Annotated in this window: 16 protein-coding genes and 1 pseudogene; 11 read left to right on the plus strand and 6 right to left on the minus strand. The window is 73.0% G+C overall.

The window, feature by feature from the left end; genetic code table 11:
• From GWI24_RS05970 to GWI24_RS46065, 5 genes and pseudogenes are all read left to right on the plus strand, one after another.
• Window positions 1-1,658 (plus strand): annotated as a pseudogene (locus tag GWI24_RS05970) (hypothetical protein); the annotation flags it as partial.
• 92 nt (window positions 1,659-1,750) lie between these two features.
• Window positions 1,751-2,215: a hypothetical protein gene (locus tag GWI24_RS05975; RefSeq protein ID WP_210944859.1), complete on the plus strand. Its 465-nt coding sequence runs from the start codon at window positions 1,751-1,753 to the stop codon at window positions 2,213-2,215.
• A gap of 82 nt (window positions 2,216-2,297) precedes the next feature.
• On the plus strand, window positions 2,298-4,412 hold the full coding sequence (locus tag GWI24_RS05980) for an FUSC family protein (protein ID WP_210944860.1): 2,115 nt from the start codon (window positions 2,298-2,300) through the stop codon (window positions 4,410-4,412).
• Window positions 4,413-4,552: 140 nt separating this feature from the next.
• Entirely contained in the window at window positions 4,553-5,314 is a 762-nt protein-coding gene (locus GWI24_RS05985) for a thioesterase II family protein (protein WP_210944861.1), read from the plus strand.
• Window positions 5,315-5,416: 102 nt separating this feature from the next.
• The gene (locus GWI24_RS46065) at window positions 5,417-8,233 is read left to right on the plus strand and encodes a LuxR family transcriptional regulator (RefSeq protein WP_210944862.1); all 2,817 of its coding nucleotides are present in this window, start codon (window positions 5,417-5,419) and stop codon (window positions 8,231-8,233) included.
• A 6-nt stretch (window positions 8,234-8,239) separates the two neighbouring features.
• Here the strand turns inward: GWI24_RS46065 and GWI24_RS05995 are convergent, their stop codons facing one another.
• Window positions 8,240-8,887: a response regulator transcription factor gene (locus GWI24_RS05995; RefSeq protein WP_210944863.1), complete on the minus strand. Its 648-nt coding sequence runs from the start codon at window positions 8,885-8,887 to the stop codon at window positions 8,240-8,242.
• On the minus strand, window positions 8,880-10,124 hold the full coding sequence (locus GWI24_RS06000; RefSeq protein WP_210944864.1) for a sensor histidine kinase: 1,245 nt from the start codon (window positions 10,122-10,124) through the stop codon (window positions 8,880-8,882). The genes GWI24_RS05995 and GWI24_RS06000 overlap by 8 nt, the downstream gene beginning before the upstream one ends.
• A 188-nt stretch (window positions 10,125-10,312) precedes the next feature.
• Between GWI24_RS06000 and GWI24_RS06005 the strand changes: the two genes are divergently transcribed.
• The 5 genes from GWI24_RS06005 (at window position 10,313) to GWI24_RS06025 (ending at window position 41,948) form a co-directional block, all read left to right on the plus strand.
• Window positions 10,313-10,858, plus strand: coding sequence for a hypothetical protein (locus tag GWI24_RS06005; RefSeq protein ID WP_240813089.1), 546 nt, complete (start codon window positions 10,313-10,315; stop codon window positions 10,856-10,858).
• 77 nt (window positions 10,859-10,935) lie between these two features.
• Window positions 10,936-11,436 (plus strand): PH domain-containing protein, encoded by a 501-nt coding sequence (locus GWI24_RS06010; RefSeq protein ID WP_210944865.1) that lies wholly within the window; start codon window positions 10,936-10,938, stop codon window positions 11,434-11,436.
• On the plus strand, window positions 11,433-12,980 hold the full coding sequence (locus GWI24_RS06015) for a PH domain-containing protein (RefSeq protein ID WP_210944866.1): 1,548 nt from the start codon (window positions 11,433-11,435) through the stop codon (window positions 12,978-12,980). The genes GWI24_RS06010 and GWI24_RS06015 overlap by 4 nt, the downstream gene beginning before the upstream one ends.
• Before the next feature lie 346 nt (window positions 12,981-13,326).
• The gene (locus GWI24_RS06020) at window positions 13,327-37,884 is read left to right on the plus strand and encodes a type I polyketide synthase (RefSeq protein WP_308343518.1); all 24,558 of its coding nucleotides are present in this window, start codon (window positions 13,327-13,329) and stop codon (window positions 37,882-37,884) included.
• A 47-nt stretch (window positions 37,885-37,931) separates the two neighbouring features.
• Window positions 37,932-41,948, plus strand: a complete 4,017-nt coding sequence (locus tag GWI24_RS06025) for a beta-ketoacyl synthase N-terminal-like domain-containing protein (RefSeq protein ID WP_308343519.1) — start codon at window positions 37,932-37,934, stop codon at window positions 41,946-41,948.
• A gap of 68 nt (window positions 41,949-42,016) precedes the next feature.
• Here the strand turns inward: GWI24_RS06025 and GWI24_RS06030 are convergent, their stop codons facing one another.
• Window positions 42,017-42,430 (minus strand): NTP pyrophosphohydrolase, encoded by a 414-nt coding sequence (locus GWI24_RS06030; RefSeq protein WP_210944868.1) that lies wholly within the window; start codon window positions 42,428-42,430, stop codon window positions 42,017-42,019.
• A gap of 69 nt (window positions 42,431-42,499) precedes the next feature.
• Between GWI24_RS06030 and GWI24_RS06035 the strand changes: the two genes are divergently transcribed.
• Window positions 42,500-43,555, plus strand: a complete 1,056-nt coding sequence (locus GWI24_RS06035) for a hypothetical protein (protein WP_210944869.1) — start codon at window positions 42,500-42,502, stop codon at window positions 43,553-43,555.
• Between the two features lie 446 nt (window positions 43,556-44,001).
• On the opposite strand, the gene GWI24_RS06040 is transcribed toward GWI24_RS06035, so the two are convergent.
• The 3 genes from GWI24_RS06040 to GWI24_RS06050 form a co-directional block, all read right to left on the minus strand.
• A complete protein-coding gene (locus tag GWI24_RS06040; RefSeq protein WP_210944870.1) occupies window positions 44,002-46,131 on the minus strand; it encodes a 3-hydroxyacyl-CoA dehydrogenase NAD-binding domain-containing protein in 2,130 nt (709 codons plus the stop codon).
• Window positions 46,128-47,345 carry an acetyl-CoA C-acyltransferase gene (locus GWI24_RS06045; RefSeq protein ID WP_210944871.1) on the minus strand — a complete coding sequence of 406 codons (1,218 nt, stop codon included), beginning with the start codon at window positions 47,343-47,345 and terminating at the stop codon, window positions 46,128-46,130. Before GWI24_RS06045 ends, GWI24_RS06040 begins: the two co-directional genes overlap by 4 nt.
• A gap of 168 nt (window positions 47,346-47,513) precedes the next feature.
• A complete protein-coding gene (locus GWI24_RS06050) occupies window positions 47,514-48,791 on the minus strand; it encodes a ribonuclease D (RefSeq protein WP_210944872.1) in 1,278 nt (425 codons plus the stop codon).
• Between the last annotated feature and the right edge of the window lie 19 nt (window positions 48,792-48,810).

Consider the following 48,810-nt stretch of genomic DNA (forward strand, 5'->3'; position numbering starts at 1 on the left):
GGATGCCGTCGCGGGCGCCCCGGCCGCTGCGGGCCGCACTGCCCGGGCTCGTGCCGGAGTCGGAGGCGCTGGACCTCGACCCCGTATCGCCGCGCGCCTTCCGGCTCGGCCCGGCCGCCGAGCTGGCCCTGACCGGGGCCGTGGTGGCGGCCCTGCTGAGCGCGCCGGGTGTGTGGCTGGTCGACCGGATCACGGACGAGCCGGACCGCGGCTGTCTGGGCGGGGCGTCCAGCGAGGTCGTCGCGGGCCGCCCCGAGCTGAGCGCGGACTCGCCGCGGAAGCAGTACGAGGACGCCCGGCGGCTGATCCGCGAGGAGAACGCACGGGTGGACCGCGAGGTGGGGGACCACCGCGGCACCGCCCGTACGGTGGTGCACATCGGCTCTGACGTGGCCGCCGACCAGGAGGGGCAGCGGTACAACGCGGCCGTGCCCGAGCTGCGCGGTATCGCCCTGGCCCAGCGCGCGCTGAACGACGAGGCGAGCAACGACTCCCAGAAGGTGTGGCTGCGCGTCGACAGCCGTAACGCGGGGGAGAACTTCGCGGGCGCACCGCGCATCGCCCGCCAGGTCGCCGATGACGCCCGTAAGAAGGGCTCCGGGATCATCGGGGTGGTGGGCTTCTCCAAGAGCCTTAAGCAGACCCAGGAGGCCGTGCGCATCCTGGGGGCCGCGCGGATCCCCGTCGTGGGCACCACGGCCACGGCGGATCTGATGCAGGTGGACGGGTACTACCGCAGGGTGGCGCCCACCAACAGCCGCGAGGCCGCGGTCGAGGCCGACTTCGCCCACCGGGGCAACATCATGGACGACGGCACCGGGAGCTGTTCCCCGGCCCGCGCCGCCGTGGTCGTCAAGGATCCCCGGGATCTGTACAGCGACGAGATAGGGACGCTGTTCGCCGAGCGGTTCGGCGCCCGGCCGTTCACCCTGGAGTACACCCCGGGCGGCCGGGGCGGCGGGCTCGCCCAGGGGCAGCCGCCGAAGGACGGTGTCGCCCGTAAGGAGAGCATCGGCGAGCTGGCCGACGCGGTGTGCGAGCGGATCACCGCCAACCCCCGGACGGTCGTCTACTGGGCCTCCCGCGCCCTCCAGTTCAGCGCGTTCCTCGACGACTTCGGGGACAACACGGCGTGCGAGGGCAGGAAGCTCACGGTGCTCGGCGGCAACGACCTCACCACCGCCGCCCTCGCCGGTGAGTACGCGGACCGGCCCTGGCTGCGGCTTTACCACACCGTCCATGTGCTGCCCGCGGGCCATCCGCGGCTGAGCGACATCGCCAAGAAGTTCAACGCCGACTACGCAAGGGACTTCGGCTCCCATGACCTGTGGCGCGACGACGGACGGGCCGCCCTGGCGTACGACGCGATGCAGCTGATGGCCGAGGCCGCCAACCGGGCCTTCCGCAGTACGGACAACGTGGAGCGCTCCAATGTGCAGATCGGCCTCGACAACGGCATCCGGAAGCAGGGCGCCAGCGGCTATCTGGACGTCGGGCGGGGCCGCTCGGTGCCCCGGGACAAGCCGGTGGTGATCCTGCACCACACCGACCGGGGCTCGGAGCCGGTGCTGTACTGCGGCGCGTTCACCCAGAATCCGGCGGGGCGGATAGCGCACTGGGGGCCGAGGGGGAAGTTCTCATGTCCCAGGGACAGTTGAGCAACCATTCGAGGGGCTGAGGGGTCTTCTTGTGTGCTCGCCCGGCTAAGGGGCGAATCATCAGCGTAAGACCGTACACAGGGGGATTTTCCATGCTTCGATCCATTCGTGCGCTTCGCTTCCGCGCCGCGGTGGCCGGCGGCTGTGTGGCCGCGCTCGGCCTCGGATTCGCCCTGGCCGCCGGGTCGCCCGCCTCGGCCACCGCCCAGACCGACCCGAACGGCCGCTACACCGCCGAGGAGATCCACCACTTCCTGGAGGGCTTCTACGGAAACCACGGCCCGCGCCCCTGGGAGCGGGAGCACCTGGTCTCGGACCAGCTCAAGGAGCGGGCCGCCCAGACGCCCGACTACGACCTGCTGCTGTGCGCGCAGAACCAGCCGGAGGACATCGAGGTCGGCGAGGTGACCACGGCCCAGTCCGCGCGGGTCGGCTGGGCGACCATCACCACCCACTGGGGCCAGTCGCCGACGACCCGGTCCTTCACCGCCTATGTGGACCTCGACGGCAGCCGGCCGCTCCAGCTCCTCCAGGTGGACTGCGAGCCCGGGGACTGATCCCCGCCAGGGGCCGGACCGGGGGAATCCAGAGCGGAACGGTTGGTTCAGTTCTCCCGGGGCCACCCCGTAGTCTCGCCGCATGACCTGGTCGCACGCGTTGAAGGAGACTGCCCGGACCGGCCTTGCGATCGAGCGCACCAGGACGGAGCCGCTGGTCGCGCTCCGCGGCGCATGCGGGGTCGCGCTCGTCATCGGGATGGCGCTGTGGCTCGGCTCGCCGACGCTCGCCGTCTCGGCGGCCTTCGGCGCCTTCTCCGCCGGGATCGCCACCTTCCAGCGCAGCTGGCGCCCCCGCCCCTGGCTGGCGCTGGCCGCCGCGGCCGGTCTCGCGGTGAGCACCTTCCTCGGCTATCTGGCCGCCACCCACACCTTCACCTTCGTCATCATGCTCGCCGTATGGACGCTGATGACGGGCATGTCATGGGCGGTCGGCCCGGTCTCCGGGCTGGTCTCCACCCAGATGGTGGCCGTCATGCTGATCACGGTCACCCTCCCGACCTCGACCCTGGGCGCCCTGGGGCATGCCCTGCTGGTCGGGCTCGGCGGTGTGGTGCAGGCCGCGCTGATCGTGCTCTTTCCGGTACGCCCGTGGGGCGTGCAGCGCGACGCCCTCGCGGACGCGCTCGCCGCCGTCGCGGACTACGCCCGCAAACTGCGCTACGAGCCGGTGGCGCCCTTCGACCCCAAGCCGCTGATGGAGGCCCGCAGCGCCGCCGCCCTGACCGCGCGTCAGGCCCGGCGGCGGCCCAGGCAGCTGCGCGGCTACCGGCTGCTGGCCGAGCGGATCCGCCCGGTGCTCGCCTCGCTCGCCGACCCGGTGGTCGGCGCCCCCGAGAAGGGGCCCGAGCGCGACCGGGTGCGGGAACTGCTGGCCGCCACGGGCACCGTGCTGGACGCGGTGGCCCACGCCATCCGCCACGGCACACCGGTGCGGGTGCCCTCCGAGGCCATGGCCGTCCTGCGGATGCCGGAGGACGGGCCCAAGCTGACCGGTGCCGCCCGCCGTGCCGCGCTGCGGCTCTTCTCGCTGGTGGCGGACGTGGTGGAGGCGTCCGATGAGCCGGTGGAGGAGGTGTCCGCCGAAGGCCGGACGGTCCACCGCTTCCTGCCCCGCCCCGGTATCCCGGGCACCGTGGCCATGGCGCTGCGCTCCATCCGCCGCGAGGCCCGCTGGTCCTCGCCGGTGCTGCGCCACGCGGTGCGCCTGTGCGCGGTCGACGTCAGCGGCTATCTGCTGAGCACGGCCCTGCCGCTGGGGCACTCCTACTGGGCGCCGCTGACCTCCACGATGGTCCTGCGACCGGACTTCGCCCAGACGTACTCCCGCGGCGTCGCCCGCTTCCTGGGCACTCTGGCGGGTGTGCTGGTCGGCGGCGGGGTGGTGGCACTGGTCCACCCCGGCTCCTACCTGAGCGCCGGGCTGGCCGTGGTGTGCGTCCTGGCGATGTACCTGCTGCTGCGCACCGGTTTCATCGTGACCTCCGCGTGCGTGAGCGCGTATGTGGTCTTCCTGCTCAGCATCGCGGGCGAGGCATGGGGCCAGACCGTGCAGGCGCGGGTGGCGCTGACCCTGCTCGGCGGGGTGCTGGCGATGGTCGCGTACGCGGTCTTCCCCGCCTGGGAGACACCGCGGCTGCGGGACCGGCTCGCGGACTGGCTGACCGCGAACGGCTCCTTCGCCACCGCCGTTTTCGACGCCTATGCCCGCCCCGCCGACCGCCGCCCCCGCCAGGTGCGGGACGCCCTGCTGGACGCCCGCGCGGCGCGGGCGGCCTGGGAGCAGAGCGAGTCACAGGCCCACCGGGAACCGGTGCGCCACCGCGGACTGTCGCGGCGGGCGGCGCGGGCGGCGCAGACGGCGCTGTCCACGATGGGACGAGTCGTCATGCTGCTGGAGGCGCATCTGCCGGAGCGCGACGCGGCGCCGTCCGAAGGGGCCGGGGACTTCGCCGCGGCACTGCGGCAGGCGGTGCCGAAGGCGGTGAAGGCGGTACGGGAGCGGCGGCCGCTCAACTGGTCGCCGGTGCACCGGTCGCTGGAGCGGTGGCGCCAGCGGTCCGGGGACCGTCCGGGGGTGGCGCTGCGCGACGCGGAGCAACTCGTCGACGCCCTGGACGATCTGGCGGAGGCGCTCAACAAGAGCGCACGGCAGTCGCGAACGCCCCGTGACCCCAGTCAAGAAGAATCCCCCTAGACTAGGGGTGCCCCCTACATCATTGGGCGTGTTAATCATGAAGGGGCAGTGCTGTGCCGACGCGTCCTTGGACGCTGCCCGGTACGCTCTGCCGTCTGTCCCCCACATATTGCTTGACGAGTGAAAGACTTTCCCTGCGCATGGGTGCACAGCGAGAAGACAGCGTCTGGATACGACGATTCCATCCGATGCCCGAGAGTCGCGCCCGTCTGGTCTGTCTGCCCCATGCCGGGGGTTCGGCGTCGTTCTTCTTCCCGATGTCCCAAACGCTTTCGTCGTCCGCTGATGTCCTGTGCGTGCAGTATCCGGGGCGTCAGGACCGGCGTCAGGACCCGCTGATCGAGAACATCGACGAGTACGCCGACGCCATCGCCGCGGAGTTGAAGCCCTGGCTCGATCTCCCGGTCGTCTTCTTCGGGCACAGCATGGGCGCCGTTCTCGCGTTCGAGGTGGCCCGCCGACTGGAGGAGGCCGACCCGGAGTTCTCCGCGCTCGCCCTCTTCGCCTCGGGCCGCCGGGCGCCGTCCCGTTACCGTGACGAGAATGTGCACCGGCGCGATGACGACGGCGTCGTACGCGAGATGAAGCTGCTGAGCGGCACCGATTCCCGCGTCCTCGGAAATGAGGAGATCCTGCGCATGGCGATGCCGGCGATTCGCGGTGACTACAAGGCGATCGAGACCTACCGCTCGGTGCCCGGTGCCGCCGTCCGCTCGCCGATCACCGTGCTGACCGGCGACAACGACCCCAGGACCAGCCTCGAGGAGGCGGAGGCATGGCGGTCGCACACCACCGGCGAGTTCGACATCCGGGTGTTCCCGGGTGGCCACTTCTTCTTGGCCGGGCATCAAGGGCCGATTATGAGTCTCGTCGCGAAGGCGCTTTCGGGGTCCAGACCCTGAGTCGACCGCCTCAGGAACCTGCCCGACCCACTGGAAAACACCACTCGTCATGCTCGATGCCCCCGGCGGTCCGCTGGGGGCATCAGGTGGCTTCATCGGGGGATGAATTCTTTGCCCGCAAACCTCTTCGAATGGGAGAACCACCCCTCCGCGCTGCGTGAAATGCTGCGCGGCGCGACGCAGGGCCGGGGTCGGCTGGCTCTTGTCAGCGGTGCGGTGGCCAGTGGCAAGACCACACTGCTGAACACCTTTGCCGAACAGGCCATCGAAAGCGGTGCGTTGCTCCTGGAAGCGACCGGTTCGCGGGCCGAGCGGGACCTTCCCTTCGGAATTGTCCGAAAGATTTTCGATAACGGTGCGATGCCCGCCGATGTGCGATCCGAAGTGATCGCGCTGCTTGACGGAAACGCGCTGGAATCCACCGCCGCGGGACGCATGCACGTGATGTCCCAGATTTCCTCCGCGCTGCTGCGGATGGTCGACGATCGCACACTTGTCGTCCTTGTCGACGATGTGCACTGCGGCGACGACCAGTCCCTGCAATTCCTGCTCCACCTGGCCCGGCGGGTGCGTCAGGCGAAGGTTCTCATCGTCCTCACCGAATCCCCCCGGCTTCGTCAGGAGCAGTTCACCTTCCACGCCGAACTGCTCCGCCAGCCCAACTGTGTGCGCATGCGGCTGCACATGCTCACCGAGTCGGGCGTCGCCGAGGCGCTGTCCGGCACCCTGTCCGCCACCGTCGCCGCCCGCCTCGCCCCCGAATGCCACCGAGTCTCCGGCGGCAACCCGCTGTTGCTGCGCGCCCTGCTGGAGGACTGGCGGACCGTCGGCGAGCACGGCGAGGCCCAGCAGCGCCCGGCGCCCGGTGAGGCGTTCGCCCACGCCGTCCTCGGCTGTCTGCACCGGGGCGAGCCCGAGGTGCCGCAGATCGCCCGCGGCGTCGCCGTTCTCGGCGACGCCCGCTCCCCACGGCTGCTCGGCCAGCTCCTCGACCTGAGCGCCAACACGGTCCAGCAGGGCGTCCAGGATCTGCACCAGTGCGCCATCCTGGAGCACAACGCCTTCCGCGACGAGGTGGCCCGTACCGCGGTGCTCGACGCGACCCCCGCCACCGCCCGCGGCGCACTGCACGCCCGCGCCGCCCGGCTGCTGCACGCCGACGGCGCCTCCGCGCTCGACGTGGCCCGCCAGCTGGTCGCCGCCCGGCAGGACGCCGAGCGCTGGGCCGTCCCCGTGCTGCGCGAGGCCGCCGAATTCGCCCTGGTCGAGGAGGAGTTGGAGTTCGCGCTCCGCTGCCTCGAATGCGCCCACCACGCCTGCGCGCCCGGCGCCGAGCGCACCGCGCTCAAGGCCCGGCTGGTCAGCATCGCCTGGCGGATCGGCCCGGCCGCCGCCGAGAGCCATCTGCCGGAGCTCACCGAGGACGCCGAGCGGGGCCGGCTCGCCCCGCGCGACGTCGCTCCGATCACCTCCTACCTCGCCTGGTCGGGGCGGCTGGACGCGGCGGCCGGCGCCGTCTCCGCGCTGGCCCGCTCGGCCGCCACCGGCGACGACCCCGCGATGACCGCCGCCGTCTCCGCCTCCGCCCAGTGGCTGACCATGCTCAGCCCCCCGCTGCGCGACCGCCTCCCCACCGTCGGGACCGGCACCACCGGGGCCACCGCCGGAGCCCCGCGCGACATGGCCGACCTGGCCCACGCCCACGCCGCCGCCACCATGTCCGCCGTGCTCACCGAGGGCCAGGCCGACCGGGCCGTCATCGAGGCCGAACGGGTGCTGCAGCGCTACCACCTCAGCGACAGCACCCTCCAGCCGCTGGCCGTCGCGCTGATGGCACTCGTCCTGGCCGGCCGGCTCGACCTCGCCCTGTCCTGGTGCGAGCGGCTGCAGGGCGAATGCTCCTCCCGCCGCGTGCCCACCTGGCAGGCGCTGCTGTCCGCCGTACGGGCCGAAATCGCGCTGCGCCAGGGCGATCTGCAGGTCGCCGCGCACCAGGCGCGCACCGCGATGTCACGGATCTCGGTCCAGGGCTGGGGCGTGGGGCTAGGGCTGCTGCTGTCCACCCTGATCCAGGCCGAGACCGGGATGGGCCACTACGACGAGGCCATGGCGCTCCTCGAACAGCCCCTGCCCGAGGAGCTCTTCCAGACCCTCCCCGGGCTGTTCTACCTGCGCGCCAGAGGCCGCTGCCACCTGGCCACCGGCCGCTACCACGCCGCGCTCGGCGACTTCACGGCCGCCGGTGAGCTGATGGGCGCCTGGCGGATGGACATCCCCCTGCTGACCCCCTGGCGGCTGGACGCCGCCGAGACCTGGCTGGCCCTCGGCGACCCGGGGCGCGCCCGCGCGCTGGCCGAGGAGCAGCTGCGGCTGGGCCCGGAGGACGCCCGGCTGCGCGGCGCCCTGCTGGTCGTGCTCGCCCGCACCGACGAGCTCAAGCGCCGGGTGCCCCGGCTCAAGGAGGCCGTGGAGATCCTGGAGGGCGGCGACGACCGCATCCAGCTGGCCGTCGCCCTCGGTGAACTCGGCCGCGCCTACCGCTCGCTGGGCGACTTCAACCGGGGCCGGGTGCTCGTCCGCAAGGCATGGCACGTGGCCAAGACGTGCGGCGCCGATCCGCTGTGCCGTGAGCTGATGCCCCGCCACGCCGACCCCGGCGAGCTCGCCGCGGCCGCCGCCCAGCCGGGCCAGGGGACAACCGAGGCGCAGCGCGATGTGGAGGCGCTGACCGAGGCGGAGGTGCGCATCGCGGTGCTGGCCGCACACGGCAACACCAACCGGGAGATCGCCTCCAAGCTGTTCGTCACCGTGAGCACGGTGGAGCAGCACCTGACCCGCATCTACCGCAAGCTGAACGTCAAGCGCCGCCGCGACCTCCCCGCGAAGCTCTCCGACAGCAGCCTCACGGGGACGGTGTGAGCGCCCTCAGTTCAACAGGCCGCGTTCCATCGCCTTCATCACCGCGGCCGTGCGGTCGGACACGCCGAGCTTCCGATACGAGCGCAGTAGATGCGTCTTGACCGTGGCCTCGCTGACGAACAGCTCGGCGCCGATCTCGGCGTTGGTCAGCCCCCGGCCGACCAGCCGCAGCACCTCGCGCTCACGGCCGGAGAGCGGGGACGGCTCGGGCGCCCGGGTGCGGAAGAGCTTGCCCGCGAGGGACGGGGTGAGCACGGTCTCGCCACGCGCCGCGGTCTGCACCGCGTCGATCAGCTCCTGGCGTGAACTGCCCTTCAGCAGATAGCCCGCGGCGCCCGCCTCCACCGCGCGCAGGATGTCGGAGTCGTCCTCGTACGTGGTCACGATGACCACCTTGCAGCCCGGCACCTGGCGCAGGATCTGCCCGGTGGCCTCGACCCCGTCCATCCCGCCCATGCGCAGATCCAGCAGGGTGATGTCCGGCCGCAGCGCGACCGCCTGGACCACCGCCTCCTCACCGGAACCGGCCTGCCCGACCACCGTGATCCCCTCGGCGGACTCCAGCATGGCGCTCAGCCCCTCCCGCACCACCGGATGGTCGTCGGCCAGCAGGACTCTGATCGGGCTCGGCCCGCCCGGCGTACCCTCAACCACTCACTGCCTCCCCGGCCGGCGCCGTCATCGGCACGCTCACCTCCACGGTGGTGCCCCGTCCGGGGCCGCTGGTGACGGACGCCACCCCGTCGATCTCCTCCACCCGGGCCTGCATGCCGCGCAGCCCGTAGCCTTCCTGGGTGCCGTCCGGGGTGAACCCCTCGCCGTCGTCGCGGACCAGCAGCCGGACCCCGCCCTGGTCGAAGACCACGATCACATCGACCGTACGGGCCTGTTTGGCGTGCTTGCGCACATTGGCGATGGCCTCCTGCACCGTACGCAGCAGCACCACGCTCACCGCCATCGGTAGCGACTTCTCCTCGCCCATCACCGAACACCGCACCTCCAGGCCGGTCTCGGCGATCAGCCCCTCCGCCTGCCGCCGCACCGCCTGGGACAGCGAACCGCCGCGCAGCGCGGGCGGGGTGAGGGCGGCCACGAAGCCACGGGCCTCGGCGAGCGACTCCTTGGCCACCCGCCCGGCCAGCGACAGATGGTTCACCGCCTGGTCCGGGGCCTCGCGCACCTCCGACTCGGCCGCCTGCACCAGGCTGATGATGCTGGTCAGGCCCTGCGCCAGGGTGTCGTGGATCTCGCGGGCCAGCCGCTCGCGCTCGGCCGAGATACCGGCCTCGTGGGAGAGCCGGGCCACCCGCTCCCGGCTGCGCCGCAACTCCTCGATGAGCAGCCCGCGCTCCTTGCTCTGCCGCACCACCCGCTTGATCCACATCCCCAGCAGCACCGACAGCGCGATGCTCAGCAGCGAGATGGGCAGCACGCCCAGGACGCTCAGCCCCAGGTCCTCACCGGTGAACGCCACCACCAGCACGGGGCAGAGATTGGCCGCCGTGGCCAGCACCACCGCCGAGGCCATCGGCAGGCTCATGATCAGCATCGGGATGACCGCGAACAGCGCGAACGCGCCGACGAGGTTGAACGCCGTGGTGAGACAGAACAGCGTCACCAGGCCCGCCGCGAAGACCAGATTCCGCGGGCCGTAGGTGTCCTCGATCATCAGCGTCCGGCCGACCGCCGCGTACCAGGGCACGATGAGGGTCAGCGCGGCGATCGGGATGGAGTGGCTGGCCTGCGAGCCGCCGGAGAGGAAGAGCAGGACCGCCGTAACGAGATAGGAGACGGCGAAGAAGCCGTCCCACAGGCCGAACCAGCGGGTGCCGGACTCGGGACCGTAGTACGCCCCGGTCTGCGAGCCGTCCCCCGGAGAGTGATTGCGCACGGCTCAGTACTACCACGCGTGTCCACCGTGTCCACCGGACGGTTGACAGCCAGAACCCACCGTTCAGTCGTCTCGCGGTGGCGCGCCCGCTTCTAGCGTTGAGCTAGGTGAGGCGGAGAACCGTCACACCGAACGCACACCCCCGTTTGGCTTGGAGAACGTCGCATATGCCACAGATGAGCCAGTTCATGTCCGCACTGATCGCCAGTGGCACGATCCTGATCATCATCCTGGCGACCGACATCGGCCGCCGCCGCATCACCACGATGCGGATGGTGCGCTCGGTCATCGCCGTGGCCGTGGTCATCGCGATCTTCGTCGAGTCCTTCCCGACCAAGGGCAACGACATCTCCCTGCAGCTCGTGGGCGTCGGCACCGGCGTCATCTGCGGTCTGATCGCCGGAGTGCTGCTGCCCGCCTACAAGGACGCCACGTCCGGTGAGCTCTACACCATCGGTGGCATCGGCTACGCCCTGGTGTGGATCGTCCTCTCCAGCGGACGCATCCTCTTCGCCTACGGCGCCGAGCACTGGTTCACCATGGACCTGGTCAAGTTCTCCATCGACTACAAGATCAGCGGCCAGGACACCTACGCCAACGCCTTCGTCTTCATGTCGCTGGCCATGGTGCTGACCCGAACCGCCGTGCTGCTGGCCAAGATGCGCAAGCTGAAGGGCCAGAACACCGGAAGCGGGCAGCTGCCGCAGCAGACCGTCACCGGTGCGTCGGTCTGAGCCGCCTGATTTCATAGTCCACCAACCCCCGCCGGGCCCGCCCCGGCACCCGTCAGACGCAAGAGCAGGGTGAAGCAGTGGAACGCCATGACAATCTGAGGCTCCGACCGCCTCGGCACCGGGTCGACCGCCGTGCGATCGGCTGGTGGACGCTGCAGTCCGCACTCTTCGCCCTGCCCTTGCCGCTCGTCTTCGGGATCCTGTGGGCCTCCATTCCCCCCACGCGTGAGTTCTTCATGTGGGCCACGCTGATCTCGCTGGTCCCCGGGCTGCTCTACATGGCCGTCATGCCGGCCTGGCGGTACCGGGTCCACCGCTGGGAGGCCACCAACGAGGCGGTCTACGCGGCCTCCGGCTGGCTCTGGCAGCAGTGGCGGGTCGTGCCGCTGTCCCGGGTGCAGACGGTGGACACCCTGCGCGGCCCGCTGCAGCAGATGTTCGGGCTCTCCGGTGTCACCGTGACCACCGCCTCCGCCGCGGGCGCGGTGAAGATCAAGGGCATCGACCACAAGCTCGCCGGGGACCTGGTGGAGTACCTGGCCAAGTCCACCCAGGCCGTGCCGGGAGACGCCACATGAGCTCCGAGACCACCGTGCGGCCGTCCTCCCACGCGGCCGGCCGCGACTGGGGGCGGCTCAACGGGCGGCTGCTCCTGGTCAACCTCTCCATCCTCGCCGCGCCGGTGGCCATGTTCCTGGCCAGCCTCGCGGTCACCGGAGGCGACACCAACCTCCAGGTCATCATCACCCTCGGCTCGCTGTTCGTGACCTTCCTGGTCATCAGCGGCATCGGCCTGATGCGGCTGTTCACCACCCGCTACCGGCTCACCGAGGACCGCTTCGAGCTCCACACCGGGCTGCTCTTCCGCAGCGAGCGCTCGGTCCCGATCGGCCGTATCCGCGGTGTCGACGTCACCGCCAACCCGGTCCACCGCGTCTTCGGCCTCACCACGCTGCGCATCGACAGCGGGGATCAGAGCGACGCCGCCGCGCGCAGGCTCGCCCTCGACGGCATCACCAAGGCCGAGGCCGTGGAGCTGCGCCGCCAGATCATCGCCCTGCGCGACGCGGGCCGGGCCCGGCCGGTGGCCGACAGCGACGGTGTGCTCAGCCGGCTGGACTGGTCCTGGCTGCGCTACGGCCCGCTGACCGTATGGGGCGTGGGCGGTGTCTTCATCGCCGCCGCCAGTACGTACCGCACCCTGAGCGAGCTCCAGGTGAACCCGCTGGACCTCGGCGTCGTCAAGGACCTCGAGGACCGCTTCGGCACCATTCCGCTCTGGTACGGAATCCTGCTGGCCGCCGTCGTCATCGCCGTCCTCGGCATGATCGGCTCCACGGCCACCTACATCGAGAACTGGGCCGGTTACGAACTGCGCCGCGAGGACGGCGGAATCCTCCGCATCCGCCGCGGACTGCTGGCCACCCGCTCCGTGAGCATCGAGGAGCGCCATCTGCGCGGCCTCGAACTCGTCGAGCCCGTCCCGCTGCGCTGGGCCAAGGGCGCCAAGCTCAACGCCGTGGCCAGCGGCCTGGGCAACCAGGAGGACAACCGCAGGCGCCGCGGACTGACCCCGCCCACCCCGCGCGACGAGGCCATGCGGGTCGCCGCCCAGGCGCTGCCCACCGGCCCCGGGCTGATCGAGCGCAAGGGCCTCCTCCCGCACCCCAAGGCGGCCCTGCGGCGCCGGATCAACCGCGCCCTCATGTGGTCGGTCCTGATCGCGGCCGTCCCGGTGGGCCTGGGTCTGTGGCTGGGCCGGTGGCTCGTCATCACCGGCGTGATCACCGGTGTGGTGCTGGTGCCGGTCCTGGTGGCGTTCGCCTTCAGTGCCTACCGCAGCCTCGGCCACGGGCTGCGCGGCCGCTATCTGGCCGCGTGCTCCGGTGCGTTCGCCCGCCGCACCGTCGCCCTCCAGCGCGAGGGGATCATCGGCTGGAAGCTCTCCCGGACGCCCTTCCAGCGCCGGGCCGGGCTGATCACCCTCGGCGCCACCACCGCCGCGGGCGAAGGCGTCTACCACGTGCACGACCTGACCGAAGGCCAGGGAATCGCCCTCGCCGAGACCGCGGTACCGGGGCTGCTGGCCCCGTTCATCGAGAGAGCCCCCGACCGCGGCTGACCACCCCGAGACCAACTGGCGATCCCCCGAGAGGTGGAGGGGCGGACCGAAAGGCCGCCCCTCCACCTCTGAACCCCTCCACCTCTGAGCTCCGCCATCTCTGAAAAACTGAATACTGGGCGCATTATTTGCTCGAGATCCTTGTCGCCACCGGAATTCTCATGCACTCTGGTGAATTAGCGGTGGCCATTGCGCATTGCCCCTCGGATACGGGACCCCAAAGGGATGATAGGGGTCCATAGGGGGTTTGAAGGGGTTTCTGGTCGCCCTGCCCTGTGTAAAGCTGACGTACGGTCTTGGTGTTATGTCTGCGAGGGTAATGGGGCGCGCGATGGTGAGTGAGTCCGTGGATTTCACGCCCGAGCACACCGAAAAGGGGGGTACGAGCCCCGAAGGGGCGTCCCCGTGGCGTGACCGGCTCGCCGCGCTCCCCGAGGCCGAGCGCGCCGAGGCCCTCACCGCCTGGGTCGGCGAGATCGTCGAACAGGCCCTCAAGGACAAGGCGCCGGACGTCCTCGACCCCGAGCGTCCCTTCCTCGACCTGGGCTTCGACTCCCTCGCCACGGTCGATCTGCACGCCCGGCTGACCGCCGCCACCGGACTGCGGCTGCCGGTCACCCTCGCCTTCGACCACCCCACCCCCGCCGACCTCGCCCGCCATGTGCGGGCCGAACTGCTCGGTGCGGACGACGACTCCGACGCTTCCCCGACCGACGCCGGAATGGGCCCGACAGCCGCCGACGAGCCCATCGCCATTGTCGGAATGAGCTGCCGGTTCCCCGGTGAGGTCCGGTCCCCCGAAGAACTGTGGGAAATCGTCGCGGGCGGAAAGGACGTCATCTCCGAATTCCCGGTGAGCCGGGGCTGGGATCTCGCCGGACTTTACGACCCCGACCCGGATCGGCCGGGCAGCAGCTATACCCGCGAAGGCGGGTTCCTGCACGACGCCGATGAGTTCGACCCGGCGTTCTTCGGAATCTCCCCGCGCGAGGCGCTCGCGATGGATCCGCAGCAGCGGCTGCTGCTGGAGACCTCCTGGGAGGTCTTCGAACGCGCCGGTATCGACCCCGCGATCCTCCGGGGCGGCCGGACCGGTGTGTTCGTCGGCGCCGAGACCCAGGACTACGGCCCCCGGTTGCACGAGGCCGAGCAGGGCTTCGAGGGCTATCTGGTCACCGGCAACGCCGCCAGCGTCGCCTCCGGCCGGATCGCCTACACCTTCGGCTTCGAGGGCCCCACGGTCACCGTCGACACCGCCTGCTCCTCCTCCCTGGTGGCGCTCCATCTGGCCGTCCAGGCGCTGCGCGCGGGCGAGTGCAGCATGGCGCTCGCCGGTGGCGCGGCGGTCATGGCCAACCCCGGCTCGTTCATCGCCTTCAGCCGCCAGCGCGGCCTCGCCCCCGACGGCCGCTGCAAGCCGTTCGCCGCCGCGGCCGACGGCACCGCCTGGGGCGAGGGCGTCGGCATGCTGCTCGTCGAGCGGCTCTCGGAGGCCCGGAGGAACGGCCACCGGGTCCTCGCCGTCGTCCGCTCCACCGCCATCAACCAGGACGGTGCCAGCAACGGCCTCACCGCCCCCAGCGGCCCCGCCCAGCAGCGCGTCATCCGCCAGGCCCTCGCCAACGCCGGACTGACGGCCGGCGAGGTGGACACGGTCGAGGCCCACGGCACTGGGACGACACTGGGCGACCCCATCGAGGCCCAGGCGCTGCTCGCCACCTACGGCCGGGACCGCGAGGCGGACCGGCCGCTGTGGCTCGGCTCGCTCAAGTCCAACATCGGCCACACCCAGTCCGCGGCCGGTGTCGGCGGCATCATCAAGATGGTCATGGCGATGCGGCACGGGGTGCTGCCGCGGACGCTGCACGTGGACGAGCCGACCCCGCACGTCGACTGGACCGCCGGTGACATCGAGCTGCTGACCGAGGCGCGGCCCTGGCCGGAGAGCGACCGCCCGCGCCGCGCGGGCGTCTCGTCGTTCGGCATGAGCGGCACCAACGCGCACGCCATCATCGAGCAGCCGCCGGTCGAGGACCGTGACGGAGCGGACGGTCCTGATGGCGCGGACACCGCGCAGGGCACCGCCCTGCTGCCCTGGACCCTCTCCGCGAAGACCACCGACGCCCTCCAGGGCCAGGCCGAGCGGCTGCACGCGCTGCTGGAGGCCGACCCCGGCCTCGCCCTCACCGACATCGGCCACTCCCTGGCCACCACCCGCGCCACCTTCGAACAGCGCGCCGTGCTCCTCGCCGGTGACCGCGACGGCTTCCTCTCCGCCCTGCGCACCCTCGCCGACGGCGGCGACGGGCCGTCCGTCGTGCGCGGCGCCCCCGCCGCCGGAAAGCTCGCCCTGCTGTTCACCGGACAGGGCAGCCAGCGCCTCGGCATGGGCCGTGAGCTCTACGCGACCCACCCCGTCTTCGCCGAAGCGCTCGACGACGCCTGCTGGTACCTCGAGGAGCAGCTCGAACTCCCGCTCCTCGAGGTGCTCTTCGCCGAGGAGGGCAGCCCAGAGGCCGCCCTCCTGGACCGCACCGACTACACCCAGCCCGCCCTGTTCGCCATCGAGGTCGCGCTCTACCGCCTCCTCGAGTCCTGGGGGCTGCGCCCCGAACTGCTCGCCGGACACTCCATCGGCGAGCTCGCGGCCGCCCATGTGGCGGGTGTGCTGTCCCTGGAGGACGCCGCCGCCCTGGTCGCCGCCCGCGGCCGTCTGATGCAGGAGCTCGCCGAGGGTGGCGCGATGGTCGCGGTGCAGGCGTCGGAGGACGAGGTGCTGCCGCTGCTCGCCGGGCGCGAGGACCGGATCGGCATCGCCGCGGTCAACGGCCCCCACTCCGTCGTCGTCTCCGGCGCCGAGGAGGACGCGCTGGAGATCGCGGCGGCGTTCGAGGAGCGGGGCCGCAAGACCAAGCGGCTCACCGTCAGCCACGCGTTCCACTCCCCGCTGATGGACGGCATGCTCGCCGAATTCCGGCGCGTCGCCCAGGTGCTGGAGTACGCGCCGCCGCGCATCCCCGTCGTCTCCACCGTCACCGGGCGCGTCGCCACCGCCGAGGAGCTGTGCTCGCCCGAGTACTGGGTGCGCCACGTCCGCGAGGCCGTCCGCTTCCTCGACGGTGTGCACACCCTGGCCGACAAGGGCGCCACCACCTTCCTGGAGCTCGGCCCCGACGCCGTGCTCACCGCCATGGCCCAGGACTGTCTGCCCGACGCCGACGGCACCGCGTACGCCGCCGCGCTGCGCGGCGGGCGCCCCGAGGCGGAGACCCTGACGGCCGCTGTCGCGCTGGCGTACGTCCGGGGCAAGAAGGCCGACTGGGCCGCCCCGTACGCCACCACCGGCGCCCGCACGATCGACCTGCCCACCTACGCCTTCCAGCGCCAGCAGTACTGGCTCAACGCCCCGGCCCCGGCCGGACCGGCGGCCGAGGCCGGGGCGGGCTCGGCGGTGGACGGGCGGTTCTGGGATGTGGTGGAGCGCGGGGATGTGGCCGCGCTGGCGGCGGAGCTCGCGGTGGATCCGGGGGTTTCGCTGGGTGAGGCGCTGCCCGCGTTGTCGTCGTGGCGGCGGCAGGAGTCGGTGCGTTCGGCGGTGGACGGCTGGCGTTACCGGGTGTCGTGGAAGCCGGTGACGGAGCGGTCGGCGGCGGGGGTGCTGGGCGGCTGCTGGGTGGTTGTGGTGCCCGGCGGTGAGGCCGGGGGTGCGTGGCCCACGGGTGTGGTGCGGATGCTGGCCGGGCGTGGTGTGGATGTGCGCGTGGTCGAGTCGGACGCGGTGGACCGCGCCGGGGCGGCGGAGGAGCTGCGTACGGCGGTGGGCGACGCCTCGGTGACGGGTGTGGTGTCGCTTCTCGCGGTGGGCGAGGGCGAGCCCGGGTCGGGACTGTTGCGTACGGCCGCGTTGGTGCAGGCGTTGGGTGACGCGGGGGTGGGTGCGCCGTTGTGGGTGGCGACGCGGGGTGCGGTGTCGGTGGGGCGCTCGGATGGTGTGGTGAGCCCGGCGCAGGCGCTGGTGTGGGGGCTTGGCCGGGTGGCGGCGTTGGAGCTGCCGGAGCGGTGGGGCGGTCTGGTCGATCTGCCGGAGTCGGTGGATGAGCGTGCGCTGGGTCGTCTCGCGGGTGTGCTGGCCGGGGGCGGGGCCGGTGGCTCGGGCGAGGACCAGGTCGCGGTGCGCGCCTCGGGTGTCTTCGGCCGCCGGCTGGTGCGGGCGGTCGGGTCCCGGACGTCGGGGGACGAGGGCTGGCGGGCCTCGGGTTCGGTGCTGGTGACGGGTGGTACGGGGGCGCTGGGTGCGCATGTGGCCCGTTGGCTGGTGGCGAACGGTGCCGAGCATGTGGTGCTCACCAGCCGTCGTGGGCTGGAGGCCCCGGGTGCGGCCGAGTTGCGGGATGAGCTGGCGGCTTCGGGTGCTCGGGTGACGGTGGCCGCGTGTGATGTGGCGGACCGGGACGCGCTCGCGGAGCTGCTGGCCGGGCTTCCGGCGGAGCTTCCGCTGACCGCCGTCTTCCATGCGGCCGGTGTGCTCGACGACGGCGTACTGGACTCGCTCACGCCCGAGCGGTTCGCCTCGGTGCTCCGGGCGAAGGCCGACGCCGCGCTGCATCTGGACGAGCTGACGCGCGATCTGGACCTTTCGGCGTTCGTCCTCTTCTCCTCCATCACCGGGTCGGTTGGCGCCGCTGGACAGGGCAACTACGCGGCGGCCAACGCCTACTTGGACGCGCTGGCCGAGTGGCGCCGCGCCCAGGGGCTGCCCGCCACCTCGATCGCCTGGGGCCCGTGGGCGGACTCCGGCATGGCCGGTGACGACGCCATGGAGCGGCGGATGCGCCGCGAGGGCATGCCGCCGATGGCGCCCGAGTCGGCCGTCGCCGCGCTGCGGCAGGCGCTGGATCTCGATGACACCGCCGTGACGGTCGCGGACATCGACTGGGAGAACCTCACCCGCACCCTCACCGCCGTACGGCCGAGCCCGCTGATCGCCGCGCTCGCGGCGGAGGCCGGGCCGGGCGCCGCGACCGGCGCCGAGGCTGGAAAGGTCGTCACCGACGCCGACTCCGCCTCCCCCCTCGGCGAGCGCCTGAATGGCCTGCCGAAGGCCGAACAAGACCGTGCGCTGCTGGAGTTGGTGCGTACGCAGGTGGCGTCGGTGCTGGGGCACGGCGGGGCCGAGGCGGTCGAGGCCGGGCGCGCCTTCAAGGAGCTGGGCTTCGACTCGCTGGCCGCGATCGAGCTCCGCAACCGGCTGAACGCGGCGACGGGCCTGCGCCTGGCCGCCACGCTCATCTACGACTACCCGAACGCCACCGCCCTGGCCGACCATCTGCGGACGGAGCTGGTGGGTTCGGACGCTGTGGCGGCGGGTGGCGTGGTGGCGCCTACGGTCGCGGTGGCCGACGATCCGATCGCGATCGTGGCGATGAGCTGCCGTTTCCCGGGCGGGGTGCGGTCGCCGGAGGAGCTGTGGGCGCTGCTGACGGCGGGTGGGGACGCGATCGCGGAGTTCCCCTCGGACCGTGGCTGGGATCTGGCGGGGCTGTACGACCCGGACCCGGACCGTCAGGGCACGTCGTACACGCGTGAAGGTGGCTTCCTCTACGACGCCGGGGACTTCGACGCGTCGTTCTTCGGCATTTCGCCGCGCGAGGCGCTGGCGATGGACCCGCAGCAGCGGTTGCTGCTGGAGACGTCGTGGGAGGCGTTCGAGCGGGCCGGGATCGACCCGGCCACGCTGCGCGGCAGCCGTACCGGCGTCTTCGCGGGCACCAACGGCCAGGACTACGCCGGGCTCGTCTCCACCCCGCCCGAGGGCCTGGAGGGCCATCTGGGCACGGGCAACGCGGCGAGCGTGGTGTCCGGGCGGGTCGCCTACACCTTCGGTCTCGAAGGCCCGGCGGTCACGGTGGACACGGCGTGTTCTTCGTCGCTTGTGGCCCTGCACATGGCCGTTCAGGCGCTGCGGCAGGGCGAGTGCACGATGGCGCTCGCGGGTGGCGTCACGGTGATGTCCACGCCGGAGGCGTTCGTCGACTTCAGCCGTCAGCGCGGACTCGCGGAGGACGGCCGGATCAAGGCGTTCGCGGCCGGTGCGGATGGCACCGGCTGGGGCGAGGGCGTCGGCATGCTGCTGGTCGAGCGGCTGTCGGACGCGGAGAAGAACGGCCACCCGGTGCTGGCCATCGTGCGGGGCAGCGCGATCAACCAGGATGGTGCGAGCAATGGCCTGACCGCGCCGAACGGTCCCTCGCAGCAGCGGGTGATCCGGCAGGCGCTGGCCGGTGCGGGGCTGTCGGCCGGGGATGTGGACGCGGTCGAGGCGCACGGTACGGGTACGACGTTGGGTGACCCGATCGAGGCGCAGGCGCTGCTGGCCACGTACGGGCAGGAGCGCGCCCCGGAGCAGCCGCTGTGGCTGGGGTCCATCAAGTCCAACATCGGTCATACGCAGGCGGCGGCCGGTGTCGCGGGCATCATCAAGATGGTGCTGGCGATGCGGCACGGTGTGCTGCCGCAGACGTTGCACGTGGACGCGCCGTCGCCTCATGTGGATTGGTCGGCGGGGGCTGTCTCGCTGCTGACCGAGCAGGTGGAGTGGCCGGAGACGGGCCGTCCGCGCCGCGCGGGTGTGTCGTCCTTCGGGCTCAGCGGCACCAACGCGCACACCATCATTGAGCAGGCCCCGGCCGTTCCGGCCCTTCCGGCCGAGCGGCTCGAGGCGCGTCACCTGACCGTGCTGCCGTGGCTGCTGTCGGCGAAGGACGGGCAGGCGCTGCACGCCCAGGCCGCACAGCTGGCCACCCATCTCCGCACCCACCCCGAGCTGAGCGCGACCGACCTCGCCTTCTCGCTCGCCACCAGCCGCGCCGCGCTCGAACAGCGCGCTGCCCTCGTCACCACGGACCGCGAGACGTTCCTGGCGGGCCTGGACGCGGTGGCCCGGGGCGAGTCCGTCCCGGATGTGGTCGAGGGGACGGTCGCGGAAGGCAAGGTGGCGTTCCTGTTCACGGGGCAGGGGAGTCAGCGGCTCGGTATGGGGCGTGAGCTCTACGACGCCTTCCCGGTGTTCGCGGATGCGCTGGATGAGGTGTGTGCGCATCTGGATCTGCGTCTTGAGCGGCCGCTGCGGGATGTGCTGTTCGGGGATGACGCGGCGGTACTGGATCAGACGGGGTTCACTCAGCCCGCGCTGTTCGCGGTTGAGGTGGCGCTGTTCCGGCTGGTGGAGGCGTGGGGGCTGACGCCGGACTTCCTCTCCGGGCATTCGATCGGTGAGCTGGCCGCCGCGCATGTGGCGGGTGTGCTGTCTTTGGCGGATGCGGCGAAGCTGGTGGCCGCCCGTGGGCGATTGATGCAGGAGTTGCCTGCCGGTGGCGCGATGATCGCTGTCCAGGCGTCGGAGGACGAGGTGGCGCCGCTGCTGACCGAGCGCGTCTCGATCGCCGCGCTCAACGGGCCGTCGTCTGTCGTCATCGCGGGTGATGAGGACGTGGCGCTGGAGATCGCGTCCGGTTTCGAGGCGCAGGGTCGTAAGACCAAGCGCCTCACGGTGAGCCACGCGTTCCACTCGCCGCACATGGACGGCATGTTGGAGGCGTTCCGCGAGGTCGCGGAGGGGCTGTCGTACGAGACCCCGCGCATCCCGATCGTCTCCAACCTCACCGGTGGCGTGGTGTCCGCCGAGGAGATCACCAGCCCGGACTTCTGGGTGCGCCATGTCCGTGAGGCCGTGCGCTTCCTCGACGGTGTGCGGACGCTGGAGGCGGAGGGTGTGACGACCTTCGTCGAGCTCGGCCCGGATGGCGTTCTCTCCGCGATGGCGCAGGAGTGTGTGACCGGCGAGGACGCCGCGTTCGCCGCCACGCTGCGGAAGGGCCGTGCCGAGGCCGAGTCGGTGACCGCCGCACTCGCCCTGCTGCATGTCCGGGGCCGGTCCCCGGACTGGGGCGGCTACTTCGAGGGCACCGGGGCCCGGCGGGTCGAGCTGCCGACCTACGCCTTCCAGCGCACCCGGTACTGGTGGGAGGAGGCCCCGGCGGCGTCGGAGGTCGCACCGGGCGGTGCCGTCGACGGGCGGTTCTGGGATGTGGTGGAGCGCGGGGATGTGGCCGCGCTGGCGGCGGAGCTCGCGGTGGATCCGGGGCTTTCGCTGGGTGAGGTGTTGCCCGCGTTGTCGTCGTGGCGGCGGCAGGAGTCGGTGCGTTCGGCGGTGGACGGCTGGCGTTACCGGGTGTCGTGGAAGCCGGTGACGGAGCGGTTGGCCACCGGGGTGCTGGGTGGCTGCTGGCTGGTGGTCGTCCCGGCGGACGAGGCCGAGGGCGCCTGGGCCACGGGTGTGGTGCGGATGCTGGCCGGGCGTGGTGTGGATGTGCGCGTGGTCGAGTCGAACGCGGTGGACCGCGCCGGACTGGCGGAGGAGCTGCGTACGACGGTCGTGGGCGGTTCGGTGGCGGGGGTGTTCTCCCTGCTGGCGGTGGAGTCCGCGTCGGGGCTGTCGCGTACGGCCGCGTTGGTGCAGGCGCTGGGTGACGCAGGTGTCGGCGCGCCGTTGTGGGTGGCGACGCGGGGTGCGGTGTCGGTGGGGCGTTCCGATGGTGTGGTGAGCCCGGCGCAGGCGCTGGTGTGGGGGCTTGGCCGGGTGGCGGCGTTGGAGCTGCCGGAGCGGTGGGGCGGTCTGGTCGACCTCCCGGAGACGGCCGACGAGCGTGCGCTGGGACGGTTGGCCGGTGTGCTGGCCGGGGTCGGAGTCGGGGCCGGGGCCGGTGGCTCGGGCGAGGACCAGGTCGCGGTGCGCGCCTCGGGCGTCTTCGGCCGCCGGCTGACGGAGGCTTCCGGGACCCGGACGTCGGGCGACGAGGGCTGGCGGGCGTCCGGTTCGGTGCTGGTGACGGGCGGTACGGGCGCGCTGGGCGCGCATGTGGCGCGCTGGCTGCTGGAGAACGGCGCCGAGCATGTCGTGCTCACCAGCCGCCGTGGGCTCGACGCCCCGGGCGCGGTGGAGCTGCGGGATGAGCTGGCGGCTTCGGGCGCTCGGGTGACGGTGGCCGCGTGTGATGTGGCGGATCGGGACGCGCTCGCCGAGCTGCTGGCGTCCATACCGGCCGAACTCCCGCTGACCGCAGTCGTCCACGCGGCCGGTGTGCTGGACGACGGCCTGGTGGACACACTGGACGCCGAGCGCCTGGAGCGGGTGGTGCGCGCCAAGGCCACCTCCGCGCAGAACCTCCATGAACTCACCCGCGACCTGGACCTTTCGGCGTTCGTTCTCTTCTCCTCGCTCGCCGGGTCGGTGGGCGCGGCCGGACAGGGCAACTACGCGGCGGCCAACGCCTACTTGGACGCGCTGGCCGAGCTGCGCCGCGCCCAGGGCTTGCCCGCCACCTCGATCGCCTGGGGCCCGTGGGCCGAGGGCGGCATGGCCGGCGACGAGGCGCTGGAGCGGCGGCTGCGCCGCGACGGAGTGCCGCCGATGGCACCCGAGTCGGCGCTCACCGCGCTGCGGCAGGCGCTGGACCTCGATGACACCGCCGTGACGGTCGCGGACCTCGACTGGGACCGGTTCCTCGCCGAGTTCACCGCCGTACGGCCGAGCGCGCTGTTCGGCGAGGTGCGGGCCGCGCGTCCGGCGCCGGCCGCCGAGGGCGCGCCGCGCCCGGCCGCCACCGCCGGGACCGGCACCGGCACACTCACGGAGCGGCTGTCGGGGCTGACGGAGAACGAGCGCGCACAGACGCTGCTGGAGCTGGTGCGTACGCAGGTGGCGTCGGTGCTGGGGCACGGCGGGGCCGAGGCGGTGGAGGCCGGGCGCGCCTTCAAGGAGCTGGGCTTCGACTCGCTCACCGCCGTCGAGCTCCGCAACCGGCTCAACGCGGCGACCGGCCTGCGGCTGCCCGCCACGCTCATCTACGACTACCCGAACGCGACCGCCCTCGCCGGCCATCTGCGCGCTGAACTGCTGGGCGCGGACGCCGTGGCGGCGGGTGGCGTGGTGGCGCCTACGGTCGCGGTGGCGGACGATCCGATCGCGATCGTGGCGATGAGCTGCCGTTTCCCGGGCGGGGTGCGCTCGCCGGAGGAGCTGTGGCAGCTGCTGACAGCCGGTGGGGACGCCATCGCGGAGTTCCCGTCGGACCGTGGCTGGGATCTGGCGGGGCTGTACGACCCGGACCCGGACCGTCAGGGCACGTCGTACGCCCGTGAGGGCGGTTTCCTCTACGACGCCGGGGACTTCGACGCCTCGTTCTTCGGGATCTCGCCGCGTGAGGCGCTCGCGATGGACCCGCAGCAGCGGTTGCTGCTGGAGACCTCATGGGAGGCTTTCGAGCGGGCGGGCATCGACCCGGGGGCGCTGCGCGGTCAGCGGATCGGCGTCTTCGCGGGGACCAACGGCCAGGACTATCTGTCGCTGCTGATGCAGGCGCCCGAGGGCCTGGAGGGCCATCTGGGCACGGGCAACGCGGCGAGCGTGGTGTCCGGGCGGGTGGCGTACACCTTCGGTCTCGAAGGCCCGGCCGTCACGGTCGACACGGCCTGCTCCTCGTCTCTGGTGGCACTGCATCTCGCGGTGCAGGCGCTGCGGCAGGGCGAGTGCACGATGGCGCTCGCGGGTGGCGTCACGGTGATGTCCACCCCCGAGAACTTCATCGACTTCAGCCGTCAGCGCGGACTGGCCGCCGATGGCCGGATCAAGGCGTTCGCGGCCGGTGCGGATGGCACGGGCTGGGGCGAGGGCGCGGGCATGCTGCTCGTGGAGCGGCTCTCGGACGCGCGGCGCGACGGCCATCCGGTGCTGGCGGTCGTACGCGGCAGCGCGATCAACCAGGACGGCGCGTCCAATGGCCTGACGGCGCCGAACGGGCCGTCCCAGCAGCGCGTCATCCGGCAGGCGCTGACCAGCGCCGGGCTGACGACCGGCGATGTCGATGTCGTCGAGGCGCATGGCACGGGTACGACGCTGGGTGACCCGATCGAGGCGCAGGCGCTGCTGGCCACGTACGGGCAGCAGCGGGAGGCCGACCGGCCGTTGTGGCTGGGGTCCATCAAGTCCAACATCGGTCATACGCAGGCCGCCGCAGGTGTCGCGGGCATCATCAAGATGGTGCTGGCGATGCGGCACGGTGTGCTGCCGCAGACGTTGCACGTGGACGCGCCGTCGCCGCATGTGGATTGGACGGCGGGCACTGTTTCGCTGTTGACGGAGCAGGTGGAGTGGCCGGAGACCGGCCGTCCGCGCCGCGCCGGTGTGTCGTCGTTCGGCATCAGTGGCACCAACGCGCACACCATCATCGAGCAGGCACCGGAGGTCGACCCACCGGCCGAGGCGCCTGAGCGGAACGGCCACGGCCTCGGCGGTCTTCTGCCGTTCGTCCTGTCGGCCAAGAACGCCGAAGCGCTGCGGGAGCAGGCCGCGCGGCTGCACACCCACATCGCGTCACGGCCGGAGTCGGTGCCGCTCGACGTCGCCCATGCCCTGGCCGTCGGCCGCGCCGCCCTGGAGCGGCGTGCGGTGCTGACCGTCGGGGACCGGGACGAACTGCTGCGGACACTCGACGCGCTGGCCCGGGGCGAGTCCGCCTCGAATGTGGTCGAGGGGACGGTCGCTGAGGGCAAGGTGGCGTTCCTGTTCACGGGACAGGGGAGTCAGCGGCTGGGGATGGGGCGTGAGCTGTACGACGCCTTCCCGGTGTTCGCGGATGCGCTGGATGAGGTGTGTGCGCATCTGGATCTGTACCTCGAGCGGCCGCTGCGGGATGTGCTGTTCGGGGATGACTCGGCGGTACTGGATCAGACGGGGTTCACTCAGCCCGCGTTGTTCGCGGTCGAGGTGGCGCTGTTCCGGCTGGTTGAGGCGTGGGGTCTCAAGGCGGACTTCCTCTCCGGGCATTCGATCGGTGAGCTGGCCGCCGCGCATGTGGCGGGGGTGCTCTCGCTCGCCGACGCCGCGAAGCTGGTGGCCGCCCGTGGCCGTCTGATGCAGGAGTTGCCTGCCGGTGGCGCGATGATCGCCGTCCAGGCGACCGAGGACGAGGTGGCGCCGCTGCTGACCGAGCGGGTGTCGATAGCCGCCCTCAACGGCCCGGCCTCCGTCGTCATCGCGGGCGACGAGGACGTGGCGACGGAGATCGCGGCGGACTTCGAGGCGCAGGGCCGTAAGACCAAGCGGCTCACGGTCAGCCACGCATTCCACTCGCCGCGCATGGACGGGATGCTGGAGGCGTTCCGCGAGGTGGCGCAGGGGCTCTCGTACGAGGCCCCGCGTATCCCGATCGTCTCCAACCTCACCGGCCACGTGGTGTCCGCCGAGGAGATCACCAGCCCCGACTTCTGGGTCCGCCACGTCCGCGAGGCGGTCCGCTTCCTCGACGGCATCCGTACCCTCGCGGCCCAGGGCGTCACCACCTACCTCGAACTCGGCCCCGACGGCGTCCTCTCCGCGATGGCGCAGGAGTGCGTGACAGGCGGCGAGGACGCCGCGTTCGCCGCCGCGCTGCGCAAGGACCGTCCCGAGGCCGAGGCGCTGCTCTCGGCCGTCGCACGGGCGCATGTCCGTGGTGTGACGCCGGACTGGGCGGCCGTGTTCGCCGGTGCGGGCGCCGCCCCCGTGGACCCGGCCGAGCTGCCCACCTACGCCTTCCAGCGGCAGCGCTACTGGCCCAGCGCCGCCGCCCTCGCGGCGGGCGACCCCGAGTCGATCGGGCTGGGCGACATCGACCATCCGCTCCTCGGCGCCGCCGTCGCGCTCGCGGACGCCGATGGACTTCTGCTCACCGGGGTGCTCTCCACCCGTACCCACCCCTGGCTGGCCGACCACGCGGTCATGGACACCGTGCTGCTGCCCGGCACCGCCTTCGTGGAGCTGGCGAGCACGGCGGGCGCCCAGGTCGGCTGTGAGCGGCTGGACGAACTGACCCTCGAAGCCCCGCTCGTGCTGCCCGAGCACACCGGGGTGCGGGTGCAGCTCGTCGTGGACGGGCCGGACGAGTCCGGCCGCCGTTCCTTCAGCCTGCACTCGCGTCGTCAGGACGCGCTCGGCACCGAGCCGTGGACGCGCCACGCCACCGGTGTGCTCGCCCCCGGCGCCCGGATGCCCGAGTCCGATCACCCCGATGAGCTGGCCGTATGGCCGCCCCAGGGCGCGACGCCGATCGCGGTCGAGGGGCTGTACGAGGAGCTGGCCGGGGCGGGCCTCGGCTACGGGCCGGTGTTCCAGGGGCTCAAGGGCGCCTGGCGGCTCGGCGAGAGCCTCTACGCCGAGGTGGGCTTCCCCGAGGACGCGCCGCTGACGTCCGGCGCCGAGGCCGAGCGGTTCGGGCTGCACCCGGCCCTGCTCGACGCCGCGCTGCACGTCATCGGCCTCGACAGCGCCGACCGCGAGTCGGCGCCGGCCGAGGGCGCGCTGCTGCCGTTCGCGTGGAACGGCGTCCAGCTGCACGCGGCCGGGGCCGGTGCGCTCCGGGTGCGGCTGTCCGAGCGGTCCTCGAACGCGGTCTCGCTGCTGGTGGCCGACGGCACGGGCCGTCCGGTGGCCACGGTCGAGTCCGTGGCGCTGCGGGTGGCCTCGGCCGACCAGGTGCGCGCGGCGCGCGGCGGGCCGCACGAGTCGCTGTTCCGGCTGGACTGGACGGCGGTTCCGGCGCCCGCGACCGGCGCGGTCACGGGCGACTGGGCGGTGCTCGGCGCGGACACCGCCGAACTGGCCGCGCTGGAGGGCGCGTTCGGGCCCGGGGTCCGGCTCGCCGCGTACCGCGATCTGGCGGCGCTGCGCACGGCCGTGGAGTCCGGGGCACCCGGGCCCGACACCGTCCTGCTGAGCGCTATCGGTGGCGACGGCGACGCGCCGGCTGTGCACGAGGCAACCCAGAGTGTGCTTGCCCTGCTCCAGGAGTGGTCGGCCGATGAGCGGTTCGCCGGGGCGCGGCTGGTGCTGCTGACCCGGGGCGCGGTGGAGACCGAGCCGGGCGCGGGCGTGGCGGATCTGCCGTACGCCGCCGTGCGCGGTCTGTTCCGCTCCGCGCAGTCGGAGAACCCGGGGCGTCTGGTGCTGCTGGACGTGGACGGCGAGGAGGGCTCGTACCGTACGGTGCCCGCCGCGCTCGGAGTGGACGAGGCGGAGCTGGCGCTGCGCGCGGGCGTGGCGCTCGCACCACGGCTGGCCCGGGTGCCGGTCGCGGACGACACGAACACCGAAGACACCGACGCGGAAACCGTCACCATCCCGTCGTACGACCCCAACGGCACCGTACTGATCACCGGCGCCACCGGAACCCTCGGCGGCCTCTTCGCCCGCCACCTCGTCTCCACCCACGGCGTACGCCACCTGCTGCTGGTCAGCCGCCGTGGCGCCGACGCCGAGGGCGCCGAGGAGCTGGGCGCCGAGCTCACGGCGGCCGGTGCCGCCGTCACCTGGGCGGCCTGCGATGTGGCCGACCGCGACGCGCTCGCCGCGACCCTGGCCGCCATCCCGGCCGAGCATCCGCTGACCGCCGTGGTGCACACGGCGGGCGTCCTGGACGACGGCATCCTCGGCTCGCTGACGCCCGAGCGGGTAGCGCGGGTGCTGCGCCCCAAGGTGGACGCGGCGCTGAACCTGCACGAGCTGACCCGCGACCACGAGCTGTCCGCGTTCGTGCTGTTCTCAGGTGCCGCCGCCGTGTTCGGCGCGCCCGGACAGGCGAGCTACGCCGCCGCCAACTCCTTCCTGGAGGCGCTCGCCCAGCACCGCGTCGCCCAGGGGCTCCCGGCCACCGCGCTGGCCTGGGGCCTGTGGGCCGGTGCGGGCATGGGCAGCGGGCTGGACGAGGTGGACCTGCGGCGCATCGCGCGCGGCGGGGTCGCCCCGATCGCCGCCGACGAGGGGCTCGCGCTCTTCGACGCGGCCCGCGCCGACGGTGCCGCCGTGCTGTTCCCGATGCGGCTCGACTACGCGGGGCTGCGCACCGAGGCCACGGCGACCGGAACCGTACCGGCGCTGTTCCGGGGCCTGGTGCGGACCCCGGTCCGGCGGGCCGCCGCCACGGCCGCCACCGCCGACGGCTCCTCGCTCGCCCAGCGCCTCGCCGGGCTCACCCGGCCCGAACAGGACCGTGAGCTGCTGGAGTTGGTGTGCGGCCGGGTCGCCGCGGTGCTCGGTTACGCGGGCCCGGACGCCGTCGAGGCCGGGCGGGCGTTCAAGGAGCTGGGCTTCGACTCGCTCACCGCCGTCGAACTCCGCAACGACCTCAAGACCGTCACCGGGCTGCGGCTCCCGGCGACGCTCGTCTTCGACTACCCGACCCCCACCGCCCTCGCCGGCCATCTGCGCGAGGAGCTGCTGGGCGCCGAGGAGACCACCGCGCCGCTCGTTCCCGTACGGACGGTGGCGGCCCCCGCGCTCGACGACGACCCGATCGTCATCGTCGGCATGAGCTGCCGCTACCCCGGCGGGGTGCGCACCCCGGAGGAGCTGTGGGAGCTCGTCGCCACCGGTGGCGACGGCATCTCCGGCTTCCCCGTGGACCGTGGCTGGGACCTCGACGGCCTCTACCACCCGGACCCCGACCACGCGGGCACCTCGTACACCCGCGAGGGCGGCTTCCTGCACGACGCGGCCGACTTCGACCCGGACTTCTTCGGGATCTCGCCGCGTGAGGCGATCGCGATGGACCCGCAGCAGCGGCTGCTGCTGGAGACCTCGTGGGAGGCGTTCGAGCGCGCGGGCATCGACCCGATGAGTGTGCGCGGCAGCCGTGTCGGCGTCTTCGCGGGCGTCATGTACCACGACTACGTGACCGGCCTCGACGGCATCCCCGAGGGTGTCGAGGGCTACATCGGCACCGGCAACGCGGGCTCCATCGCCTCCGGCCGGGTGGCGTACACCTTCGGTCTCGAAGGCCCGGCGGTCACCGTGGACACGGCGTGCTCGTCGTCGCTGGTGGCGCTGCACTGGGCGATCCAGGCGCTGCGCGCGGGCGAGTGCACGATGGCGCTGGCGGGTGGTGTGGCGGTCATGGCCACGCCCGAGACGTTCATCGACTTCAGCCGTCAGCGCGGCCTGGCCACGGACGGCCGCTGCAAGTCGTTCGCGGCTGGTGCGGATGGCACGGGCTGGGCCGAGGGCGCGGGCATGCTGCTCGTGGAGCGGTTGTCGGACGCGCGGCGCAACGGCCACCCGGTGCTCGCGGTGGTCCGGGGCTCGGCCATCAACCAGGACGGTGCGTCGAACGGCCTGACGGCTCCCAACGGCCCGTCCCAGCAGCGCGTCATCCGGCAGGCGCTGGCCACCGCCGGGCTGGCGGCCGGTGAGGTGGATGTCGTCGAGGCGCATGGCACGGGTACGACGCTGGGTGACCCGATCGAGGCGCAGGCGCTGCTGGCCACGTATGGGCAGGAGCGGGATGGGGACCGGCCGTTGTGGCTGGGGTCCATCAAGTCCAACATCGGGCACACGCAGGCCGCCGCCGGTGTCGCGGGCATCATCAAGATGGTGATGGCCATGCGGCACGGTGTGCTGCCGCGGACACTCCACGTGGACGCGCCCTCGCCGAACGTCGACTGGGAGGACGGCGCGGTCTCGCTGCTGACCGAGCCGATGGAGTGGCCGGAGACCGGCCGTCCGCGCCGCGCCGGTGTGTCGTCGTTCGGCATCAGCGGCACCAACGCGCACACCATCATCGAGCAGCCGCCGGCCGCCGAGTACCGCGAGGACGCGGCGGCGCGGCCGTCCGCGGTACCGCCGGTGCTGCCGTGGCCGCTGTCGGCCGTGGGCGGCGACGCGCTGCGCGACCAGGCCCGCCGCCTGCGCGACCGGCTGCGCGCCGCCGACCAGGACGTGGACCTGGCCGCCATCGGCTACACCCTCGCCGCCGGGCGCACCGCCTTCGAGGACCGCGCGGTGCTGGTGGCCGACGGCCGCGACGGCTTCCTGCGCGCCCTGGAGGCGCTGGCCTCCGGCGAACCGGCCACGGGCCTGGTGCAGGGCTCGCCGGTGGCCGGGAAGCTGGCCTTCCTGTTCACCGGGCAGGGCAGCCAGCGGCTGGGGATGGGGCGTGAGCTCTACGACGCCTACCCGGTGTTCGCGGAGGCGTTCGACGCGGTGTGCGATGAGCTGGACGCGCATCTCGAACAGCCGCTGAAGACCGTGGTGTTCGGGGATGACGCCGATGCGCTGGATCAGACGGGGTTCACCCAGCCTGCGTTGTTCGCGGTCGAGGTGGCGTTGTTCCGGCTGGTTTCGGAGGCGTGGGGGCTGCGGCCCGACTTCCTCTCCGGGCACTCGATCGGCGAGCTGGCCGCCGCGCATGTGGCGGGTGTGCTCTCGCTCGCGGACGCGGCGAAGTTGGTTGCCGCGCGTGGGCGTTTGATGCAGGAGCTGCCTGCGGGCGGCGCGATGATCGCGGTGCAGGCGTCCGAGGACGAAGTGGCGCCGCTGCTCACCGAGCGCGTGTCCATCGCCGCGCTCAACGGGCCCACCTCCGTCGTCATCGCTGGCGACGAGGACGCGGCACTGCGGATCGCCGCCGGTTTCGAGGCGCAGGGCCGTAAGACCAAGCGCCTCACGGTCAGCCACGCGTTCCACTCCCCGCGCATGGACGGCATGTTGGACGCCTTCCGCGAGGTGGCGCAGAGCCTGTCGTACGAGGCCCCGCGCATCCCGATCGTCTCCAACCTCACCGGCGCGATCGTCTCCGCCGAGGAGATCACGACCCCCGACTTCTGGGTCCGCCACGTCCGCGAAGCCGTCCGCTTCCTCGACGGCGTCCGGACGTTGGAAGCCCAGGGCGTCACCACGTACCTCGAGCTGGGTCCCGACGGCGTGCTCTCCGCCATGGGCCAGGACTGCCTCACCGAAGGCGACACGGCGGGCTTCGTCGCCGCCCTGCGCGGTGGCCGGCCCGAGGCCGAGGCCGTCGTCACCGCCCTCGCCGCCCTGCACACCCGGGGGCTCGCCCCGGACTGGGAGGCGTTCTACGCCGGAACCGGCGCGCGGCGCGTGGAGCTGCCGACGTACGCCTTCCAGCGGCGGCGCTACTGGCTGGACGTGCGGACGGCCACCGCCACCCCCGAGGCCACGGCTCAGAACGCGGTCGACGCCCGCTTCTGGGAGGCCGTCGAGCGCGCGGACCTGGCCTCGCTCGCCGAGACCCTGAACCTCGGCACCGAGGACAACGGCGCGCTGGAGGCCCTGCTGCCCTCGCTGTCGTCGTGGCGGCGGCAGCAGTCGGAGCGTTCGACGGTGGACGGCTGGCGCTATCGCGTGTCGTGGAAGCCGGTCACCGACCGTTCCGCGGCGTCCCTGAGCGGCGGCTGGCTCGTGGTGGTACCGGCCGAGGCGGCCGAGGACGCCTGGGTCGCCGGTGCCGTACGGATGCTGAACGACCGTGGCCTCGACGTACGCCGCGTCGAGCTCACCGCCGACGACGACCGCGCCACGATGGCCGAACGGCTGGCCGGGGCCATCGGCGAAGCGCCCGTGACCGGCGGTGTGCTCTCCCTGCTGGCCTTCACGGACAGCCATGGCGACGGCGACGGGCTGCTGCGGACGGCCGCGCTGACGCAGGCCCTGGGCGACGCGGGCATCGGCGCGCCGCTGTGGGTGGCCACGCGGGGCGCGGTGGCCGTGGGCCGTTCGGACGGAACGGTCAGCCCCGCGCAGTCGCGACTGTGGGGCCTGGGCCGGGTGGCCGCGCTGGAGGTGCCCGAGCGCTGGGGCGGTCTGGTCGACCTCCCGGAGACGGCCGACGAGCGTGCGCTGGGACGGCTCGCGGAGGTGCTGGCCGGTGCCGGTGGCGAGGACCAGGTGGCGGTGCGGGCGTCGGGCGTGTTCGGACGCCGCCTCGTCCGGGCCTCCGTGCCCGTGCCCGCGTCCGACGGTGGCTCCTGGACGCCGGGCGCCGGTACGACCCTGGTCACCGGCGGTACGGGCGCGCTGGGCGCGCAGGTGGCCCGCTGGCTGGTCGCGGGCGGCGCCGAGCATGTGCTGCTCACCAGCCGCCGTGGCCTCGACGCCCCCGGCGCCGCCGAGCTCCGCGATGAACTCGCCGCATCCGGCGCCCGGATCACGGTCGCCGCGTGCGATGTGGCCGACCGCGCCCAGGTCGAGGCGCTCCTCGCCGACATTCCGGCCGAGCTGCCGCTGACCGGTGTGGTGCACACGGCCGGAGTGCTGGACGACGGCGTACTGGACTCGCTCACCCCCGAGCGCTTCACCGGCGTCCTGCGCGCCAAGGCGGCCGCCGCGGCCCATCTCGACGAGCTGACGCGCGATCGGGAGCTGTCGGCCTTCGTTCTGTTCTCCTCGATCAGTGGCACGTTCGGCGCCGCCGGACAGGGCAACTACGCGGCCGCCAACGCCTACGTGGACGCGCTCGCCGAACGGCGCCGCGCCCAGGGCCTGCCCGCCACCTCGATCGCCTGGGGCCCGTGGGCCGAGGGCGGGATGGCCACGGACGGGGCGCTGGAGCAGCGTCTGCGGCGCGGCGGACTGCCGCCGATGGACGCCGAGTTGGCGATCGGCGCGCTCCAGCGGGCGCTCGACCTCGACGACACGGTGGTCACGGTCGCGGACATCGACTGGGACCGGTTCGCACCGGACTTCACCGCCGCACGGCCCAGCCGACTGCTCGCGGACCTCCCGGAGATCCGCGCGGCGGCGGAGGACACCGCCACCGAGCCCACGGCCGACGGCTCCTCGCTGGCCGCCCGGCTGGCCGGGCTGGGCGAGGCGGAGCGGGACCGGCTGCTGCTGGACCTGGTCCGTACGCAGGTGGCCGCGGTGCTCGGACACGACGGCTCGGAGTCCATCGGCGCCGACCGGGCCTTCGGCGAGCTGGGCTTCGACTCGCTGACCGCCGTCGAGCTGCGCAACCGGCTCGGTGCCGCCAGCGGTGTCCGGCTGCCCGCGACCCTGGTCTTCGACTACCCGACGGCCTCCGCCCTCGCGGGCTATCTGCGCGGCGAACTCATCGGGACCAGCACCGACGCCGATGCCTCCCGCCCGGCTTCGGTGACGGCCGCTGCCGATGACGACCCGATCGCCATCGTCGCCATGAGCTGCCGCTTCCCGGGAGGGGTGCGGTCGCCCGAGGAGCTGTGGCAGCTGCTCACCGCGGGCGGGGACGCCATCGCCGAGTTCCCGGCCGACCGCGGCTGGGACCTGGACGCGCTCTACGACCCGGACCCGGACACGCGCGGCACGTTCTACGCACGCGAGGGTGGATTCCTCTACGACGCGGGCCACTTCGATGCCGCGTTCTTCGGGATCTCGCCGCGTGAGGCGCTGGCCATGGACCCGCAGCAGCGGCTGCTGCTGGAGACCTCGTGGGAGGCGTTCGAGCGCGCGGGCATCGACCCGGCGACGCTGCGTGGCACCTCCGCCGGGGTGTTCGTCGGCTCCAACGGGCAGGACTACGACGCCTCGCTGCACACCGTCCCCGAGGGCGTCGAGGGCTACCTGGGCACGGGCAACGCGGCCAGCGTGGTCTCCGGCCGGCTCGCCTACACCTTCGGCCTGGAGGGCCCGGCGGTCACGGTCGACACGGCCTGCTCGTCGTCGCTGGTGGCGCTGCACTGGGCGATCCAGGCGCTGCGCCAGGGCGAGTGCTCGCTCGCGCTCGCGGGCGGTGTGACGGTCATGTCGAGCCCTGGTGCGTACATCGAGTTCAGCCGTCAGCGCGGGCTGGCCCCGGACGGCCGCTGCAAGGCGTTCGCGGCGGGCGCCGATGGCACCGGCTGGGGCGAGGGTGTGGGCATGCTGCTCGTGGAGCGGCTGTCGGACGCCCGGCGCAACGGCCACCCGGTGCTCGCGCTCGTCCGTGGCTCCGCCATCAACCAGGACGGCGCGAGCAACGGTCTGACCGCGCCCAACGGCCCCGCCCAGCAGCGGGTCATCCGCCAGGCGCTGGCCGGTGCGGGTCTGTCGACCGCCGAGGTGGACGCGGTCGAGGCCCATGGCACCGGCACCCGGCTGGGCGACCCGATCGAGGCGCAGGCGCTGCTGGCCACCTACGGCCAGGAGCGCGACGTGGACCGGCCGCTGTGGCTGGGCGCCATCAAGTCCAACATCGGCCACACCCAGGCCGCGGCCGGTGTCGCCGGTGTCATCAAGATGGTGCTGGCGATGCGCCACGGGGTGCTGCCGCGCACCCTGCACGTGGACGAGCCGTCGTCGCACGTGGACTGGTCGGCGGGTGCGGTGTCGCTGCTGACCGAGCAGGTGGAGTGGCCGGAGACCGGCCGTCCGCGCCGAGCCGGCGTCTCCTCGTTCGGCTTCAGCGGCACCAACGCCCATACGGTCCTGGAGCAGGCACCGGTCCACGACGAGACCGCCCAGGCACCGGTCCACGACGAGACCGCCGGGGAAGCCGCACCGCGACGCCCCCTCGTACGGCCCGATGTGGTGGCCTGGCCGCTGTCGGCCAAGGGCGAGGACGCGCTGCGCGCCCAGGCCGAGCGGCTGCGCGCCCATCTCGGGGCCGACGCCGGGCTGGACGCGGTGGACGTGGCGTACTCGCTGGCCACCACCCGATCCGCCCTGGAGCACCGCGCGGTGGTCCTCGGCCCGGACCGGGACCGGCTGCTCGCGGGGCTGACCGCCCTCGCGCGCGGCGAGTCCGCCGCGCAGCTGGTCCGGGGCGTGCCCGCGGAGGGCCGCACCGCCGTGCTCTTCACCGGGCAGGGCAGCCAGCGGCTCGGTATGGGACGTGAGCTGTACGAGGCCAGCCCCGTCTTCGCGGAGGCGCTGGACGCGGTCTGCGCCGAGCTGGACCGGCACCTGGAACGGCCGCTGTACGACGTGCTGTTCGGGGACGACAAGGAGCCGCTGGACCGGACCGGGTTCACCCAGCCCGCCCTGTTCGCCGTCGAGGTGGCGCTGTTCCGGCTGGCCGAGGCCGCCGGGCTGCGGCCGGACGTCCTGACCGGGCACTCCATCGGCGAGCTTGCCGCCGCGCATGTGGCCGGGGTGCTGTCGCTGGAGGACGCCGCCACGCTGGTGGCCGCGCGTGGCCGCCTGATGCAGGAACTGCCCTCCGGCGGCGCGATGATCGCGCTGCAGGCGGCGGAGGACGAGGTCGAGCCGCTGCTCACCGAGCGTGTCGGCATCGCCGCGCTCAATGGCCCCACGTCGGTGGTCATCGCGGGCGATGAGGACGCGGCGGTCGCGATCGCGGCGTCGTTCCAGGAGCGGGGCCGCAAGACCAAGCGGCTCACCGTGAGTCACGCGTTCCACTCCCCGCTGATGGACGGCATGCTCGCCGAGTTCCGCAAGGTCGCCGAGGGGCTGACCTACAACGCGCCGCGCATCCCGATCGTCTCCACCGTCACCGGACAGCAGATCTCCGACGAGCTGGGCATGGCCGCCGACTACTGGGTGCGCCACGTCCGCCACGCCGTCCGCTTCCTCGACGGGGTCCGCGCTCTGGAGGCCCAGCGCGTCACCACGTACGTCGAACTGGGCCCGGACGGAGTGCTGTCCGCCATGGCGCAGGACTGCGTCACCGCCGGGGACGAGGGCGCCGAGGACGTGGCCTTCGTGCCCGTGCTGCGCGCCGGGCGCCCCGAGACCGAGACGCTGACCGGCGCCCTCGCCACGCTGCACGTCCGGGGCGCGGCGCTGGACTGGGAGGCGCTGTTCGCCGGGACCGGCGCCCGCCGGGTCGAGCTGCCCACGTACGCGTTCCAGCGGCGGCGCTACTGGCTCGAGGGCACCCCGCAGCACACGCCCGGCCAGGAGGCCACGGCCGACGACACGGCCGGCGCCCGGTTCTGGGAGGCGGTCGAGAGCGACGACCTCGCCTCGCTGTCGGACGCCGTGGGCATCGACGTGGACCAGCCGCTCAGCGCGCTGCTCCCGGCGCTGTCCGCGTGGCGGCGCCGTGAGCGCGAGCAGTCCGCGCTCGACGGCTGGCGCTACCGCGTCACCTGGAAGCCGCTGGAGGAGCCCCGGCTCGCCACCGCCCCCGGCGTCTGGCTGGTCGCCGAACCGGCCGCACCCGCGGGCCACACCGACACCGTGCGGCGTGTCGTGGCCGCGCTGGCCGACCGGGGCGCCGACATCCGGCGCATCGCGGCCGACGGCGCCGAACTCGACCGGGGCGCCCTGGCCGAGCGGATCCGCCGCGCCGCGGCCGATGGGCCCGTGCACGGCGTGCTGTCGCTGCTCGCGCTGGACGAGCGCCCGCACCCCGACCACCCCGCCGTGCCCACCGGGCTGCTGCGCACCGGAGTGCTGGTGCAGGCGCTCGGGGACGCGGGCCTGGACGCCCCGCTGTGGTGCGCCACCACGGGCGCCGTCGCCACCGCCGCCTCGGAGCCGGTCGGCAGCGCCGCGCAGGCGCAGATCTGGGGCCTGGGCCGGGTGGTCGCGCTGGAGCACCCCGAGCGCTGGGGCGGTCTGATCGACCTGCCCGCCACGCTCGACGAACGGGCCGCCGACCGCCTGGCCGGTGTGCTCGGCGGACACGGCGACGGCGACGAGGACCAGCTGGCGATCCGTACGGCCGGAGTCCTGGCCCGCCGCCTCGCCCACGCCGAGCGCGCCCCGGCCACCGGCGCGCCCTGGCGGCCGGGTGGCACGGTCCTGGTCACCGGCGGCACCGGCGCGCTGGGCGCCCATGTGGCCCGCTGGCTGGCGGAGAACGGCGCCGAGCATCTGGTGCTCACCAGCCGCCGTGGCCCCGACGCCCCCGGCGCCACCGAGCTGCGCGACGAACTCGCCGCGTCCGGCGCCCAGGTGACCGTTGCCGCCTGCGATGTCACCGACCGGGACGCGGTGGCCGGGCTGCTGGCCCGGATTCGCGACGAACACCCGCGGCACCCGCTCACGGCCGTCGTGCACACGGCGGGCGCCGGGCAGTTCGCACCGCTCGCGGAGACCACCCCGGCCGATGTCGCCGATGTGGTGGCCGCCAAGGTGGCGGGCGCGGCCCATCTGGACGCGCTGCTCGGCGACACCGAGCTGGACGCCTTCGTGCTCTTCTCCTCGATCGCCGGGGTGTGGGGCAGTGGCGGCCAGGGCGCCTACGCGGCCGGAAACGCGTTCCTCGACGCGCTGGCCGAACAGCGCCGGGCCCGTGGCCTCACCGCCACCTCCGTGGCCTGGGGCCCGTGGGCGGACGGCGGGCTCGTCGCCGACGACGAGGCGGCTGAGCAACTGCGCCGCCGTGGCCTGCCGGTGATGGCCCCGCACTCCGCCATCGCCGCACTCCAGCAGGCGCTGGACCGGGACGAGACCGCCGTGGCCGTGGCCGACGTCGACTGGGGCCGCTTCGCCCCCGCCTTCGCCGCGGCCCGCCCCCGTCCGCTCATCGCCGATCTGCCCGAGGTCCGCGCGGCCCTCGCGGCGGACCCGGCGGAGGGCGCGGACGGTACGGGCGGCGGTTCGGCCGAGGCACCGGCGGAGTCCCTGCGGCAGCGGCTCGCGGGGCTCACCGGGCCCGAGGCCGAGAAGGCCCTGCTCGACCTCGTCCGTACGGAGGTCGCCGCCGTCCTCGGACACGACGACACCACGGCCGTCCAGTCGGGCCGGGCCTTCAAGGAGCTGGGCTTCGACTCCCTCACGGCCGTCGAACTCCGCAACCGGCTGGGCGTGGCCACCGGGCTCCAGCTCACCGCCACGCTGGTCTTCGACCACCCGACGCCCAGCGCGCTCGCCGGTGTGCTGCGCGCCGGCCTCCTCGGCGAGGACACCACCCCCGGACTCCCCGTCCTCGCCGAAATCGACAAGCTGGAATTCACCCTTTCCAACGTCTCCGACGACGCGACGGAACGCGAGCGGGTCACCGCACGCCTCGAAGCGCTGTTGCGGACCTGGAACGAGAACGAGAACGCGGCGGGCGCCGACGGCGCCGACGACGATGAACTCGATCTCGACGCCGCCTCCGCCGAAGACATCTTCGACATCATCAACAATGAATTCGGAAGGTCCTGACGTGATGACCGCCCTCAATTCAACTGACCTCAGGAGGTGACGTTTCCGTGGCTAGCGCGAACGAAGAGAAGCTTCTCGACAATCTGAAGTGGATGACCACTGAGCTGCGCCGGGCCCGTCGCCGCCTGACCGAGGTGGAGGCGGACGCGCAGGAACCGATCGCCATTGTGGCGATGAGCTGCCGTTTCCCCGGTGGCGTCGGTTCGCCCGAGGATCTGTGGCAGCTGGTCGCTGAGGGCGGTGACGCCATTTCCGGATTCCCCGCCGACCGCGGCTGGGACATCGAGGGACTGGCCGATCCGGACCCCGACCGCAAGGGCACCTTCTACAACAGCGGCGGTGGATTCCTCGACGGCGCCGCCGAATTCGACCCCGGATTCTTCGGCATTTCGCCGCGCGAGGCGCTCGCCATGGACCCGCAGCAGCGGCTGCTGCTGGAGACGTCCTGGGAGGCTTTCGAGCGCGCGGGAATCGACCCGACGTCCGTCAAGGGCAGCCGCACCGGCGTGTATGTGGGCGCCTCGGCCATGGGCTACGGCTCCGATGTCCAGGGCGCGCCGGAGGAACTGGAGGGCCTGCTGCTCACCGGCGGCGCCACCAGCGTGCTGTCCGGCCGTATCGCCTACACCTTCGGACTCGAGGGCCCGGCCGTCACGATCGACACCGCGTGCTCGTCGTCGCTGGTCGCCCTGCACTGGGCGGCCCAGGCGCTGCGGCAGCGCGAATGCTCGCTCGCCCTCGTCGGCGGCGTCACCGTGATGCCCAACCCCGATGTCTTCGTGGAGTTCAGCCGCCAGCGCGGCCTCGCCCCCGACGGCCGCTGCAAGTCCTTCGCCGCGTCGGCGGACGGCACCGGCTGGTCCGAGGGCGTCGGCGTACTGCTGGTCGAGCGGCTGTCGGACGCGCGCCGACACGGCCACCAGGTGCTGGCCGTGGTGCGCGGCAGCGCGGTGAACCAGGACGGCGCGTCGAACGGTCTGACCGCGCCGAACGGCCCCTCCCAGCGGCGTGTCATCCGTCAGGCCCTGGAGAACGCCCGGCTGTCCGCCGCCGAGATCGACGTCGTCGAGGCGCATGGCACGGGCACCACGCTGGGTGACCCCATCGAGGCGCAGGCGCTGCTCGCCACCTACGGCCAGGAGCGGCCCGAGGGGCGGCCGCTGTGGCTGGGCTCGCTCAAGTCCAACCTGGGCCACGCGCAGGCGGCGGCGGGCGTCGCGGGCGTCATCAAGATGGTCATGGCGATACGCCACGGCCTCATGCCCAAGACCCTCCACGTCGATGAGCCGTCCCCGACCGTGGACTGGACGGCGGGCGAGGTGTCCCTGCTGACCGAGGCCCGGCCCTGGGATGAGACCGGCAGGCCGCGCCGGGCCGGTATCTCGGCCTTCGGCGTGAGCGGCACCAACGCCCACACCATCCTGGAGCAGGCCCCCGAGCTGGAGGCTCCGGAAGATTCTCCGGAGCCGGACGGGAACGCCACCCCGGCCGCGAACGCCGCGCCGGTCACCGCCGCCGTGCTGCCGTGGCTCCTCTCCGCCAGGAACGCGGCGGCGCTGCGCGACAACGCCCGGCGCCTCGCCTCCCATCTCGACCGCGAACCCGCCCTCGGCACCGCCGATGTGGGCCACTCACTGGCCACCGGCCGAGCGGCGCTGGAGCGGCGCGCGGCGCTCGTGGGCGAGGACCGCGCCGGGCTGGCCGCCGGTCTGGAGGCGCTGGCGCGGGGGGAGTCCGCGCCGGGGCTGATCGAGGGCACGGTCGCCGAGGGCGAGACGGCGTTCCTGTTCACGGGGCAGGGGAGTCAGCGGCTGGGGATGGGGCGTGAGCTGTACGACGCCTATCCGGTATTCGCTGAGGCGCTGGACGCGGTGTGTGCGGAGCTGGATCCGCACCTTGAGCGGCCTTTGAAGGATGTCCTGTTCGGGGACGACGCGGCGGTACTGGACCAGACGGGGTTCACTCAGCCCGCGTTGTTCGCGGTTGAGGTGGCGCTGTTCCGGCTGGTTTCGGAGGCGTGGGGTCTGCGGCCCGATTTCCTCTCCGGGCATTCGATCGGTGAGTTGGCCGCCGCGCATGTGGCGGGTGTGTTGTCGCTCGCGGATGCCGCGAAGTTGGTGGCGGCGCGTGGGCGGTTGATGCAGGAGCTGCCCACCGGTGGCGCGATGATCGCGGTGCAGGCGTCGGAGGACGAGGTGGCGCCGCTGCTGACCGAGGGGGTCAGCATTGCCGCCCTCAACGGGCCCACGTCCGTTGTCATCGCGGGTGATGAGGGCGCGGCGCTGGAGATCGCGGCGGGTTTCGAGGCGCAGGGTCGTAAGACCAAGCGGCTCACCGTGAGCCATGCGTTCCATTCGCCGCGTATGGACGGGATGCTGGAGGCGTTCCGTCGGGTGGCGCAGGGGCTGTCGTACGAGGCTCCGAGGATTCCGATCGTGTCGAATCTGACCGGTGGCGTGGTGTCCGCCGAGGAGATCACGACTCCCGACTTCTGGGTGCGCCACGTCCGCGAGGCCGTCCGCTTCCTCGATGGTGTGCGCACCCTCGAGGCCAAGGGCGTCACCACGTTCATCGAGCTGGGCCCCGATGGTGTGCTCACCGCCATGGCGCAGGAGTGTGTGACCGACTCCGCGTCCGATGCCGCGTTCATCTCGGCGCTGCGCAAGGACCGTTCCGAGGCCGAGGCGCTGACCAAGGCCGTGGCACGTGCCCATGTACGCGGTGTGGCGGTGGACTGGGCCGGATACTTCGCCGGCAGGGACTCCCACCACGTCGATCTGCCGACGTATGCCTTCCAGCACGAGCGGTTCTGGCTGGAGCCGGGCACGGCGTCCGTGGGCGATGTGGCCTCGGTGGGCCTGGAGTTGGCGGGGCATCCGCTGCTCGGCGCTGCCGTGCCGCTCGCGGAGACCGATGGGCTGGTGTTCACGGGACGGCTGGGTGTGGATACGCATCCGTGGCTGGCCGACCATGTGGTGCAGGGCGCGGTGGTGCTGCCCGGCACGGCGTTCGTGGAGCTTGCCGTCCGCGCCGGTGACCAGTTCGGCTGCGACCTGCTCGACGAGCTGACCCTGCACGCCCCGCTGGTGCTGCCCGCACGCGGTGGCGTCCGGCTGCAGCTCACCGTCGGCGCGCCCGATGGCGCCGGACGGCGGTCGCTGACCGTGCTGTCCCGCGCGGAGGACGCCCCGGCCGAGGAGCCGTGGACGCGACACGCCGACGGTGTGCTCGCCACGGGCGCGCCCCGGCCGTCGTTCGCGCTGACCGCGTGGCCGCCGCAGGGCGCCGAGGCGGGCCGTACCGAGGAGCTGTACGCGGCGCTCGCGGACGGCGGGCTGCGGTACGGCCCGGTGTTCCAGGGGCTCACGGCCGCCTGGCGGCGTGGGGACGAACTCTTCGCCGAGGTCCGGCTGGACGAGTCCGCCGCCTCCGACGCGCAGGCGTACGGCCTGCACCCGGCGCTGCTCGACTCGGCGCTGCACGCGCTCGGCCTGGACGGCCTGGGCGACGGCGACGGCCAGGGGCGGCTGCCGTTCGCCTGGAGCGGCGTGTCGCTGTACGCGAGCGGCGCCTCGGCGCTGCGGGTGCGGCTTGAGCTGCGCGGAGCGGACGGTGTCCGGCTGGAGATCGCGGACGCGGCCGGTGCGCCGGTCGCCGCCGTGGACTCGCTGGTCCTGCGCGCCGTGTCGGCGGAGCAGGTGCGGGCCGCGCGGGCGGCGTACCACGAGTCGCTGTTCCGCGTGGAGTGGACGACGGCCGCACCTGTTGACGTGGCCGATGCCCCGCGTGCCGGACGGTGGGCGGTGCTGGGCACGGATGCCTACGGGCTGGGCGCCACGGCGTACCCGGACCTGGCCGCGCTGGGCGAGGCCGTCGATTCCGGAACGGCGCTGCCGGAGTACGTAGTGGTGTACCCGGCACATCAAGCCCGTCCGGCGATTGAGGACACGCCCGATGGGCGTCCGGGCGCGCACGCGGACGGCGCGCCATCTGAAGGCCCGGGTGCGGCATCTCCAGCCCGTCCGGCGCTTGAGGACCGGGGTCTGGGGCGGAGCCCCGGTTGAGGGAAGGGGCGGGGTGGGGACCGGCCCGCCGCAGGCGTCACGGTCGGCGGGGAGCCGCCTGAGAGGGCCTAGGACGCCGAACCGTCAGGGCGGACCGACCGGGGGCCCGTCGTCTCCGCGCCCAGCGCCGTGACCCGCGCCCGCAGCCCCTGGTCCGCCGTCACCACCAGGCAGGGGCGGCCCTCCTGACGGACGCCCGCCACCACGGCCACGATGTGGTCGTCACCACTGCCCGGCGCGCTCTCCACCCGTACGCCTGCCACCGGCTCGACGCCCCGCGCCGCGCCCTCGACCACCATCACGATGTCCACCGGAGGGTCGGTGGCCCAGCCGGGCACGCCCGGGCGGTCGGGGAGCCCGGTACCGGCGAGGACGGCCAGCCGGTCGCGGAGCCGCTCGGCGGCGCCGCGCCGGTCACGCCACCAGCCATCCGGAACCGAACCGACCACATTGGCGGCGTCCACGACCACAACCCCATCCATAGTCCAGACAAATTACTATGGGCATCGTTCGAACAGGTGGAAGGGCTCGGGGAAGGTTGGCAGCGGGCCATGGCGTTGCGGTTGCTCCGCGGCAAGGACGGCAGGCTCACGGCCTACGCACTGGTGACGGGCGGTGTCGCCCGCTGGACCGAGGACCGCCCCGGAGGGGCGGAGTGGACGGGGCCGTGGCTGATCGAAGTATCCGGCCGCCTGGCCGGGCTGACCGTCGTTCAGAGCCCCGAGGGCTATGCCCATCTGGTGGGGCTTCGGCACCGGCCGGGCGGCGCCGGGGAACCGGCGCGCGTGGACATCGTCCACGCCACCCAGTTCCAGACCGGCCGCCCGCTGACGGCGTGGCACTCCCTGGGCACCCCGCATCCCAGGGACGCCCGCAAGGCCGAGCGGACCGGCCCGCCGGCCGCGGCGGTGGACTCCTCCGGCGCGCTCCGCGTCTTCGTGCGCAACGCCGGGGGCGGGGTGAGCGCGCGGCGGCAGGACCCCAAGGGCACCTGGGAGCGCTGGACCGACTGGAAGGGCACGCACGTACTGGGCGGCATGTCGGCGGCCGCGACCGCCGACGGCCGTCTCGAACTGCTGGCACCGGCCGGGAAGGGCGCCGCCCTGCGCTGGTACCAGCCCAAGCCCGGCGCCGCCCCCAAGCAGGGCGAGGACGTCCCCGCCGACGCCCGGCCGGATTCGGCGTCCATGGTGGAGAGCAGCCCCGGCACCCTCACCCACTACTGGCGCGACGCCCGCAGCGGTGAGGTCATGGCCTGGCGGCCGGACTCCCCGGCTCCCGCGCCGCTGGGCGGGGCCACGGGCACCGGCCCGGTCGCCGCGGTGCGCGCCATGGTGGACGGTCACGACTGCACCGTCCTGGCCCACCAGGACACCGCGGCCGGCGGGCTGGCCGTCGCCGCCCACCCGTGCGAGGACGAGGCGGCGGGGGTGTGGTGGACGCCCTCGGGCGAACAGGGCGCCCACACCCCGGCCCTGGCGCTGGACAGCCAGGGCCGGGTGGTGCTGGCCGCGCTGGCGCTGGACGGAAAGCTCCTGGTGGCCCGTCAGAAGACCGATGAGCGCGGGCTGGCACTCCAGGCCTGGACCCGCGTGGGAAGCGGCTGAGCGGCGCCACAGCGCTGCTCGAGCGGCGGCTCGGCAGTCTGCTGGGCGGTGAGCAGGCCCGGCTCGGGGCCGCCTGCCTGATCCGGGCCGTGCCCTGCCCGGCGCGTACGTCGTCGGCGCGGCGTCCGTGGAAGGTGCCGTCGGTCCGTTTCCCGCCCCGGGCGTGACCCGACCGCCGGGAGTGACCCGCCCCGGATGCGAGTGGCGGATGCGGCGGCCCCGCCGAGGGCCTCGCCCCGGCCCCCCGTTGCGTGGCCTGCGGCCCGGCTCCCACCACATGCCCTCCAGGCATGTCTTCCGTCGCCGGGCGGGCCCGGTTCAGCCCGTCGGGCGGGGCGCCCTTCGCCGGGGCACGCGGCTCCGCCGGTGGGACGAGCCCCGTAACGCCCGGGTGCCGGACGGGGCTTCGCCCGCCCGGCACCCGGGTATGCCATGCGCCGCCGGCGCTACGCGGGAACGCTCGCCACGCCCTGCGCCAGGAACGTCTTCCCGTTCACCCGCTCCGAGACGCCCTCGCGGTCCAGGTACGGCGTGATGCCGCCCAGGTGGAAGGGCCAGCCCGCGCCGGTGATCAGGCACAGGTCGATGTCCTGCGCCTCGGCGACGACGCCCTCCTCGAGCATCAGCCCGATCTCCTGCGCGACCGCGTCCAGCACCCGGGCGCGCACCTGCTCCTCGGTGAGGACGGTGTCGCCCTGCTGGAGCAGTGCGGCGACCTCCGGGTCCAGCTCCGGCTTGCCGGAGTCGTGGACGTAGAAGCCGCGCTTGCCCGCCTCGACCACGCGCTTGAGGTTCTCCGAGACCGTGAAGCGGTCCGGGAACGCTCCGTGCAGGGTCTCGGAGACGTGCAGACCGATCGCCGGGCCGACCAGCTCCAGCAGCACCAGCGGGGACATCGGCAGGCCCAGCGGCTCGATGGCGCGCTCGGCGACGTCCACCGGGGTGCCTTCGTCGATCACGTTCTGGATCTCGCCCATGAAGCGGGTCAGGATCCGGTTGACCACGAACGCCGGGGCGTCCTTGACCAGAACGGCGGTCTTCTTCAGCTTCTTGGCCACGCCGAAGGCCGTGGCCAGCGACGCGTCATCGGTCTTCTCACCGCGGACGATCTCCAGCAGCGGCAGGATCGCGACCGGGTTGAAGAAGTGGAAGCCCACGACCCGTTCGGGGTGCTTGAGCTGGGAGGCCATCTCGGAGACCGACAGCGAGGAGGTGTTGGTGGCGAGGATGGCGTGCTCCGGCACGACCGCCTCGACCTCGGCGAACACCTTCTGCTTGACGCCCATCTCCTCGAAGACGGCCTCGATGACGAAGTCGGCGTCGGAGAAGGCGGCGGCCTTGTCCAGCGAACCGGTCACCGCGGCCTTGAGGCGGTTGGCCTTGTCCTGGTTGATCCGGCCCTTGAGCAGCAGCTTGTCGATCTCGCCGTGGACGTAGCTCACGCCCTTGTCGACCCGCTCCTGGTCGATGTCGGTCAGCACGACCGGCACCTCGAGACGCCGTGCGAACAGCAGCGCCAGCTGCGAGGCCATCAGACCCGCGCCCACGACGCCCACCTTGGAGACCGGGCGCGCCAGCGACTTGTCCGGGGCGCCGGCCGGGCGCTTGCCGCGCTTCTGCACCAGGTTGAAGGCGTAGATGCCGCTGCGCAGCTCGCTGCCCATGATGAGGTCGGCGAGCGCCTTCTCCTCGGCCTCGTAGCCTCGGGCGAGGTCGCCGTTGCGCGCGGCGTCGATGATCTCCAGCGCGCGGTAGGCGGCCGGGGCCGCCCCGTGCACCTTGCCGTCGGCGATGGCGCGGCCGCGCACCACGGCCTCGTGCCAGGCGTCGCCGCGGTCGATCTCGGGCCGTACGACCTCGATCTCGCCCTTGAGGACGGCGGCGGTCCAGATCAGCGACTGCTCCAGGAAGTCCGCGCCCTCGAAGATCGCGTCGGCGATCCCGAGCTCGTAGACCTGCTCGCCCTTGAGCTGCTTGTTCTGGTTGAGCGAGTTCTCGATGATGACCGAGACCGCGCGGTCGGCACCGATCAGGTTCGGCAGCAGGGTGCAGCCGCCCCAGCCGGGCACCAGGCCGAGGAACACCTCGGGCAGCGAGAAGGCGGGCAGCGCCGCGGAGACGGTGCGGTAGGCGCAGTGCAGCCCGACCTCGACCCCGCCGCCCATGGCCGCGCCGTTGTAGTACGCGAAGGTGGGCACGGCGAGCGTGGACAGCCGCTTGAAGACGTCATGGCCGCCCTTGCCGATGGCCAGCGCGTCCTCGTGGCGCTTCAGCAGCTCCACGCCCTTGAGGTCGGCGCCCACGGCGAAGATGAACGGCTTGCCGGTGATGCCGACACCGGTGATCTCGCCGTCCGCGGCCTCCTTCTCGACCTGGTCGATCGCCGCGTTGAGGTTGGCGAGCGAGGCCGGGCCGAAGGTGGTGGGCTTGGTGTGGTCCAGGCCGTTGTCCAGCGTGATGAGCGCGAAGCGGCCCGCGTCCTGGGGGAGATCGAGGTGGCGGACGTGCGCCTGCGTCACGACCTCGCCCGGGAAGAGCTCTGCCGCTCCCTTGAGAAGCTCTGCGGTGTTGGTCACTTGTTCCCCTCGAAGTGCGGGTTCTCCCAGATCACGGTGCCACCCATGCCGAAGCCGATGCACATCGTCGTGATGCCGTAGCGGACCTCGGGGCGCTCCTCGAACTGCCGTGCCAGCTGCGTCATCAGGCGGACACCGGAGGAGGCCAGCGGATGGCCGAAGGCGATCGCGCCGCCGTACTGGTTGACGCGCTCGTCGTCGTCCGCGATGCCGTAGTGGTCCAGGAACGACAGGACCTGGACGGCGAACGCCTCGTTGATCTCGAACAGGCCGATGTCCTCGATGGACAGACCGGCCTTCGCCAGGGCCTTCTTGGTGGCCGGGACCGGGCCGTAGCCCATCACCTCGGGCTCGACGCCCGCGAAGGCGAACGAGACCAGGCGCATCCTGACCGGCAGGCCCAGCTCCCGGGCGAAGTCCTCGGAGGCGATCAGCGAGGCGGTGGCGCCGTCGTTGAGCCCCGCGGAGTTACCGGCCGTGACCCGGCCGTGCGGGCGGAACGGGGTCTTCAGCGTGGCCAGGCCCTCCAGCGTGGTGCCCGGGCGCATCGGCTCGTCGGCCGTCGCCAGGCCCCAGCCGGTCTCGCCGCCCTCGGGGGAGGTGCGGCGCACCGAGATCGGCACCAGGTCCTGCTGGATCTTGCCGTTGGCGTACGCCTTGGCGGCCTTCTCCTGGCTGCGCACCGCGAACTCGTCGGCGCGCTGCTTGGAGATGTGCGGCAGCCGGTCGTGGAGGTTCTCCGCCGTCATGCCCATGAACAGGGCCGACTCGTCGACCAGCTTCTCCGAGACGAAGCGCGGGTTGGGGTCGACGGCCTCGCCCATGGGGTGGCGGCCCATGTGCTCGACACCGCCCGCGACCACGGCGTCGTAGGCGCCGAAGGCGATGGATCCCGCGGTGGTGGTCACGGCCGTCATCGCACCGGCACACATCCGGTCGATGGCGTAGCCGGGGACCGACTGGGGCAGCCCGGCCAGGATGCCCGCGGTGCGGCCGATGGTCAGGCCCTGGTCGCCGATCTGCGTCGTCGCGGCGATGGCCACCTCGTCGATGCGCTCCGGCGGCAGATCCGGGTTGCGGCGCAGCAGCTCCCGGATGCACTTGACGACCAGGTCGTCGGCGCGGGTCTCGTGGTAGATGCCCTTCGGGCCCGCCTTGCCGAATGGGGTCCGGACGCCGTCGACGAAGACGACGTCCCTAGCGGTACGAGGCACGTTGGCTCTCCTCCAGGTGCGGGATGGCACTGCTGCGGGCACGCCGGGGGCGCGCCGTCACACCCTCATGCTACTTATGAGTAACCAAGCTGCCCAGTCCCCACCGCCGGAGGGTTGAAGGTCACAACCGTGGACCGGCGGCGGGGCCGCCGGTCCACGCGCGTCACATCACGCCGGGGGCGTCAGCAAGGCGGCCGTCAGCACCGGGGTCACCTGGTCGATCTGCCAGGGGCGGGCGCCGTGACCTGCGAGAACGGACGCGATCGCATCCGTGGTCGGCTCGGCGGGCGGCTCCCAGCACAGCCGCCGGACGGTGTCCGGGGCGATCAGGTTCTCCTGCGGAAGATTCAGCTGTTCGGCCAGTTGGGTGACGGCCGCACGCGCCGCGGAGAGCCGCGCCGCGGCTACCGGGTCCTTGTCGGCCCACGCCCGCGGCGGGGGCGGACCGGCCACCGGCTGGCCCGGCTGCGGGAGGTCCGCCTCCGGCAGCGCCCGCGCCCGGTCCACCGCGGCCTGCCACTGCTCCAGCTGGCGCCGGTTCATCCGGTGGCCGAAACCGTTCAGCGCGGCCAGTGCCCGGACATCTCCCGGCAGGGCCAGCGCGGCCTCGACGATGGCCGCGTCGCCCAGCACCTTGCCCGGTGAGACATCGCGGCGCTGGGCGATCCGGTCCCGGGCCGTCCACAGCTCGCGCACCACGGCCATCTGCCGGCGCCGGCGGACCTTGTGCATCCCCGACGTCCGCCGCCAGGGGTCCTTGCGCGGCGGGGCGGGCGGGGCCGCGGCGATGGCCGCGAACTCCTGGTGCGCCCACTCCAGCTTCTCCTGCCGCTCCAGCTCGTCCTCCAGCGCGTCGCGCAGGTCCACCAGCAGCTCGACGTCGAGCGCGGCGTAGTGCAGCCAGGGCTCGGGCAGCGGGCGGGTGGACCAGTCCACGGCGGAGTGGCCCTTCTCCAGGGCGTATCCGAGGATGTTCTCGACCATGGCGCCGAGCCCCACCCGGGCGAACCCGGCCAGCCGGCCCGCGAGTTCGGTGTCGAAGATCCGGGCCGGGACCATGCCTATGTCCCGCAGACAGGGCAGATCCTGGGTCGCGGCGTGCAGGACCCATTCGGCGTCGGCGATCGCGGCCCCCAGACCCGAGAGGTCGGGGCAGCCGACGGGGTCGATCAGTGCGGTCCCCGCTCCGGCCCGGCGCAGCTGGACCAGATAGGCCCGCTGTCCGTAGCGGTAGCCGGAGGCGCGCTCGGCATCGACGGCCACCGGGCCGTGGCCCGCGGCGAAGGTCGCGATGACCTCGGCCAGCGTGTCCGCGTCGGCGGTGACGGGCGGGATGCCCTCGCGCGGCTCCAGCAAGGGGACCGGCGCCGGGGGGAGGTCGTCCGGAGGAGCGCCCCCGGTGGTTCGCAGTGTCGTCTCTGCTGCGGTCTCTTGGGCGTCGGTCACCTGTCAAGGGTAGCTGTGT

Origin of the sequence: Streptomyces sp. MK37H, from assembly GCF_018035285.1 — a bacterium.
GTDB classification, from domain to species: domain Bacteria; phylum Actinomycetota; class Actinomycetes; order Streptomycetales; family Streptomycetaceae; genus Streptomyces; species Streptomyces endocoffeicus.

Bases quoted from the DNA above. Each gene is read 5' to 3' on its own strand.
- GWI24_RS06005 (WP_240813089.1), top strand. From the start codon at position 10,313: ATGTCCGCACTGATCGCCAGTGGCACGATCCTGATCATCATCCTGGCG.
- GWI24_RS46065 (WP_210944862.1), top strand. From the start codon at position 5,417: ATGAATTCTTTGCCCGCAAACCTCTTCGAATGGGAGAACCACCCCTCC.
- GWI24_RS05975 (WP_210944859.1), top strand. From the start codon at position 1,751: ATGCTTCGATCCATTCGTGCGCTTCGCTTCCGCGCCGCGGTGGCCGGC.
- GWI24_RS05985 (WP_210944861.1), top strand. From the start codon at position 4,553: ATGGGTGCACAGCGAGAAGACAGCGTCTGGATACGACGATTCCATCCG.
- GWI24_RS06035 (WP_210944869.1), top strand. From the start codon at position 42,500: ATGGCGTTGCGGTTGCTCCGCGGCAAGGACGGCAGGCTCACGGCCTAC.
- GWI24_RS06015 (WP_210944866.1), top strand. From the start codon at position 11,433: ATGAGCTCCGAGACCACCGTGCGGCCGTCCTCCCACGCGGCCGGCCGC.
- GWI24_RS05980 (WP_210944860.1), top strand. From the start codon at position 2,298: ATGACCTGGTCGCACGCGTTGAAGGAGACTGCCCGGACCGGCCTTGCG.
- GWI24_RS06030 (WP_210944868.1), bottom strand. From the start codon at position 42,430: ATGGATGGGGTTGTGGTCGTGGACGCCGCCAATGTGGTCGGTTCGGTT.